This is a genomic window from Nocardia concava NBRC 100430 (assembly GCF_000308815.1).
GTDB classification, from domain to species: domain Bacteria; phylum Actinomycetota; class Actinomycetes; order Mycobacteriales; family Mycobacteriaceae; genus Nocardia; species Nocardia concava.
In genome coordinates this window covers 1-57,671 of sequence record NZ_BAFX01000120.1, presented here as the reverse complement: position 1 = coordinate 57,671, position 57,671 = coordinate 1, and the positions used below count along the sequence as shown (strand labels likewise).

Sequence of the window (57,671 nt, the reverse complement as noted above, 5' to 3'; positions counted from 1 at the left end):
GCCTTCGCCATCATCGCCGTCGCCAGTGGGCGGGTGCTGGGCTCGACCCGGTTCACCCGCTTCGACTATTGGCAGGGTCCGGTGGTCTGGCCACTGGTGCACGGCATGCCGAACGGGGATCCACTGCTGGCGGTGCCCGATGCCGCCGAGATCGGCAACACCTGGCTGTCCCGGGAGGCCCGCGGCGCGGGCATCAACCTGGAGTCCAAGCTGCTGTTGCTGCAGCACGCCTTCGAGGTGTGGCGGGTGAAGCGCATCGCCATGCGGGCGGATGTGCGAAACCTGCGCTCCCGCATGGCCATCGAGCGGCTCGGCGCCACCAGTGACGGGGTGCGGCGGGCGCATTCGCGCGGGCTGGACGGCGAGGTGCGCAGCACCGCCTTCTACTCGATCCTCGAGGACGAGTGGCCGACTGTCCGGGCCACCATCGAGGGTCAGCTGGCGGCGCAGCCGGCCCGGCAGAGCAACCGCAGCAGGCTGGTCGGGGCGTAGAATTCCGGGTGTTGCAACGGTCGAGCGTCGAGGAGAGACCTGTCCGAGTCTGGTGACTCGACGCATCGGCACGACTCGGACAACGATGCCCAGCATCTCCTGCTGAGGAGCGGCGCATGCCCGACCCCACGCACACCAAGGTCTGCCTCTGCGACAGCACGTCCGGATCTCCGGTACTCAGTCTCTTCCTCGTCCCCGAACCCCGTGTTCCCGGCGCGAGCGTATTGCACCTCGTCGAGCAGACGTCCCTGTCCGCCAGATCGATTCCGCGCGCGAACCCGCACCTGGTCGACTGGCTGCAGGCGCACGGCTCACCCGCCATCCGCACGCGCTTCCTCGCGTTCGGCGCGGGACGGCACGATCCGCATCGGGTGCACGCGGTGTTGCACGACCACTTCATAGCCGACCCGGGCCCGATCGGACTCGACATGGACGATCCGGACGAGATGACCCGGCTGGCGCTGCTGCCCGAGCACTGGCTCGGCCCGCGCCGCATCGACGACTTCCACGATCACGCCGTGCGCTCCGCCATGCTCGCGGTGTACCGGCATTTCGGCGTGGATCGGCGCATCCCGCTCATGTACCACGGCTATGCCGAACCCGAGGACGGCTGGTTCGAGGTACCCGCTGCGCAAGCCTGAAGGCACCCGCGGCGCAAGCCTGATTCAGTCGAACGGCACTACCGTCAGCAGCCACCACGGCCGCCGCGGTGATTGGAACTCGAACGTCTGCACATACATCCGGCGCTCCTTGCGCGTCTCCGGATCGTTCATCAGCACCGTGCGCTCCCGCGGCTGCAGCGGCGTGACCACGGTGTCCCACAGCCGATCCCAGTCCGGGGAGCGCCGCGCCAGATTGACGATCTCCTCGACCCGCTCCGGATTCAGCTCCGGTGCCGCGGCGCGGAAGGCCGAAACCATCACCTGCGCTTCGGCTTCCCAGTCGCCGAGCCGGTAGCGTGCCATGGGCTCGAGCAGGATGGCGGTCATGAGATTCGCGCCCGGGCCGGTGCCGGGGAAGAGCCGGCGGAAGGCATCGTTCGCGGCGACCACGTCGTAGCCGCCGTCGTGCAGGCAGGCCGGATGCGGAAGGCTGTGCAGCACCGTGAGATCGGCGTCCGGCGGCGGAGTGGAGTCGAACACCCTGGGCAGTGTGCGGGACAACTCTTCACAGCGACTTCGTATCGAGTTAAGCCGGATCACAAGACAGGGCGATCTCGCAGAATTTCTGTCATATTGAGAGCACTCTGTTTGGTTTTATTCGAAGTTGGGTACGGGGGTCGCGCGGCGACATGGCGCTCATACGCATCGGGGTGCTGGGTCCACTGCACATCAGCATCGATGGTTCACGGGTGCCTCCGGGCGCGCCCATGCAGTGCGCGGTGCTGGGACGGCTGGTCGCGGCCGGTGGCCGGGTGGTGCCCACCGAACGGCTCATCGACGATCTCTGGCACGGCGACCCGCCCGCCAAAGCCGTTGCCGCGCTACAGGTCTACATCCACAACCTGCGGCGGGTCTTCGAACCCGACCGGCCGCGGCGCGCGCACTCCCGGGTCATCGTGTCCGAATCCCACGGTTATGCGTTGAATCTCGAGCCGTCCCAAGTGGATTCCTGGCACTTCGAACAGCTGCTGCACGGCCACGAGGCCGCCATGCGCGACCCGGCGGGACGGCCCGACCCGCTCGAACAGGTGCGGGTACTGGACGCCGCGCTGGCCTGCTGGCACGGCGCGGCCTTCGAATCGTTTCCCGGAATGCCCTGGGCGGCACAGGAAACCGCCCGCCTGCTGGCCCTGCGCCTGACCGCGGCCGAACTGCGGGCCCAGGCGGCGCTGGAGCTGAACCGGCCCGCCGAGGTGGTGCTGGCGCTGCGGCCCATTCTCGAGGAGCATCCGGGACGCGAGGAGTGCGCGCGGCTGCTGGCCATCGCGCAGTACCGACTGGGACAGTCACTGGACGCGCTCGCCACCGTGCGCCGCAGCCGCGAATTCCTGACCCTGGAATTCGGCGTGGATCCCGGTCCGGGACTGCGGGATCTGGAAACCGCCATCCTCACGCACTCGGTGGACACCGAGACCGTGACCCCGCCCGCGCCCGTCAAACCCGTCGAGCCGGAACCCCGTCCGGATCCGGAACCGTTGCCGGACACCGGATACGCGCCCCAGCGCGCCGCCGTCCTGGCCGCCGCCGATACCGCCGCGGCCGGGCAGGTCCGGCTGGTGTGGCTCTCCGGTGAGGCCGGCGCCGGGAAGACCACCCTCGCCACCACCGTCACCCAGCACCTGGGCGACCGCGGCTGGACCACCGTCTTCGGCCGCTGCCCCGAGGTCGAATCCGCGCCGCCCGCCTGGGCCTGGGCCGAGGTGCTCACCGGCCTCGACGCCGCCGACCCCGAAACCTTCACCGCCGCCGACGCTTTCACCCTGGCCCGGCGCGTGGTCCGGTCCTGCCGGGAACGCTCGGCCGGCACGCCCATCGCCATCGTGCTCGAGGATGTGCACGGCGCGGACACCGCCACCCTGCAGGTGCTGCGGCAGGTTGTGAACTGGCTGCGCGACCGCCCCATCCTCATCGTCGCCACCCTGCGCGGCACCGAGGCGGGCACCGGCGTCCGCGACACCGCCGCCGCCCTGGCGCTTTTCACCGCCGACCGCATCGACCTCGACGGCCTGGACATGGCCGGCACCCGCCGCGCCGCGGCCGCCGCCGGACTTACCGAGCTCGACGACCGCACCATCGAACTGCTGCGCCGCCGCACCGGCGGCAACCCGCTGTTCGTGCGCGAACTCGCCAAACTCGTTGCCACCCAGGGCACCACCGACGCCCTGCCCAACAGCGTCCGCGACCTGCTCGGCCGCCGCATCGCCCAACTCCCGCCGGATGTGGTGGATCTGCTGCGCCACCTCTCGGTCTGGGGCGAGGACAGCGATATGACCACCCTCGCCGCCTCCGTCGACCGCCCCACCGACACCGTCATCGACCTGATCGCGACGGCCGAATCGGCCCGCCTGCTCCGCACCGACCGCGCCGGCCGCATCATCTTCGACCACGCCCTGGTCCGCGAAACCGTCTACTACGACCTGCCCACCCTGCGGCGCACCCGAATGCACTGGGCCGCCTTCGAATACCTGCGCCGCGACCCCGGCCCGGCGCCCGCCGCGCCGAGCGCCACGGGCGAGCCGACCGCATCGGGCACGACAGGAGCGCACTCCACCCCGGTCACGACCGGAGCGGAGGGCGCGACCGCCCGCGCCGACCGGCGCGGCGCCGACCGTACTCGGGCGGAAGACGCTCCGGGCGCCGGGAATCGGGTACTGGCGGCACTTTGGGGAGCGGACCACCTGGTCGCAGCGCTGCTCGGCGCACCCCGGCAGCGGGCCGCTCGCCGCGACGAACGGGCGCTGTCCGCCCTCCGGGGCGCCGACGAGGTGGTGGCGGCCAGACCCGCTGAAATGGCCACGGACACAGCCGTTTCCGAACCCGCCGCCGTGACCGGCCCCCCGGTGAATTCCGATCCAGGACACGACGACGACGCGGCAGGTGTTCGGCACGCCCCCGCGACTTCCGGGCCCGACCTGAGCGAAAGCGACACGGCGAGCGACTCGGCCCCGGAAGTGCCGGATTCCGCGTCTCCCAGCGGAAGTGTGCGGGCACAGCAAGCCGAAGAGCCCATCGCGAATCCGGACACGGCCGGCGACCCGCCCGCGCGCGAGCCTTCACCCCTCCCGTGGAACCGCGCCCGGGACGAGGTCCGGGTTCCGCGAGGGCGCGATATCGACGCGCTGGCGCATCACGCGGCACTGGGCGCGACCGTCGAAACCGCCACGGTGGCACTGCCTTACGTGCGCGCCGCGGCCCGGCGGTGCGTGGAGCGGCGCATGCGGGCCGATGCGGTGCGGCGCTGGCGATCGGTGCTGGCGTTGCACGATCTGGCCGGGCACGCCGGTCCCGCCGCGTCGTTCGCGGAGCGTCTGGCCGTGCTCGAGGCACGGTGTGAGCTGGTGGTGGCGCTGGCCTACGACGGGCAGCACATCGCGGCGCGGGCGGCCCGTGAACAGGCCCTGGACCTGGCCGAATCCTTGGGCGGGACAGCCGGATTCGGCGGGGATGGCGCTGCGCGCACCGCATCGGCCGGTGGGCGGGCGCTGCTCGCGCACGCCGCGACCTGCTGGCCGACGCCGCTGATCTGGTCCGTGCACGATTGGCATACGCCGGATCCGCGGCTGCGGGAGCCCTTGCGGATCGCGTCGGCCGATCTGGATCTGCCGATGCGAACACGGATCCTGTTGCAGGTCACCGCCGTCTTCGATCGGGCCGTCGAGGATCCGTCGACCGCCCGGATCATGGCCGCGGCCGCGATGGTGATGGCCGAGCGGCTCGGCGACCCGGATCTGGTGTGCACGGTCATCAACGCGCAGGCGTTCGCGGCCTTCGCCGCCGGTGGATTCCTGCGCGCCCACGACCTGAAAAGGCATGCGACGCAACTACTCCGGATCTCGACCGAGGAGCAGCTCACCGAATTCCGGGCGCTCGCGCACTATCTGCTGTTCCGGGCCTGCCTGGCCGACGCCGACCTGACGGCGGCCGCCGACCACGCCCGCAAGGCCAGCGAATACGCCACCGACGGCCAGCTGCGGCACCTGCTCGACGCCATCGCCCCGTTCGGCATGGTGCTGGAGTTGTTGCGCGGCAACACCGATGAGGTGCTGCGCCTGCTCGCCGAGGGCTACGCCGATCTCGACGATCTGGTGGCGCATTCCGGTGAGGGCGCGGCCGAACCGACCCGCGACCCGAACGCGCTGCACATCGGCATCGCGGTCTCCATTGGCTGGCTGCGCAACGACATGTCGGAGTACCTGGAGGAGCTGCGCGAGCGCGCCGCCCTCAAACCCGAACTGTTCATTCACGGTTACGCGCTGGCGCTGGTGCACGCCGGCCGCCCGGAGGAGGCCCGCCGGGTGCTGGCCACCATGCCGGTGCCCGCGCCGCAGTTCTGGTCCACCTTCACCGCGGTCAAGGCGCGCCTGGCTATCGCCTTCGGGGATCCGGAAGCCGCGCTGGCGGTCTACCGGCAACTGCTGCCCTACTCCGGCACCATCTGCGGACTCGAGACCGGCGCCACGGTGTTCGGGCCCATGGACTACATCCTCGCCGAGCTGGCCACCTACCTCGGCGACCACCAGGAGGCGGCCAACCATCACGCCGCCGCGGAGCAGTTGCAGGCCCGATTGCAGTCCGATCTGGTCGAACTCGCGCCCCCGGGTGTGGGTCTCATGCAGGCCAGCCGCCTGGGCCCGATGGGCCGCAGCCGCCTGGTGCGCCGTTCGTGACGAACCCGGTGCGCCGTTCGTGAAGAAATTGTGGAGATCCGCGGCGGCCGGAACTCTCTGATCTCGGGCTGCGTCCTACCTGATAGAGCCGATGGACGGCCGGAACGGGGAGGACGAGCAATGACAGTCGAGCTGGAGCGCAGACCACGCACCCGTCGCCGCTGGCTGGTGGTGAGCACCGTTGCGCTGGTGGTGATTTCGGCGCTGAGCGTCGGGGGAGTGCTCGGCGTGCGGTACTGGCAGCAGCACCGGCACGAGGTGCCCTACGGTCCGCGCGAGATGGACGGCCGTCTGCTGCACGCCTTTCCGGACGTGGACACCACGGGATTGAGCGCTGATCAGGCGAAAGTGGTGGAGATCCTGCGGCAGCAATTCGACGAACAGTCCGGTCGCGACAAATACTCCGAGGGCATTGCCGAACCGTGGTGCGCCGACTTCGTCAGCTGGGTGATGCGCGCGGCCGGACAACCTTTGAGCAATCCGAATTCGGGCACCTGGCGCATTCCTGGCGTCTACACCCTGGAGGAGTACTACCGGGGACAACATCGTTTCGAGCAGGCCAACAACGGATATCAACCGCGGGTCGGTGACGTGGTGATGTACTCGGATTCCAGTGTGTTCACCCAGCACACGAATATTGTTATTGCCGTAGATTCCGATACCATCACCACGGTAGGTGGCAATGAAGCCGGGGAATCCGGTGGTGTGGCCATCCACAAATTCCGCCCATCCGGCACATCGGGGCTGGTCGGATTCGGGCGATTGGGAACACGCTGATTCCACATTCTGGAAACACGCGGGGCGGGGTGTACTCCTGAGCGCACCTTCCGCTTACGATGGGTTTCGGCGGCGCCCGGCAGCGTCGTCGATCGATCCCTGTCCTGCTGCCCCCTCATCGGCAGGACAGGGGTCCCCGCCCGACGAAAGAAGCTGGATGACGTCGTCCGACCAACCCTCCTGGATCGATTACGCCGAATTCGGCGAACGTTTCGTGGCGGCGGCGGTGACGGAATCCCGGATCGAATCCGCGGTCTCCAGTGTGGCCGGGCGGGGGATGACCATCGGCCCCTTCGGAATCGGTCCTGCCGGACTCGCCCGGTTCGTCGCCAAGGGCAGCATCGGCAAACCCACCGTCATCCGGCGCGGGCCGCACGTGCATTTCGACGTCATGCTCCCGGTGAAACTGCGGGTCGACGTCACCCTGGGCGGGCAGCGGCTGCGGCTGGAGGCGGTCGTCGAGATCGACCTCACCATGCACGCCCGCACCGCCGACCCGCTGCTCATCGTCATCGATATTCCCCCGGTCACCGGCCGCGACGTCAGCTTCGTCATGCGCGCCCAAGCCATCGGCACGGCGTGGGAACTGCTGCTCAACCCGATCGCGCAGCTGGTGCAGCGCGAGGTCGCCAACCGCATCAACGGCATTCTGGCCGACCCGGATTCGCAGCGCGGGCGCACCTTCGACGTCGAGGCCATCCTCAACAAGACCAACTCGCCCTATCGCGGGCGGCCCACCCACGACTGGATCGGCTACGACGAGTTCGGCCGCCGCTTCTTCTCCCGCATCGTCACCGTGGAGCGGGTGCAGGAGGTCGTGGAATCCATGGCCGGTAAGCCCATCGAGGTCGGGCCCATGCGCACCGGACCCGGCAACAAGGCCGAGGTCTGGGTGCAGGGCAGCGTGCGGCTGCCCAAGGTGGCCGAGGCCGGGTCGGTCACGACGGCGCCCCCGCCGGAGCCGCGGATCGCCGAATTGCCGAAGGCCGCGGCCGAATCCGCGGAAGCGGCGGCCGGGAACCACGCCCACGATCCCGCCCTGGTGCGTTTCGATCTCACCATTCCGGTGAGCCTGGACATCTCCGTGGACGTGCTGAAGACCAACCGCTACAAGGCCGAGGTGCAGGTGCCGGTGGCGTTGACCGCGCGCGCCGCGGAACCGTTGCTGATCGTCATCGACGCGGTGCCGCCGCGGGCCGGGGACATCGACCTGGACATGACGGCCGAGGGCTGGCGGGCCGCCGCGCTCGGCAAGATCGCGGGCATGCGCAAGCAGATCGCGGCCCAGGTGGCCAATGTGGTGCGCACCGAGGTGGCCGACGTGTCGCGCCGGACCATCGATGTCGGCGCGCGGCTGGACTCCACACGCGTCTGATAGCTGCAGCTTTGCTCTCTCCCGGCTAGCGCCCGGTTTCGCCTGCATGTGACATATGGTGCCGCTGTGCCCGATGAGTCTGGCGATTCCAATGTGAATATGGTGAAATGAGGGCACGTTCAGGGCTCCCGGCGCACGGATGATCTTGTTGTTCATCGGGGAAGGTGCGCCGGGTACGCCGCTTTTTGTTCGACATGTTCGACCAGTGAGTGTGCGCGAAGGAGCCCGAGATGCGTTCTGCCCATGTCAATCGACGGAACTTCCTATCCGGCGCAACGGTTCTCGCCGCCGGGATCACCGCCGGACTGGCCCTCCCGCCCGCTGCCGCCCGGGCGAAGAAGCAGGCGATCGGCACGCTGCTCGATTACGCGGGCGGCGTCCCCTCACCCCAATCCATCAGCGACGACGGCCATATCGGCGTCATCCGCTACGTCTCGGACCGGCGACCCGGTGCGGAATGGATGGCGGGCAAACCCCTGCTCGCCCGCGAGGTCGACGCCCTGCGCGCCGTGGGCCTGTCCGTGGTCTCCTGCTACCAGTTCGGCAAGGGGCCGACCGCGGACTGGCGCGGCGGCTACGAGGCCGGATTGCGGCACGCCGCACGGGGTTTGGTGCTGCACAAGTCCGCGGGCGGGCCCGACGGCGCACCCATCTACGCCTCGATCGACGACAATCCGGACGACGAAGAGTTCGAGAAGATGATCGACCCGTACCTGCGCGGCTGGGAGACGGTCATCGGACGCGAACGTCTAGGCGTCTACGCGAACTCACCGACCATCGACAACATCAGCGACGCGGGCCTGGGTTCGTACTTCTGGCAACACAATTGGGGCACCCCGAAGGGCTACGTCCACCCCGGCGCCCACCTCCACCAGTTCGAGATCGACAAGCGCGAGGTGGGCGGCATCTCCGTGGACGTCAACAATGTGCTGGCCGCGCAATACGGCCAGTGGTGGTAAATCCCCACTCTCGAAGCTCTCGTGCCCCGCTGCTTTCAGCAGCGGGGCACGATGATGAAAAGACAAGGGGTTAGGTCTGGCAGTGGCAGGTCGGGTCGAGAGCCAGATCGGGTTCCTCCGGAACCACGCGCAGCGTGAAGTGACGGTCGGTTTCGTCTTCGTCGCCCCGGCTGAAGCTCTGACGATCTCCTGCCCAGGAGAACAGCGACCAGCGCGACAGGCCCGAGAAGGCTGACCCCAGGCTGCCGAACGAGGCCGAGGAAATGATGGAGCCGAACGAGCCCACCGACCCGATCGACAGCACCGAGCCCACGCTGCCGATCGACAGGATCGAATAGGCCGAGCCGATCGACAGGATCGATCCCTCCGAGCGAATCGAGAGGATCGATCGGCGCGAATGCAGTCCCCGCACAGGGTGAGTCACAGCGGCCATGTCCTTCGGTCTACCACAGGACACCCGAATGACGAAGGACTCCCCGGAATACCGGGGAGTCCTTCGTTTTCGGCTGGTGATCGCTTACGCGACGGTGAAGAAGCCGATGGTCGGCAGGAAGTTGCAGGTGATCGGCTGCGACTCCGGATCGGCCTGGGTGGTCAGCGAACCCGAGACGACGGCGACCACGCGGCCGCCACCGGTGTTGGCGATGGCCGAGAGGGTGGCCGGGCCGTCGGGGTTGATGTGCTGCTCGTTGGTCAGGTTCATGACGCCGCTGGCGCGGGTGTCCAGGTTCAGCCACTGCACCGTCATCGGGGTCGGCTGCACATCGGTGGGCTGCTTGGTGCCCAGCGCGGTGAACACGAAACCGGCCTGGCCCTGCGCGGGTCCGGGCGGGGGCAGCTGCGCCGGGCCGGGGACGGCCAGCGCGGTGCCCACCGAGTCGGCGGAGGAGGAGATGCAGCCCTTGCCGATGGTCGGCCACAGGAACTGGGCGATGACCGGGCCGTCCTTCGGGATGTCCGGGCCGCCACCGCCGCTGCCGTCGAGGAAGGTGATGACCGCGAGCAGGGTGGTCTTCACCTGGGCGGGCAGGTTGCTGCTCTCGAGCAGCTGCTTGGCCTGGGCCAGAATGGCGTTCTTCGGGCCGGCGTCGGCGATATCGGCGGGACCGGTCGCGGCGCCGATGATGGCGGGGACCAGCGACGCCAGCGCGTCGACCGGAACACCTTCGGGGATCATCGGAATGGACGAGACATTCTGTACCGGTGCGGGCTTCGCGTAGGCCGTCGGCACGGCGACGGTGGCGCAGGCCGCCAGGGCCAGCGCGGACATTGCGAACCGCGATCCTCGGGTGCGAAGCACTGGTGTAGCCGTCCTTACCTTCAGGGACCATCTAGCGGCGATGGAGCCATCGCTCCGCGCCACTCTAGGTACCGGGCTGCCAAGTTGTACAGCCACGGCGCGATCTTGGCGAACTAGATCAGCTGACGCTATCGAACGAGCGACCAGAAAGCGTGTTACAGATGGGGTCAGTGATGCAAATGTTACAGCGAGGGGTCCGCGATGGGCGGCATATTCGGCGGTGCGACTAGGCTTGTCGAGGCCGTTGGCCACCTGTGTGACCCGCCGAGCTGAAAGACCGTGCCGTGCAATCGACACGTCCTGAGAATCAGACACAGCCTGTGAATCGACATCGCACTGCCAACAAACACTGGCGTATGGCCGCCGCGGCACTGGGCATTTCGGTGCTGGCGCGTCTGGCGTGGGTTCTATTGCTGCCCAACGGCATGAACTTCGTGGACCTGCACGTCTACGTCGACGGATCGGCGAACTTCGGCAGCGGCCACCTCTACGACTACACCGATTCCAGCAAGACGCCGGACTTCCCGCTGCCCTTCACCTATCCGCCCTTCGCGGCCATGGTCTTCTATCCGCTGCACTTCCTGCCGTTCTCGGTGGTGGCCATCGGCTGGCTGCTGGCCACGGTGGCGGCGCTGTTCGGCGTGGTGTGGCTGGCGTTCGAGATGCTCGTGGGCAAAGAGGCCATGCGCGAACCGAAGTGGCGCACGGCCGCGGTGGCCTGGACCGCGATCGGCATGTGGCTCGAGCCGGTGCGGTCGACCTTCGACTACGGCCAGGTCAATGTCTTCCTCGTACTGCTGGCCATGATCGCGGTGCGCAGCGCCACCTGGTGGATCTCGGGCACGCTGGTCGGCATCGCGGCGGGCATCAAGCTGACCCCCGCTGTCACCGGCCTGTACTTCGCGGCCCGCAAGCGCTGGCTCACCGCGATCTGGTCCGCGGTCGTGTTCTTCGGAACCATCGGCCTGACCTACCTGATCACGCCGGGGGAGACCAACAAGTACTTCCGGGAGCTGCTCGGCGACGCCCACCGCATCGGACCGGTCGGTTCCGCGACCAATCAGTCCCTGCGCGGCGCGCTCAGCCGCCTGGTCGGCCACGATGTGGTGTCCGGCCCGCTGTGGATCGCCGCCGCGCTGGTCACGGCCGTGCTCGCCTTCTTCGCCTGGCGCGCACTGGCTTCCGACGACCGCCTCGGCACCCTGATCATCGTGCAGCTGTTCGGGCTCATGGTCTCGCCGATCTCCTGGTCCCACCACTGGATCTGGCTGCTCCCCGTGATCCTGTGGCTGCTCTACGGTCCACTGCGGCAGGCCGCGGGGGCCCGGGTGATGGCCGGCTTCTGGCTGACGGTGACGCTCATCGGAGTGCCCTGGGTACTGGGCTTCTTCCAGGACTCGATCTGGACCATCTCCCGCCCGGGCATCCTGTCCTGGCTGGGCGCGGTGGACGGGCTCGGCGTGCTGGCGCTGTTCGCCTGGATCATCGTGAGCAAGAACCGTGCGGTCGAGGATGCGAGGGCCGCGGACCGAGCCGGATCGATTCGGCAGCACCCGTAGATTCGGTCCGCCGTTTCCCGCGTGCCCGTCGAGTTCCCGCGTGCCCGTCGAGTCTGTCGCGAGTGTTGCTGGGGCTCAGCGCAATCTGCTACAAATCTCAGCGGGGCGCCGCCATAGCGGTTGTTTGACAAATGCTTTAGAAGGCTGTGGCGGTATCTTTCGTGACTGTTGATCGTGTTGTGGCGGCTACGAGTGCGCCGGTAGAAGGAACAGTTCGCAGTCGGGGTGGCCGTTTCGAGTTTCTCGATGCGCTTCGCGGTCTGGCGGCCTTGGCGGTTGTGATTCAACACTGTTCGGAACGTCTCTTCCCCGCTTATTTCCGCTTCTCGCAAGCCCATTTCGGACTGGGCGAGTTCGGTGTCTTCGTCTTCTTCCTAGTCAGTGGCTACATCATCCCCGCGTCGCTGGAGCGCGGGCGATCGCTGGGCGCGTTCTGGGTGGGCCGGTTTTTCCGGCTGTACCCGTTGTACTGGGCCTGCCTGATCGCGGCGCTGATCCTGCACGCGTTCGGCCAGTTCGGCCTGCGGGCGGAGTTTCTGGCGCACCCCGTGCGCGAGTTCCTGTCGAACCTCACCATGGTGCATTTCTTCATCGGCGGCCCGGACATCCAGATAATCGGCGCTTCCTGGTCGCTGTCCTATGAACTCGCGTTCTACCTATTTCTGTCGCTGCTGCTGATCGCCGGGCTCAACCGGCGGTCCGGGCCCCTGGCGGTCCTTGCGATCAGTTTGATCGTGCCGGGGGCGTTGCTGCCGGCCGCGATGCTCAGCGGCTCCGGGGCGAACGTCGTCACGCGCTCGGCGGTGGTGGTCGTGACGATCCTGATCGCGGTGGTGTTCGCCCGCTTGGCGTCGGACCGGCGCTCGGCCATCGTCGCGATCCTGCTCGCATTCCTCACCGTCCCCCTGGTTCTCAACCAGCCCGGGCCGTCGGCGTTGACCTTCGGCTACTTCGCCACCATGTTCGTCGGCACGGTGCTCTATCGCGTGACGTCCGGCCAGATCGATGCGCGGCGCGGGTGGGCGGTGTTCGCATTCGCGATCTGCGTGATCTTCGGGATCAGTCTGCTCGTACCGTCTTTCCAGGACCCGATCACCGGTGTCTGGGTGACGTGGGTGAAGCAGCCCACCACCATCATCGCCGCCTACCTGTTCTTCGCGGGGGGACTGTGGCTGCGCCGCTTCTCCTTCCCGCGGCCCCTGCTGTTCCTGGGCCGAATCAGCTACTCGCTCTACCTCGTTCACGCCCTGATCCTCGACACTCCCCGCTGGACCTCGCCGGTCCTCGGCATCCCCGCGGCCTGGCTCACGTTGTGCACGTGGGTGATCGGTGCGGTGGCGATCGCGGCGGTGACCTACCGCTTGATCGAGAAGCCGTGCAACGATCTCGGTCATCGCCTGATCGCCAAGATGTAAACGGCGTAGAAACGGCCGTCGAATTGATAGTTTTATATAGTGATGTGCGGCACATTCGAATCCTCATAGCGCAAGCCCCCAATTCCATTGGCTCCGGCTAACAGCCTTCACATCACGGCGCATCCCTGAATGGGTCATCGAATCGGTCATCCAATCCGTCATCGCCGGTCTGCATTTGCGAACTCTGTTGTTAGGCATTACCGTTTCTGAAAACTGCATAACCGAGCAGGACCGCGAGCTCTTGCGCTCATCATGTTCGCTGCCGGGGAGGAATCAGTTCGTCAGCGAACAGATGCGGCGCCACCGCTGTGCGTGGCGCCGAACGCGTCTGTCGGGAAAGTAGCAGGGGCAGTTCATGACAGCGGTCGTTGCGGTTCATGCCGAACCGGACGTCATTCCGGATACCCACCCACCGTTCGCCTTCCGCGGCGTCGCGCTGATGTCGGCGATCTCCTTGATCGTGCTGACGGTGACCGCGGGCCGCTACGACTTCTTCGGCGACGAACTCTATTTCCTTTCCGCCGGACGGCGACTCGACTACACCTACGCGGATCAGGGCGTGATAGTGGCCCTGTTCGCCCACATCGCGGACCTGCTCGCGCCGGGATCGGTGACGGCGGTGCGGTTCCCGGCCGTCGTGATGAGCGTGCTCGCGATCGTGGTGTCGGCGCTGATCGCCTACGAACTCCGGGGCAGCCGCCGGGCGCAGCTGCTCGCCGCGGGCTGCTACGGCACCTCCTACCTGCTGGTGACCCAGTGCGCGCTGAGCACGTTCTCCTTCGACGCCACGCTCACGGCCGTGATCACCTGGTTGTTCATCCGCTGGGTGCGCACCCGCCAGGACCGGCTCATCATCGCGGCGGGACTGGTCGCCGCGCTGGACATGCAGGTGAAGTGGATGATCCCGCTGGTCTGGGCGTGCCTGGGGGCGGGCGTCCTGCTGTGCGGTCCCCGGGACATCTTCCGCCGCCCCGCGCTGTGGGTGGCCTCCGGCATCCTCGCCCTGTCCCTGGTCCCGATTCTGTACTGGCAGTCGCAGCACAACTGGCCGCAGCTGTCCATGGGCCCGATCATCGGCAAGGAGCAGGACGCCACGGGCTACGGTCCGCCCGGATTCTTCCCGCAGTGGCTCGGATTCGCCGGCTTCCTGGGCACGGTGCTGATGGCGATCGCGTTCTGGGCGGTGGTCAGGCAGGAGTCGCTGCGTCCGTATCGCTTCGTCGCGGTCGCGCTGCTGCTGATGACGCTGTTCGTCGTCGTCACGCACGGCCGGCCCTACTATCCGACCGGCTTCTTCCCCGCCATGTTCGCCATCGGGGCCGTCGCCTTCTCGCGGTATCCGCGCAAACGCTGGATGAACCTGGCGATGATTCCGCTGGCCGCACTCACGATGGTGACCTATATCGGCTCGCTCACCGTGCTGCCGCTGCCGCCCAGCTGGCGCACCCCCACGCAGAACGCGATCGACCTCGGTATCCGGTCGGCGTTCTGGGGCACCACCAATTGGGACCGGATGGTCGCGGCCGTCGACGCCGGTTATGAGCGGTTGACGCCCGAGGAGAAGGCGCATTCCGCCATCCTCACCCAGGGGTATTGGCAGGGTGGCGCGGTCGAGGAGTTCGGCGGGAAGTACGACCTGCCCGCCACCTACAGTCCGAGCCGGGGTTTCGGATTCTTCGGTCCGCCACCGGATTCGGTGACGACGGTGATCTTCGTCGGCCTGGATACCGCCGAACCCGATCTGCGATCGCATTTCACCGAGGTGGAACGCGTCGGGACGCTCGACGATCCGATCGGCATCCCCGGCATCGATCGCATGACCGCCGTCTGGAAGTGCAAGGGGCCGAAGCGGCCGTGGTCGATCGAATGGGATTCGATGACCACGCTGTACTTCGATCTCGGGCAATGGCACGACCCGCAGGCGCACACTCGGCCCACGCACTGACCGGGCGGCTCGGCTCTGCGCATGGAGTCTCAGCCCTGTGCGTGGAGTCTCAGCCCTGTGCGTGAAGTCGATCGATCTCGCGTGCGAGCGCCATGTCCAATGCGGTGAGGCCGACCGCCGAGTGCGTCGAGAGCGTGAAAGAGACTCGCCGCCAGCGGATATCGATGTCGGGATGGTGGTCGGCGGCCTCGGCCGCCAGGGCCACCCGGCGCACCAGTTCGATGCCGGCGAGGAACGAGGTGGCCTCGATGGTGCGGGTGATGGAGTCGCCGTCGCGGGTCCACTCGGGCAGTTCGGTGAGGGCCTTGGCGATGTCGTCGTCGGAGAGCAGCGCGGGCTTCATGTCTCCGGTCTACGCCGGTTTCACGCCGCGCGCGCGAGTTTGAGGCACTTCTTGAGTTCCTTGCCGCAGCAGCCCTGGGCCTCGGCCTTTTTCATGCGCATGATGACGACCGGGCACTTCACGCACCGTGTCTTCTTGCGGCAGCACTTCTTCTTCGGCTTGAGGCCGGAGACGTCCTTCGCCTTCACCTTGCCCATGTTGGTTAGCTTAACCTAACCTCAGCCCATTAAACGTGTGATTTCTTCGGCCCCGTAATATGTAGCTCGCCGCATGCCCGGTGGAGTTCGCCATGTCTCTTTGTAGGCAGCCCCACGCATGAGACCCATCCGGGTCGGCATCAGACTTTTCACCAGGAGGAATCAAACGTGTCGTCTGTCGAGTTCCGCAACGTCGCCATCGTGGCGCACGTCGACCACGGCAAGACAACACTGGTCGACGCCATGCTCCGGCAATCCGGTGCGTTCGCCGAACGCGCCGAACTCGTCGACCGAGTGATGGACTCCGGTGACCTCGAGCGCGAGAAGGGCATCACCATTCTCGCCAAGAACACCGCTGTTCACCGGCATAATGCCGACGGATCGGTCACCGTAATCAATGTCATCGACACCCCCGGCCACGCCGACTTCGGTGGTGAGGTCGAGCGCGGTCTGTCCATGGTGGACGGCGTCGTGCTGCTCGTCGACGCGTCCGAGGGTCCGCTGCCGCAGACCCGCTTCGTGCTGCGCAAGGCGCTCGCCGCCTCGCTGCCGGTGATCCTGGTGGTCAACAAGACCGACCGCCCGGACGCCCGCATCGAGGAGGTCGTCGAGGAGTCGCACGACCTGCTGCTGGACCTGGCCTCCGACCTCGACGACGAGGCCTCGGAAGCCGCCGAGCTGGCCCTCGACCTGCCGGTGCTCTACGCCTCCGGCCGCGCGGGCGTCGCGTCCACCAAGCGTCCCGACAACGGCCAGGTGCCCGACGCCGAGAACCTCGACGAGCTGTTCGAGGTCCTCATGAAGTACGTCCCGGCCCCCAAGGGCGACCCGAACGCCACCCTGCAGGCGCACGTCACCAACCTCGACGCGTCCCCGTTCCTGGGTCGTATCGGCCTGGTGCGCATCCACAACGGCACCCTGAAGAAGGGCCAGACCGTCGCGTGGATGAACGGCGACGGCGTCAAGAACGTCCGCATCACCGAGCTGCTCAAGACCGTCGGCGTCGAGCGTCAGCCCGGCGAGGAGGCCGTGGCCGGTGACATCGTCGCCGTCGCGGGCATCCCGGACATCATGATCGGCGACACCCTCGCCGACGTCGACAACCCGGTCGCGCTGCCGCGCATCACCGTCGACGAGCCCGCCATCTCGGTCACCATCGGCACCAACACCTCGCCGCTGGTCGGCCGGGTCTCGGGCCACAAGCTGACCGCCCGCATGGTGAAGTCGCGCCTGGACCAGGAGCTGGTCGGCAACGTGTCGCTGCGCGTGCTCGACATCGGCCGCCCGGACGCCTGGGAGGTGCAGGGCCGTGGTGAGCTGGCGCTGGCCATCCTGGTCGAGCAGATGCGCCGCGAGGGCTTCGAGCTGACCGTCGGCAAGCCGCAGGTGGTCACCAAGATCGTCGACGGCAAGACCCACGAGCCGTTCGAAGAGCTGACCATCGACTGCCCGGACGAGTACCTGGGTGCCGTCACCCAGCTGCTGGCCGCCCGCAAGGGCAAGATGGTCCAGATGAGCAACCACTCCGCCGGGTGGGTGCGCATGGAGTTCATCGTTCCCTCGCGTGGCCTGATCGGTTTCCGCACCGACTTCCTCACCGAGACCCGCGGCACCGGCATCGCCAACGCCGTGTTCGACGGTTACGCGCCGTGGGCCGGCGAGATCCGCGCCCGCCACACCGGTTCGCTGGTCTCCGACCGTGCCGGTTCGGTCACCCCGTTCGCCATGATCCAGCTGGCCGACCGCGGCCAGTTCTTCGTGGAGCCGGGCGCCGACACCTACGAGGGCCACGTGGTCGGCATCAACCCGCGTGCCGAGGACCTCGACATCAACGTCACCCGCGAGAAGAAGCTGACCAATATGCGGTCCGCCACCGGTGACGTGCTCGAGACCCTGGCCAAGCCGCTGCAGCTGGATCTCGAAGGCGCGATGGAGTTCTGCACCGACGACGAGTGCGTCGAGGTGACCCCGGAGATCGTGCGCGTGCGCAAGGTCACCCTGAACGCCAACGACCGCCAGCGCGAGATCTCCCGCCGCAAGGCCCGCGACCGGGCCGCTCAGTAAGGGAGAACCCAACTCTCGGGGACGCTCGGGGGCTTCGCCCCTGAAACCCCAGCCGCCCACCCGGGTCAGCCCGGGTGGGCGGTCCAGTATCTGTCGGCGGTCCCGCATCGACGGGCCTTGCCGAGGCGGCCGTGCGTCGGTGGCCGGGTGGCGTGAAGGGGATCCAGTAGAGTGCCGAACGTGAGAACGGGGGCGCGGAGGCGCGCGTCGTGGCGCGCGGTGCTGGTTTTGGTGGCGGCCCTGCTGGGAGTCGCGACCGGCTGCACCGCGAACCCGCCGCCGCCCATCGAATCCACGGACAGTCCGAAGACGCAGCCCGCCAAGCCCGGGAAGAACTCGGTGGTGGTGGCCGTCGACGACATCGGGATCGGGTTCAATCCGCACCTGCGCTCGCAGCAGTCGCCCGCGACCGCCGCGGTGGCGTCTATGGTGCTGCCGAGCCCGTTCCGGGCGAGCCCGACGCCGGGCGTTCCCGGCGGCACCGATTGGAATCTGGATCCGGCGCTCATGGTGTCGGCGGATGTGACGGCGCAGGAGCCGTTCACCATCACCTACCAGATCAAAAACGAGGCGTCCTGGTCCGATGGTGCGCCCATCGCGGCCGAGGACTTCAAATACCTGTGGCAGCAGATGATCACGCAGCCCGGCGCGGTGGATCCCGCGGGCTACCGGCTCATCTCGGATGTCAGCTCGTCGGCGGGCGGCAAGACCGTCACCGTCACCATGACCGAGCCGTATCCGGCTTGGCGGCAACTGTTCTCGGATCTGCTGCCGCAGCATCTGGTGAAGGACTCCGGTTTCGAGCAGGGGCTCGTCGACACCATCCGGATCTCCGGCGGCCAGTTCCGCATCAAGCAGGCCGATCGCGGCCGCGAGGAGATCCTGCTCGAACGCAATGACCGGTATTGGGGTCAGCCCGCGGTGCCGGATCAGATCCTGTTGCGCCGCGGCGGAACCGCCGCGCAGGTCGCCGAATCGCTGCGCACCGCGGACGCGCAGATGGCGCTGGTGCACGGCGGGGTGGCCTTGCAGGCGCAGCTGGGCGCGATCCCCTCGGTGCGCACGGCCATGATGGCGCAGGCCCGCGAGATGCAGCTGGTGCTCAACGGCCGCAGTGGCGATCTCGCCGATGTGCGGGTGCGCCGCGCGCTGCTGGGGCTGCTGGATCCGGTGCTGCTGGCCACCGTCGGCGCGCAGACGGGCAGCTGGGTGGAGCCGGTGCGGGCGCAGGTGCTCGCGCCGTCGGATCCCGGGTACGCCGTGACCGCGCCGCCGCGGTTGAGCCCGGAGGAGGCGTTCGGGCTGCTGGCCGAGGCCGGATTCGCCCGCGCCGCGGAGACTCCCGCCGCGCAGTCGGCGACTTCGCCCGCGCCGCAACCGCGTCCGCTGGCCAAGAACGGGAAGTCGCTGACCGTGCGCCTGGGGGCGGTGGAGAGCGACACCACCTCGCAGGCGGTGGCGAATACCGCCGCCGACCAATTGCGCAGTGCCGGAATCGATGTGATCGTGCGCAGCGTGTCGGCCTCCACGCTGTACAGCAAGGAGTTGACCGACGGCAGCATCGACGCCGTGGTCGGCTGGGAGCGCACCGGCGGGGATCCGGCGACCGTGCTGGCCTCCCGCTACGGGTGCGCGCCGCTGCCGCTGCCCGGTGACGGCAATGATTCGACCGTGGTGGACGGCGCGAAGAAGTCACCCTCCAATCTGTCCGGAGTCTGCGATCCGACGCTGCAGCCCGCCATCGACACCGCCCTGCGCGGTATCGATGTGGGCAAGGTGATCGCCGAGTCCGAACCCAAACTGTGGGAGCTGTCGACGGTGCTGCCGATCGTGCAGGACACGCAGGTGGCCGCGGCCGGTCCGCGGGTGGACGGGGCCTCGCTGAGCGGCGCCATCCAGACCGGCATCTTCGGTGATGCCGCCAACTGGCGGAGGCTGCCGTGACCGACACGCACGGCCTGCTGCTGGTGCACGCGCATCCCGACGACGAGTCCATCACCACCGGCGGCACCATCGCCCACTACCGCAAGCGCGGCATTCCGGTGACCGTGGTGACCTGCACGCTCGGCGAGGAGGGCGAGGTCATCGGGGACGAGTACGCGCACCTGGTTGCCGGACAGGCCGATCAGCTGGGCGGCTACCGGATCCTCGAATTGACCAGGGCCCTGGCCGCTCTGGACGCGGGCGCACCGCACTTCCTGGGCGGCGCGGGCCGCTGGCGCGACTCCGGCATGGCCGGGACGCCGTCGGCGCGCAATCCCCGCGCCTTCGTCAACTCCGGCACCGCCGCCGTGGACGCGCTGGTGCAGGTGATCCTGGAACTGCGCCCGCGCGTGGTGATCGGCTACGACCCGCGCGGCGGCTACGGACACCCGGATCACATTCGCGCGCACGAGATCACGATGGCCGCCATCGACACCGCCTCCGACTGGGGATGGATCGTCCCCAAGGTCTATTGGACGGTCACCGACGGCGCGGTGCTGGCCATGCACACCGAGGCGCTCAAGCGCCGCACCGTGGATCAGCTGCCGGGTGCGCTGCCGCGCGGCTGGCGGCTGCCGCACGAGGGCGAATTGGCCTGTGTCCCCGCCGAATCCGTGACCACCACACTGGACGTGTCCGATGTGCTGGCCGCCAAGCGGGCCGCGCTGCGGGCGCACGCCACCCAGGTGACGGTGGCCCCGTCGGGCCGGGAATTCTCGCTCTCCAATGACATTGCCCAGCCGGTACTGCCGGAAGAGCACTACATTTTGGTGCGCGGTGAGCGCGGCCCGCTCGGCCCCGACGGCCGTGAACACGATCTCTTCGCCGGGCTGGAATGAGGACTGAGCCATGTACAACTGGGATTTGCAGAATGCGATAGCGGCTTTCGTCGAGAGCCAGCGCCCGTACTTCGAATGGCAGCACGAGCTGTACCTGTCGGTGCTGTACGGGTTCGTGGACATGCAGAGTCACCTGCTGACGCTGCTCGGATTCCCGCCGGTGCCGTGACGGCCGCCGTCGGCGCCCGGACGGGCGATGCCATAGCCGAGAACGAACCGGTGCGCACCGTGCTCAATGCGGTGATCGCCGGGCTGCTGCTGATCGACGCCGTGATCACGCTCGGGCTCGAGGTGCTGTTCCTGCCGCTCTACGCCGGGCAGGCGCATCTGCCGGAGTTGTCGCCGGTGATGGCCGCGCCGCTGGCCTCGACCACCACCGAGGGCGCGATCGCGCTGCCGTTCACGGCGCTGGCGGCCGCGGTGATCAATGTGCTGCTGGTGATGGGCATGGGTGTTGTGACACAGCGGATTCCGATGATGGCGTCGCCGATCCTGGTGTGGACGGTCGGATTCCTGATCTGCGCCGGGTTCAGCCCGAGCGGCTACGCGCTGCTCATGGGCGACTGGCCGACCATGCTGCTGCTCATCTGCGGTCTGCTGCCCTCGGGCATGTACCTGTACTACCGGGCCACCGCCCGGCTGGCCACCACTGGCGCGTGATCGAGCTCACAGGCTAGGCGTTTCTCGGCGGAGTCACACTCCGCCGTTCCCTCTCGTCATCTTCATGAACGCGATAACAGCGAGGACGAGCAAGGGGAAAGACGATGGGATTCGACGAACTGCGCAACACTGTCCGCGGCCGCGTATTGACCGCGGGCGACACCGATTTCGAGCAGGCCGCCCGGCCGTGGAGCATTGCGGTCACGCAGCCCGTGGCGGTGGTGGTCGAGGCCGCCGACGTCGACGATGTGGCGGCCGTGGTGCGGTACGCGCGCGGCGCGGGCATCCCGGTGGTCACCCAGCCGACCGGGCACGGCGCGACCGGCGGGGTGGAGAACGCGATTCTGCTGCGCACCGGTGCGTTGAACCGGATCGAGATCGACCCGGCTGCCCGGGTGGCGCGGGTCGGCGCGGGCGCGCAGTGGGGACGGGTGCAGGCCGCGGCGGCCGAGCACGGGCTCACCGGGCTCGCCGGCAGTAATCCGGTGGTCGGCGTGACCGGGTACACGCTGGGCGGCGGTGCGGGCTGGTTCGGCCGCAAGCACGGCTGGGCCTCGAATGCGGTGCGCGCCTTCGAGATCGTGGATGCCGAGGGTCACCCGGCCCGGGTGACCGCGGACAGCGATCCGGATCTGTTCTGGGCACTGTCCGGTGGTGGCGGCGACTTCGCCGTGGTGACCGGCCTCGAAGTCGAGCTGTTCGATGCGCCCGGCCTGTACGGCGGCCGGATCATGTGGCCCGCCGAGCGCCTGCACGAAGTGTGGGATGCCTTCCGCACCTTGACCTCTCAGGCGCCCGACGAGCTGTCGGTGTGGTTCCAGCGGTTCCAGTTCCCGCAGGCCCCGGAGATGGTGGCCCTGGATGTCGCCTACCTCGGTGACCCGGAAGCGGGCCGGGACCTGGTCTCCGTGCTCGACGGTATCGAAGGCGCGGTCTCCGATACCCGGGCCGCCATGTCGGTGGCCGCACTCGGGACCATCACCTCCGAGCCGACCGACCCCAGCCCGTCCATCGGCCGCACCGAACTGCTGACCGAGCTGACCCCGGAGGCGGAGAAGATCATTCTCGGCGAATCCGTTGCGCCACTGGTCAATATCCAGGTCCGCCACCTCGGCGGCGTCCTGTCCCGGGCCACCGGCGGCGCCCGCGAGGCGATGCCGGAGCAGTACCTGATCTACCTGCTCGGCCTCGGGCTCCCGCAACTGCGCGACGCCGTGAACGCCAAGATCGACGCCCTGGTGGGCCAGTTCGGTGCCCAGATCACCGGCCGGAAGCCCTTCACCTTCCTGGCCCCGGGCGAATCCGCGGCCGCCGCCTTCGACGCCACGACCATCGACCGCCTCCGCGCGATCAAGCGAGACCGCGACCCGCAGAACGTGATTCGCTCCAACTACCCCGTTCTCGGCTGACGCCGTACCGCTATCGGCCGGTGCCGAGCTGTCCCGGAGTGACCGCCTCGATCAAGGCCCACGCCTGATCGAGGGGCAGGTCGATGACGTGGTACCGCTTCTTGCCCGCGGCGGAGGCGGCCACGACCGTGGCCACGCCCGCGCGGCGCTGGAAGAAGCTCTGTCGGACGGTCCAGCCGATGACGCCCGGCGCTTCCAAGCAGTCGCGATCGCGGTCCAGCGACCCGCTGCGAGTGATCAGCCAGGCGGGATTGCCGTTCGCGGCGGGCAGCACGGCGTGGCCGAGACCGCGATAGCGATCCCACGCCAACGCCGCCGCGATCGGCACGGCGATGGCCAGGACTATCCAGAGCCAGAGTGGAATATCCACTCCGGCAAGGGATATCGCGAGCAAGGCGGCCGCGACCACCGCGAGCGGGCCCATGGCGCGGGTATACCGGCGGCGACGGGCTACCGGGCCGTGGGGAACCAGCGCGGCGGTCACGGGCAGCGGGGCAGGGATCTCCTCCGTCATCCCGGCATGCTTTTGGCCGGGATCCACAGCGGTGTGGTGGATTCCGGCCAAAAGCGCGCCGGAATGACGGGGTGGGGTATCGCCGAGGAGGTGGGCCAGGGTCCGATCCACGGCGGCGCGGGGTGCCTGGGGCAGGATCTTCTGGCGGGGGCTGGTGCCGACCATGATGGCTTCGAGTTCGGCGGCACCGGCCAGGCGCAACATGAGCGGCTCGTTGACGGTCGCGCCGCGGAGGCGGGCGAGGTCGAGAGTTGTTTGGCGGGTGGTGAACAGGCCGTGGCGGATGGTCAGGGTTTTGCCGTCGTCGTGGACGTTGAGGCCGAACCAGGTCATCAGGTAGCGGGCGCAGGCGGCGAGGCTGACCACCACCACGAGGATGACGATCAGAAGGGCGATCACGCCCGCGATGACAGTCGCGCCGCGGTGACCGACATCCTGGAGGGTGCCGGACTTCAGGAAGATCTGGGCGAAGCCGTACTGGAAGGCCAGACCCACGACCGGTGCGACAATCGCGAAGCCGGTCAAGGACAGTGGGGCGTAGCGCACCCAATCCGGTTGCCAGTGCGCGATTTCCACGGCGGGATCGGCGGGCGCTGTGTCGACAGCAGTGCCGTCGGTCGTAATCGCCGGGGAGTCAACCGGTTCCGCGGCCGCGCGGGTGTGGGCCAGGAGCGCGAGGCGCAGTTCCGGGACCAGCTTGGCATCCAGCGAATCCAGCTTGAACTGGTCCTTCTTCTCCGCGTCCTGCCCGGTGCCGATGGACAGCACCGCCAGCCCGAGCGCCCGGTGCAGCAGGTCGGCCTGCACGTCCACCGAGCGAACCCGATTGCGCGGCACCGAGAGTCGCTTGCGCTGGATCAGTCCGGTGCGCAGTTCCACGTTCTCGGGGGTGATCCGATAGGTGGTGGTGAACCAGCGGGTGAGCGCGAAACCCACGATGATCGCCACCACGGCCAGCGACCACATGGGGTTGTCGGCGCTGGCCCCCGCGACCAGCGTGGCGATCAGGACCGGGATGTATCGGATGAGCTCGGTGACCGGGTGGACCAGCAGCATGCGCTTGTCGAGCCGCTGCCAGCTGTCGGCGGCGGACCCGATCGGCCCGGGCAGCGGCGCGAGCACTTCCGTCGGGTACGTGTCCGAGAACGCCTCGGGATCGGGATTCGACTGGGTCACGTGGCATCCCCCCGATGCTGCGCGGCGATGGCGGTCAACTGCGCGACGGTGTCGCGGGCGTCGGCCAGCGCCAGCGCGCTGATGTGCACCGCCCCGGCCGAGGAGGCGGTGGTGACGGTGACGGTGGCCAGCCCCAGCAGCCGTTCGAGGGGTCCCCGGTAGGTGTCCACGGTCTGCACCCGGGTGATCGGCGCGACCCGGCTCTCCTGGGTGAACCAGCCGGTGCGGGTGTACACGGCCTCGTCGGTGATCTCCCAGCGGTGCACCGCGTAGCGCCACAGCGGGATCACCGCGACGCTGAATACCGCTGCCAGCAGCACGATTCCGAGCACCAGGCCCTGGATGCCGCGTCGATGCGAGTCGAACAGCGCCCAGATCCCCACCCCCAGCACCGGCACCACCCAGGACAGCGCGGCGCTGAGCGCCCACAGCAGTTTGGCGCGCGGGCTGGGACGCCGCGACGGGTCGGCCAGGATGCCGCCTGCGGCGGGAGGCTGGGACATGCTGCCCATGCTTGCATGAATCCGACCGCCCTTCCCGTCATCCCGGCATGCTTTTGGCCGGGATCCACTACTGCGGGCGGTGGATTCCGGCCAAAAGCGCGCCGGAATGACGAGGCGTTCGCTACTTCGGCGTGATCCGGTACAGCCCGGTCGTGGTGCCCTGGTACTGGATTCGGCCGGGCGCGATGGTGCCCACCATTTCCAGGGTGTCGTTGACCATGGTCGCGCCTATGAACTGCTCGGTATCGAGGTGACCCGTAGCGGCGTCGATGACCGCGAAGCTGTAGTTGTCGGTGATCGCCGCACTCCCGCTGCCGAGGCCACCGCTGCCACTGGCACTACCGCTGCCGAGCAGCGAATGCCGCGTGAAGGTGTAGATCTTGCCGTCCGCCACGGACAGTCGCGGCACCGCCGAGGACGGCACATTGTTCGTCCACACCACCGTGCACCCGGACCCCGTCACATCGATCCGCGTCATGCCGCCCGAGATCGGCGCGCTGGCGGGCTGACTGGGCCCGGCGTTCGGCGGCAGCGCCGGGTACGGGTAGCCGTAGGTGCTGGCCACGAACACGCTGTTGCCCGATCCGATGGGCGAGTTCTCGGTGCCGTCGATGGCGGGCACCGAGCAGATCTGATGTCCGGTGGCCGTGTCGAAGACGAGCAGGTTCTCCTTGGTCGCCGCATTGTCGGTGATGGCGAGGTACTCGGTGCCGTCACTCGGCCCGAAGAAGGTCGGTGTCGCGCCGGTGCCCCAGCTCAATTGGCCGGGCTTGCGGGCCGGTCCGCGATCGTAGGCCTGCCGCCACACGATCCGCGGATTGCCGCTGCCGTCCACGTTCAGCAGATACAGCGCGTGGTCGGTGGCCACCGCCATGCCCTGCGGCGCGGTCGCGATGGAGTTGGCGACGTTCTCGCCGGGCGCGAGCACGATCGAGCGCGCGGTCCCATCGGTGCCCACGAATCCCGCGGCCGCGCCGTCGGTCGCGAACCACACCTGGCCCTGGTAGTCGGGCGACACCGAGCTGACCGCGTCGCAGTCACCGCCGCCGCAGTGCCCGGTGACCGCCTGTGTCACATCGGTTTTCGAGGCGATCGACAGCGACCACGACCCGTCGGAGCCGCGCTGGTGCCCGATGCGCAGCAGATTGCCGGACCCGTCGACGGTGACCATCCGGTCCTGATTGTCGAGGTAGGCATACACCCCGCCGAGCAGGCTGCCCTTGGTGAGATCGAGCCGGGCGAGGGTGTTGCCGTTGTTCGGATCCAGCAGCAACACTTCCGGCGCGCGGTCGGTGACCTTGGTGCACAGCGCCTGCGGGAGTCCGTCCGCGCCCTGCAGGATGGTCGGGCAGGCCGCCGCCTGTTCGTGGAAGTCGGCGTGCACGCCGCCGGTGCCGACGCCGGGCAGCGGCGTGGTGTCGGAGGCCTCGGCGTCGCCGTGCATGGTCGCGGTGCCGGTCGGGCCCAGATACGGGTTGGCCGGCGGCACCGGCCCGAAGGCGTGGGCGGTGCTGGTGGCGACGGTCAGCAGGGCGGCGGCGCCCAGCCCGGCGACAACGGTGGCGCGGCGGATTTTCGCGAGCACGAAGGTCACTTCCTCTTCTCCGGCGAAGCGGTCGAACCGGCAGGCTATTTCACCGCCACTGAAATCTGAACAGTTGATCTCAGTGAGTACGAATACTCGTATCACCGGCCCGGAATAACGGCCGGGGGACACGGGTTTGCCCGTTCCATGGCACCCGAGTCGGATAAGTCGGATGGATGGCGCATGATCGATGGCGTGACGGATCTTGCGAACCCGAGCCTGCCGCCGAACCCCCCGAGCGACTCGGCCATGCGCCGGGCGCTGCGCCGGGCCCGGGACGGCGCGACGCTCAACCTCGACGAAGCCGTGGTGCTGCTGCACGCGCGCGGCGCGAATCTCGAGGATCTGACCGCCTCGGCGGCACGGGTGCGCGACGCGGGTCTGCGCGAGACCGGGTACGCGGGGGAGACCCTCCCGATCACCTACTCGCGCAAGGTGTTCATCCCCATCACCCACCTGTGTCGCGACAAGTGCCACTACTGCACCTTCGTCACCGTGCCCGGCAAGCTGCGCGCCCAGGGCAAGGGCATGTACATGGAGCCCGACGAGATTCTCGAGGTCGCCCGCCAGGGCGCCGAACTGGGCTGCAAGGAAGCGCTTTTCACCCTCGGCGACCGCCCGGAGGAGCGCTGGCCCGAGGCCCGGCAGTGGCTCGACGAGCGCGGCTACGACTCCACCCTGGATTACGTGCGCGCCATGGCGATTCGCGTGCTGGAGGAGACGGGCCTGCTGCCGCACCTGAATCCGGGCGTGATGACCTGGGAGGAGCTCTCCCGACTCAAGCCGGTGGCCCCGTCCATGGGCATGATGCTGGAGACCACCTCCACCCGGCTGTTCACCGAACCCGGTCAGGCGCACTACGGTTCGCCGGACAAGGATCCGGCCGTGCGGCTGCGCGCGCTCACCGACGCCGGTCGCCTCTCGGTGCCGTTCACCACCGGCATCCTGGTGGGCATCGGCGAGAACCTCACCGAGCGCGCCGAGTCCATCCTGGCGATCCGCAAGGCGCACAAGGCGTTCGGGCACGTGCAGGAAGTCATCGTGCAGAACTTCCTGGCCAAGCAGAACACCGCCATGCGCGACACCCCGGACGCCGATCTGGAGGAATTCCGGGCCACCATCGCGGTGGCCCGACTGCTGCTGGGGCCGAAGATGCGCATCCAGGCCCCGCCGAATCTGGTGTCGCTGGACGAATGCCGGGCGCTCATCGCGGCGGGCATCGACGACTGGGGCGGGGTGTCCCCGCTGACCCCCGACCACGTGAATCCGGAACGGCCGTGGCCGAATCTGGAGACCCTCGCGCAGGTCACGGCGGACGCCGGTTACGTGCTCACCGAGCGCATCACCGCGCACCCGAAGTACGTGCTGGCCGGGCATCCGTGGATCGATCCGCGCGTCTCCAAACACGTTGCCGCGCTGTCGGATCCGAAGACCGGCCTGGCCGCCGACGTGAAGCCTTCCGGCCTGCCCTGGCAGGAGCCGGACCACGACTGGGAATCGGTCGGCCGCATCGATCTCAACACCGCCATCGACAGCGAGGGCCGCCTCACCGAATCCCGCAGCGACTCCGGCATTGCCGATGATTCGCTGGGTGCCTTCGGTGACTGGGAGTCCATTCGCGAGCAGGTGCACGAACTGGCCGCCGCCGCGCCCGAGCGCTTCGACGCCGACGTGATGGCCGCCCTGCGCGCCGCCGAGAAGGACCCGGCCGGACTGTCCGACGATCAGTACCTGGCCCTGGCCACCGCCGACGGCCCGGCACTGGAGGCCGTCACCGCGCTGGCCGACCAGCTGCGCCGCGACGCCGTGGGCGATGACGTCACCTACATCGTCAACCGGAACATCAACTTCACCAATATCTGCTACACCGGCTGCCGCTTCTGCGCGTTCGCGCAGCGCAAGGGCGATGCCGACGCCTTCAGCCTGAGCCCGTCCGAGGTCGCCGACCGCGCCTGGGAGGCATGGGTCGAGGGCGCGACCGAGATCTGCATGCAGGGCGGCATCGATCCGGAACTGCCGGTCACCGGGTACGCGGATCTGGTGCGCGCCATCAAGGCCCGCATCCCCGAGATGCACGTGCACGCGTTCAGCCCCATGGAGATCGTGAACGGCGCCTCGCGCGGCGGCCAGTCCGTGCACGACTGGCTCTCGGCGCTGAAAGAGGCCGGGCTGGACTCGATTCCGGGCACCGCCGCGGAGATCCTCGACGACGAGGTGCGCTGGGTGCTGACCAAGGGCAAGCTGCCCGCCTCGGCCTGGGTGGATGTCATCACCACCGCGCACAAGGTGGGCATCCGCTCCAGCTCGACCATGATGTACGGGCACGTGGACAACCCGAAGCACTGGGTCGGCCACCTCCGGGTGCTGCGCGGAATCCAGGACGAGACGGGCGGTTTCACCGAATTCGTGCTGCTCCCGTTCGTGCACCAGAGCGCCCCGCTCTACCTGGCCGGCGCCTCCCGCCCCGGCCCGACCGTGCGCGACAACCGCGCCGCGCACGCCCTCGCGCGCATCATGTTGCACGGCCGTATCGAGAATATTCAGACCAGCTGGGTGAAACTTGGTATCAAGGGAACCCAGTTGATGCTCAATGGTGGAGCCAACGACCTCGGTGGCACGCTCATGGAGGAGACCATTTCCCGCATGGCCGGTTCCGAGCACGGATCCGCCAAGACGGTCGAGGAACTGACGGAGATCGCGTCGGGCATCGGCCGCCCGGTCAGGCAGCGCACCACCACCTATGGTGTGCCGCCGCACCGCTCGCCCGTCGCCTCACTACTGGGGTAAGTGGGTCGGATCGAGGCTATGGCTCGATCGACCTCGGGGTCGGCCGCAGCGTGGCGGCTCGAAGTTAGGGCAGGCTTGGCAAGAGTAATGTTGGCTGGCCGGGATAGGGTTTTCGCCGGGCGGAGTTCATCCCGCATGTGAGGACAGACTAGGAGAGCGGCAGTGCCGTACATCATCGCTGAACCGTGCGTTGACGTGAAGGACAAGGCGTGCATCGAAGAATGCCCCGTGGACTGCATCTACGAGGGCGGCCGCATGCTGTACATCCAACCGGACGAGTGCGTGGACTGTGGTGCGTGTGAACCGGTCTGCCCGGTGGAAGCCATCTTCTACGAAGACGACACCCCGGATCAGTGGGCCGGTTACGTGAACGCGAACGTCGACTTCTTCGACGACCTGGGCTCCCCGGGCGGCGCCACCAAGGTGGGCAAGGTCGACTACGACCCGCCATTCATCGCCGCGCTACCGCCGATGGCCAGCGAGTAGGACGAGATTTGACCGCGCGTGGCCGGGTCAGCGCTCTGCTACCCGATTTCCCCTGGGACACCATCGCTTCCGTGAAGGCGAAGGCCGCTTCGCATCCGGACGGCATCGTCGACCTCTCGGTCGGGACACCGGTCGATCCGGTGGATCCGCTGATCCGCGAGGCACTCTCGTCGGTGGCGGAGGTGCCCGGGTACCCGACCACGCACGGCACGCCCGAATTGCGCGAGGCCGTGGTGTCGGCGCTGAAGCGGCGATTCGGGATCACCGGGATCGACCCGGCCGCGGTGCTGCCCGCCATCGGCACCAAGGAGCTGATCGCGGGACTGCCGCGGCTGCTCGGCCTGGGCGCCGAGGATCTGGTGGTCATCCCGGAGGTGGCGTACCCGACCTACGAAGTGGGCGCGCTGCTCTCGGGCTCGCGCTACGTGCGCGCCGACGGGACGGCACAGCTCGGGCCGGAGCAGCCCGCGCTGATCTTCCTCAACTCGCCGTCCAACCCGACCGGCAAGGTGCTCGGCGTCGACCACCTGCGCAAGGTGGTGCAGTTCGCCCGCGAGCGCGGTGCGATCCTCGCCTCCGACGAGTGCTACCTGGGCCTGGCCTGGGAGGGCCGCGCGGTCTCCATCCTCGATCCCGAGGTGTGCGACGGCGACCACACCGGCCTGCTGGCCATCCACTCGCTGTCCAAGACCTCGAATCTGGCGAGCTACCGGGCCGGTTTCGTGACCGGTGACCCGGCGCTGATCGCCGAACTGCTCGAGGTCCGCAAGCACTCCGGCATGATGCTGCCGTACCCGATCCAGGCGGCCATGACCGCGGCCCTCGGTGATGACGCGCACGAGGTCCAGCAAAAGGACCGCTACCGGGCGCGACGCGCGGTGCTGCGAGATGCGTTGCAGCGCGCCGGATTCCGGATCGATCATTCCGAGGCCGGTCTGTACCTGTGGTCGACGCGCGGCGAGCCGTGCCGCACCACCCTGGATTGGCTGGCCGAGCGCGGCATCCTGGCGGCGCCGGGCGAGTTCTACGGGCCGCAGGGGAATCAGCATGTGCGCATTGCCCTTACCGCCTCCGACGAGCGCATCGCGGCGGCCGCGGATCGTCTGACCAGCTGATTTCCCGTTACCGCGGGGCGCGTGATACCGTCTACGACGTTGCAAGGCCCAGTGGCTGAGCAGTTGCAAGGCCCTGTGGCGCAGTTGGTTAGCGCGCCGCCCTGTCACGGCGGAGGTCGCGGGTTCGAGTCCCGTCAGGGTCGCCTCCTAAGTCTGAAGCCCTCATTCGAGGGCTTTTTTCTTTTTCCGGGGTCTTCCGGTGGTCCTCCGATCTCGATCTTTCCCGAAACTGACCCGTAGGTTCTTCACACCGCCTATAACAGGTTCTCATCGCAACTCGATGAGGAGTCTTTCAGTGCGTGGTCTGTCTTACGAAACCCCCGGTAAGAGTGTCTTCGGCAGCAATGTCAGCCGACGCGGGTTCCTAGCTGCAACAGGTGTCATTTTGGGGGCGGCAGCACTACTACCGAAGATGCCCTCGGCGCGGGCATTACCCACCGGATCGATCAACGACGGCGACAAGATGCCCGTGCTGGTGATCGGCACCGGCTACGGCGGCGCGGTCGCGGCGCTGCGGCTGGCCCAGGCTGGGCAGAGCGTGGTCATGGTCGAGAAGGGCATGTCCTGGACCCAGCCGGGCTCGGACGGCAAGGTCTTCTGCAACATGCTCAACCCGGACGGCCGCTCCTTCTGGCTGCGGACCGAAACCGTCCAGCCCATCAACCATTTCATGGGCGCGCCCTACGACAAGTCGATCCCGAGCTACACCGGCGTGCTGGATGCCGAGCAGTTCAGCGGGATTCGGATTTACCAGGGCCGCGGCGTCGGCGGTGGCTCGCTCGTCAACGGCGGCATGGCGGTGACGCCCAAGCAGGAGTACTTCGCCAGCATCCTTCCCTCGGTGGACGCGGCCTCGATGTACAGCACCTACTACCCGCGGGCCAATGCCGGGCTGAAGGTGAACAACGTCGACCAGACCTGGTGGCAATCCGCCGACTGCTACCAGTTCGCGCGGGTCGGGAAGAAGACGGCCGAGGCATCCGGATTCAAGACGACCTTCGTGCCGAACGTCTACGACTTCAACTACATGAAGCAGGAGCAGGCCGGCACCGCCACCAAGTCGGCGCTCAACGCCGAGGTCATCTACGGCAACAACGCCGGCAAGAACTCCCTGGACAAGACGTATCTGGCGGACGCGTCGGCCACCGGCAAGGTGACCATCGTGCCGCAGCACGATGTCACCACCGTGTCGCCCGCCAACGGCGGCGGGTTCACCGTCGTCATGAACCAGATCGACACCAGCGGCAATACCGTGAAGACGAAAACCGTTACGGCGCAGAAGGTGTTCTTCGCGGCGGGCAGCGTGGGTACCAGCAAACTGCTGGTCACCCAGAAGGCCACCGGCAAACTGCCCAACCTGCCCGACTCGGTCGGCAGCGGCTGGGGCAACAACGGCAACGTGATGGTGGCCCGGCAGAACCAGGCGTGGGACGCCACCGGCAGCCTGCAGTCATGCATTCCGACCCTCGGAATCGACAACTGGGCCGACAGCGGCGGCCCGGCCTTCGCGGAGATCTCGCCCTTCCCGGCGGGCATCGAGACCTTCGCCAGCCTGTACCTGGCCATCACCAAGAACCCCAACCGCGGCAAGTTCACCTACAACTCGGGTTCCGGTGGCGTGGACCTGAACTGGCAGACCGCCTGGAACCAGCCCAGCATCGATGCCGCCAAGCGGATCTTCGATCCGATCAACAAGAAGCAGGTCACCATCTACCGGACCGACCTGTTCGGCGAATACAAGACCTGGGGTGACGATTTCGCGTACCACCCGCTGGGCGGCTGCGTGATCAACGTGTCCACCGACAACTACGGGCGGCTCACGTCGTACCCGGGTCTCTACGTTATCGACGGGTCGCTGATTCCCGGTCTGACCACGGTGAATCCGTTCGTCACGATTACAGCGTTGGCGGAACGGAACATCGAGAAGATCATCGCGGAGGACTTCCACTAGGAGTAAGGGGGTATGGGGGCCTAGCCCCCATACCCCACCCCGGCGCGGTGTGTTCGTCGCGGCCCGGCAGGGGCTATCGCGATAGCCTGGGTTATGGACGCTGTCACGGTTGTCCCTGCTCCAGCCAACGAACCGGTGCACTCCTACGCTCCGGGCAGTCGCGAACGCGAACTGCTGACCGGGAAGCTCGCCGAACTCTCCGCCGAATCCACGGATGTGCCGCTCGTCATCGGCGGCAAGCATCAGCCCGGCGGCGGGGAGCGGCTGAATATCACGATGCCGCACCGGCACCGGCATGTTCTGGGGACCTACACCAATACCACTCACGACGAGGCGCGCGCGGCCGTAGCCGCTGCCACTGCCGCCGCACCCGGTTGGCGGGCCATGCCGTTCGAGGAACGGGCCGCGGTCCTGCTGCGCGCCGCCGACCTGCTGGCCGGGCCGTGGCGGGAGACCATTGCCGCCGCCACCATGCTCGGGCAGTCGAAGACGGTGCAGCAGGCCGAGATCGACGCACCGTGCGAGCTGGTGGACTTCTGGCGGTTCAATGTCGCCTTCGCGCGGCAGATTCTGCAGGAGCAGCCGGAATCGAGTGCGGGCGTGTGGAATCGGATGGACTACCGGCCCCTGGAGGGGTTCGTCTACGCCATCACGCCGTTCAACTTCACGGCCATCGCCGGGAACCTGCCCACCGCACCCGCGCTCATGGGCAATACCGTCGTCTGGAAACCCTCACCGACACAGACGCTTTCGGCGTACTACACCATGAAGCTGCTGGAAGAGGCCGGGATTCCGCCCGGGGTCATCAATATGGTGACCGGTGACGGCGCGAAGCTGTCCGAGGTGGCGCTGGCCGATCCCCGGCTGGCGGGCATCCACTTCACCGGCTCGACCCGCACCTTCCAGTACCTGTGGCAGACGGTCGGCTCGAATATCGACCGCTACCACGGATATCCGCGCCTGGTGGGGGAGACCGGCGGCAAGGACTTCATTCTCGCTCATCCCTCCGCCGACCCGGATGCGCTGCGCGTGGCCATGATTCGCGGCGCCTACGAATACCAGGGGCAGAAGTGCTCGGCCGCGTCGCGCGCCTACATTCCCAAGTCGGTGTGGAAGCGGATGGGCAAGGACTTCCTGTCCGAGGTGGAGTCGGTGACCTACGGCGACGTCGCCGACCTGTCGAATTTCGGTGGGGCCGTGATCGACTCCCGTGCCTACACCAAGTGCGCCGCCGCCATCGACCGGGCCAAGGGCACCGGGATCGATATCGCGGCGGGCGGTGGCTGCGACGACAGCGAGGGCTGGTTCATCCGCCCGACCGTGCTGCTCGGCGACGATCCCGGCGACGAATCCTTCGACACCGAGTACTTCGGCCCGATCCTGTCGATCTACGTCTACGACGACAGCGCCCCCGACGCCTTCGCCGAGATCCTCGAGGTCGTGGACGCCACCTCGCCCTACGCCCTCACCGGCGCGGTCTTCGCCCGCGACCGCAAGGCTGTGGAAACCGCCTCGACCGCATTGCGATTCGCGGCCGGCAACTTCTACATCAATGACAAACCCACCGGCGCGGTCGTCGGCCAGCAGCCCTTCGGCGGCGCCCGCGCCTCCGGCACCGACGACAAGGCGGGCTCCTATCTCAACCTGCTCCGCTGGGTCGCCCCGCGCACGCTGAAGGAAACCTTCGTTCCCCCAACCGATTACCGCTACCCCCACATGGAGGTGCGATGAACCCGCTACGCCCGGCCATTCTGGCGGCGGCCGGATCGGCCACGATGAAGAACGCCATCACCAAGGTCCCCGTCACCGCCGCCGTGGTCCGGCGCTTCGTGGCCGGTGAGACCCGCGCCGACCTGGACCCGGTGACGCGGGCGCTGCTGGCGAGCGGCCGTTCGGTCAGCGTCGACTTCCTCGGCGAGTACACCACCGACCGGACCCAGGCCAATGCTGCTGTGACGGAATACCTTTCGCTCATCGACGACCTTGCCGAGGCCGCTCACGCGGTGCCCGGCGCACACTCCGAGATCCCCCGGGTGGAGGTCTCGCTCAAACTGTCCGCGCTGGGGCAGTCCCTCGGAGCGGACGGTCCGGCCATCGCCGCCGAGAACCTGCACAAACTGTGCGCCAAGGCCGTCGAGCGCCATGTCTGGGTGACCGTCGACGCCGAGGATCACACCACCACCGCCGACACGCTGGCGGCGGTCCGGCTGGCACGCGCCGAATTCCCCTGGCTGGCCGTCGCTTTGCAGACTTACCTACGGGACGCCGAGGATAATGCCCGCGACCTGGCCACCGACGGCACCCGAATCCGCCTGTGCAAGGGCGCGTATCAGGAGCCCGCGGCGGTCGCCTATCAGCGCCGTGCCGAGGTCGACGCCTCCTACTTGCGCTGCCTGAACGTCCTCATGCGCGACGCCTGGTACCCCATGATCGCCACCCACGATCCGGCCATGATCGACGTCGCCCTCACCCTGGCGGGCGAAAACAACCACAGCCCGGGCGATTACGAGTTCCAGATGCTCTACGGCATCCGCGACGCCGAACAGCGACGCCTGGTCGCAGACGGTCACGCCCTGCGCGTCTACGTCCCCTACGGCACCCAGTGGTACGGCTATCTCATGCGTCGACTCGCCGAGCGTCCCGCCAACCTGGGCTTCTTCCTTCGTGCCCTGGCCGATCGCGGCTGACGGGGCGTCATTCGGCGGGGACAAGGCGGCGCATCGCCAGGTCCCAGAGCCGGTCGCCGAGCAGGCGGCGGGCGATCGGCATGACTCGCGCCTGTGATCCGATCTTGTAGCGGGGCTTCGGGTTTCGAGCGAGCGCGGCGCGGGTGACGACCCTGGCCACCGTCTCGGGTGTGAGGATGCCGCGTGCGCCGTCGCGGTGAGTCCGCTCGATGAGGGCGCCGAGGCTGGATCGCAGGTGGTCGTAGGTGTGGTCGGAGTTGGACGGGGGCAGGCTCCGCTGCCCGGTCTCGATGAATTGTGTTCGCACAGCGCCCGGTTCGATGAGGACGGCACGCACCCCGAAGTGGTGCACCTCCAGCCGCAGGCTGTCGCAGAGCGCCTCGAGCGCGTACTTCGTCATGCTGTAGGCGGCCGAGGCCGGTGGCGCGACCAGCCCGGCGGCGGATCCGAGGGTGATGATCCGGCCGCCGCCGTTGGCGCGCATGGCGGGCAGGACGAGCCGGGTCAGGCGGACGACTCCGAAGACATTGGTGTCGAATTGGCGATACAGCTCATCCATCGGCACCTCCTCGACCGGCCCGACCTGTGAGTAACCCGCATTGTTGACCAGCACCCCGACCGAGCCGTGCGCCTGCTCCACCGAACGCACCGCCCGCGCACAGGAATCCGGATCGGTGACATCGAGTTGCAGGATGTGGCAGCCGGATTCGGCGAGATCGGCAATGGATTCCGGGTGGCGGGCCGTGGCGTAGGTGGGTATTCCGGCGGCCACCAGGGCGAGGGCGGTGGCCCGGCCGATGCCGGAGGAACAGCCGGTGATGAGGGCGGAATTCGGCAGCATGACAGCTCCTGGATACTTCTTCATCCCGTTATGAGACATTGATGTCTCATAACGAGAGTACGCCGTTCCAGCCCCCTTGTCCCTTCGTACGATGTGACCCATGAGCCGCACGCCCGCGCTGCGCGACCACATCGCGACGCTGATCCTCGACAAGGCGACGGCCCTGTTCGCCACCCACGGCGAGTCCGTGAGCATGGCCGATATCGCGGCCGCCGCCGATATCGGCCGCGCGACCCTCTATCGCTACTTCGCCAGCCGCGACGCGCTGCTCGAGGCCATGGCCACCGCCGCGCTCACCGAATTGCGGCAACGCCTCACCGAAGCCCGCCTGGAAACCGTCCCCGCCCCCGAGGCGTTGGCCCGCCTCACCCGCATCTTCCTCGCCGTCGGCGGCAAGTACGTGGTCCTCACCCGCACCGGCGCCAAACCCGCCGATCGGGCCGAAATCGCCGCCACCGTAACCGAACCCGTTCAGGCCGTGATCACCCGCGGCATCGACGCCGGTGACCTGCGCGCCGACCTCCCCGCCGACGCGCTGCTACTGCTCTACGGCAGCCTGATCGAAACCGGCATCCCCATGGCGGCCGGACCCGGTGGCGGGGTCGAGCACGCGGCCGCCCTCATCGTGGACATGTTCCTCCACGGCGCGGGCGGCCACTGAAAACGGCTACACCAGCGGGCGGCCGAAGCGGCGGCGGATGCGCATGTCCGCGAGGTAGAAGTTGAAGGGGAACAAGCGAATCAGCTCGGGCATGCGGGTCCAGACCGCGGAGATGAGGCCCAGGAATCCCGCGAAGATGCGCTCGTCGCGGGCGGTCCAGGACATGTGCATTTCCGCGCGCAGATGCGCCGGGAGCAGCGCGGTCACGATGAAGCGGTGCAGGCCGCCGAGGGTGATCTGCAGCGGCCAGGGGAGCATCTTCAGATCGACGAGGTCGTTGAAGTACGTCCGCGTGCGATCGTCGATGGTCTTGGTCGCCAGGTTGTCTTCCCAGTACTCGTAGAAGGCGTCGCGGGTCGGCGGCCACATCTCCGGTCTCATCTGCAGCGTGGTGCCCAGGCGGGCGCCGTACTGGTAAAAGGCTTCCGCCACTTCGGGATCCATGGGCCCGCGCATGCGGTGGTAGATGTCGTCGAAGCCCCAGAACAGGCAGGCCGCCACCCACAGCTGCAGCTTCGGGTCGAAGGCGTTGTACTTGACCTCCGCGCCCGGCTTGCTGTGAATGCTGCGATGGGAGGTGTTCACCGCCTCGCGGTAATCGCGCCGGTCGTCCTCGGTGCCGAGCAGGGCGACGGCCAGGTAGGTGATCGTGGTGCGCAGTCGCTTGATCGGGTGCAGCGTGACCTTGCCGCTGTCGACATCGCTGTCCATGACGCCGTAGGCCACCGGCTTCAGTGACAGCTGCATGACCACATTGGCCGCGCCGCCGAGGAAGGCACCGATGCCGTCGAGGTGTTCGCGAACGGTCTCCGGGGTCAGCGGTTCGTAGTCGCCGAACGGGTACTGGTCGGCCTTGCGAAGCGGTGCGGTCATCGTTGACTCGGCTCCTCGTCGGTCACTCCTCGCCCATGAGGAGAGTGTGAGAAAGTTCTCGGCTCACCTTCTCATCGCGGCTGGCGAGTGTCAATGTGCGAAGATTAGTGCCTCACTGTTTCACCGCGACCGGAAAGGGCTCGGACCATGGCCAAACTGGCCAAACTGCTGCCGCTCGTCCGCGGATCCGGCCCCGAGGACCGCAATCAGGCCAAGGTCCTCGACGCCGCGCTGCTGGCCTTCCTGGATTTCGGCATCAAACGCACCTCCATGGTGGAGGTCGCCCGGCGCGGCGGACTCTCGCTGGCCACCCTGTACCGGCGCTTCGCCGGCAAGAACGATCTCATCCAGGCGGTCGGGCTGCGGCAGGCCCGCCAGTTCGTCGCCGATGTGGACGCCGCCGTGCAGGGCCCGATCGAGGCCGACGCCAGCGCCGAGGAGCAGATCGTCGCGCTGTTCGTGGCATTCATCGAGGGCCTGCGCGGCAATCAGCTGCTGGACCGGCTGCTCAAGACCGAACCCGAGATCGTGCTGCCCTACCTGACCGTGCAGGGCGCGCCGGTCATCGAACTGGGCCGCGACTACCTGGCCGAGTTCATCGCCCGGCTGCAGGCCGAAGGCAAACTGCCGCAATACGATCCGCTGCCGCTGGCCGAGATGATCGCGCGCGCGGCACTGTCGCTGGCGCTCACCCCGCAGACCGTGATCCCGCTCGACGATCCCGAGGCGCTCAAGCAGTTCGCCCGCGACCACGTCATCCCGGGCTTCCGGATCCTCTGACCGGCAACGGTTTTCACACCAGCTTCAGGCCGAGCCTGCGGCGCATGCGCATATCCGTGAGGTACAGGTTCAGCGGGAAGCTCCGCACCGGCGCGGGCGCCACCGACTCGACCGCGCCGACCGTCCGCAGCATGCGGGCCAGCACCCGGTCCTGACGCGGCGTCCACGTCATGCCCATCTCGTCCCGAAGATGTTGCGGCAGTAGGCCGGTCACGAAGAAGCGGTGCACGCCGCCGAAGGCCAGCTGGAACGGGCGCGGCAGCATCTTCAGGTCGATGAGGTCCTCGAAGTACGCCTTGATCTTGGGATCGATGCGCGTTTTCGCGAGGTTCTCCGCCCAATAGCGGTCGAAGGCAGCGCGATCCGCGGGCCACATGTCGGGGCGCACCTGCAGTGTGGTGCCCATACGCGCCGAGTGCCGGTAAAAGGCCTCGGCGTCGAATTCGTCCATCGGGCCGTGCATGCGCTCGTAGAGGTCGCGCGCACCCCAGTACAGGCAGGCCGCCACCCACAGCTGGAGTTTCGGGTCGAAGGCGTTGTACTTCACCGTGCTTCCAGCGCGCGAGCGGACGTTTTTGTGCACCGAGTCCACCGCCTCGCGATAGGCGGCCTGGTCCTCCTCGTTGCCCAGCAGCGCGACGGCCAGATAGGTGAGGGTGGTGCGCAGCCGCTTGATCGGATGGACCATGACGTTCCCGGATTCGACGGGACTCTCCACCACGCCGTAGCCAACCGGCCGGTTGGAGAGTTGCATGATCACATTCGCCGCCGCGCCGAAGAAGCCGGCCGCGCCGTCGAGGTATTGCCGGACGTCGACCTCCGGTGGGGAGGCTTCGAATTCGAACGGGTCGTGAAGCGGCCTGGTCATCGTTGACCACATCCTCTGGTGAGAAGGTTGTACAGAAACTTTCTTACCCACTCGGGTCGCCTGTCAACCGACTTGGCAAGTTCGCAAGCGATTCGTTGCCCAACTCCGTGCCCGGAGGAAGCCCACTCCGTGCCCGGAGGAAGTAGAGCCCCTCCGGTAGCGTGGCGGCCGTGTCGCCGCTGTTGCTGAGTTCGCTGAATCCGGCCGCCATTGCCGCCGGAGACGATATCCCGAATGCCGTCACCATCGACGGGGAGACGCTGTCGCGCAGCGATCTGCTCGGCGCGGCGACCTCGGTCGCCGAACGCGTCGCCCAGGCACGGCGGGTCGCGGTGCTGGCCGAACCGACCGTCACCACCGTGCTCGGGGTGGTCGGCTGCCTGCTCGCCGGGGTGACCGTGGTGCCGGTGCCGCCGGACTCGGGCAGCGCGGAACTGGCGCACATCCTGAAGGATTCGGGCGCGCAGGCCTGGCTGGGGAAGGCCCCGGAGGGTTCGGAGCTGCCGGTGATTCCGGTGCGCAAGCACGCGCGGTCGTGGCATCGGTATGCCGAACCGGCCGGGAAATCAACAGCTTTCATCCTCTACACCTCCGGCACCACGGGCCTGCCCAAGGGCGTGATGCTCAGTCGCGATGCCATCGCCGCGGGGCTGGACGCGCTCATCGAGGCGTGGCGGTGGACCTACAAAGACGTTCTGGTGCACGGACTTCCGCTGTTCCATGTGCACGGATTGATTCTCGGCATGCTGGGTCCGCTGCGGGTCGGCAGCCCGCTGATCCACACCGGCAAGCCGACCCCGAAGGCGTACGCCGACGCGCACGGCACCATGTATTTCGGGGTGCCAACGGTGTGGTCGCGCATTGTCGAAGAGCCATCGGCGGCAAAGGAATTGGCGAAGGCGCGGATCCTGATCTCCGGCAGCGCGCCGCTGCCCGTCCCGGTCTTCGAGCGGCTGGCCGAACTCACCGGCCACGCTCCGATCGAGCGTTACGGCATGAGCGAAACCATGATCACCCTCTCCACCCGCCCCGACGGCGAACGCCGCCCCGGCTGGGTCGGTACCCCGGTCGCCGGGGTGGAGACCCGGCTGCGCGACGAGGCGGGCGACCCGGTGCCGCACGACGGGGAAAGCGTTGGCGGACTGCAGGTTCGCGGCCCCATGCTGTTCGACGGCTACCTGGGCAAGCCCGAGGTGACCGCCGAGAACTTCACCGCCGACGGCTGGTTCAAGACCGGCGACGTGGCCGTCATCGACGCCGACGGCTTCCACCGCATCGTGGGCCGGGAATCGGTGGACCTCATCAAGTCCGGCGGCTACCGCATCGGCGCGGGCGAGATCGAGACCTCACTGCTCGGGCATCCGGCGGTGGCCGAGACCGCGGTCGTCGGTGTGCCGGACGAGGATCTGGGCCAGCGCATCGTCGCGTACGTCGTCTTGCGGGACGGTGCGGGCGAATCCGTCGCCGAGGCTCTCATCGCCCATGTGGCGGGCGAACTCTCGGTGCACAAGCGCCCGCGCGAGGTGCGCGTGGTCGACTCCCTGCCGCGCAATGCCATGGGCAAGGTCCAGAAGAAGCTGCTCGGCTGAACTTCGCCCCAAACTTGAACTGAAAATCGTTTTCATTATAGTGTGCCTCGACATGAGATGGTTGAGGGCACACCTGCTGGCGGTCGCCGCCGTCGCGCTGCCGCTGGCCGGATGCGGCGCGGAAGATCGTGACGAACGGCCGGGATCGGCTCCGCACGGTCATGTCGAGGGCGCGCAGGAGACCGCGACGGAGCAGCCGCGACTCGTGGTGGCGGACAAGGAAACCGGTGCGGTCCGGGTGATCGATGCCGGGACCGGCCGGGTCACCGAGCTGGACGTGGTCCCGGGCGGCATCGCGCGGACCCTGAGCGACGGCCGATTCGCGTATCTGACCGGGCCGCAGACGACGCGGGTGGTCGACAGCGGCGTGTGGACCGTGGATCACGGCGATCACGGGCACCACTACAGCGCGGATATCCGAGAGATCGGGAACCTCAGGCACGGCGCGGTGAGCGCGGTATCGGGGGATACGGCGGTGACCGCGCTCGGTATCGGTGACCGCACCGTGCTGCTGGACCGGGCCGAGTTGGTCGCGGGCATCCTCGCCGAGCGCCAGGTGATCGATGGTCTCGCCGCGCCGTACGCGGGACAGCTGGTGGTGATGGGTGATTCCCGTGGCTCACCCGTGGTGCGCAGCCGCGACGGACCGGTGATCACCACGCTCCCCGAAACCTGCCCGGCGCCGCGAGGGCACGCGGTCACCCGGCGCGGAGTCGTATTCGGTTGCGCCGATGGAGCTTTGGTCATCGCCTGCGAGGGCGGATCGCTCACCGCCACCCGAATTCCCTTTCCTCATCCGGTCGCCGACTCCGAGCGACCCACCGAATTCTTCTTCCGCCCCGGCGGTTCGACGCTCGTCGCGTCCGCCGGAGAGCACGGCGTGTGGACGCTCGACCTTCGAGCCCGCGCCTGGACGTTCACCGAAACCGGGCCCGTCGCGGCCGCCAATTCCGCCGGTCCGGATGCTCCGCTGCTGGTCCTCGGCCGGGACGGTGTATTGCGCGGCTTCGATCTCGTCACCGGCGCGGAAACTGCGCGGGTTCAACTGTTTTCACAGCCCCTTGCCGAGGGAGCCGCGCCGGTGATCTGGATCGACGCGAATCGCGCGTACATCAACGACCCGGCGGGCAAGGCCGTCCACGAGCTCGACTATCGCGACTCGCTGCGGCGCACGCGGACATTCGAGCTGGACATCACCCCCGATCACCTGGTCGAAACGGGTCGGTGAGAGCTGTGCAATCACGAAAGAGGGAGCAATACATGCGGATTCATGGCCGCGGAGGAATGGCGCTGTGTGGCGCCGGTGCGATCGTCATGGTGCTGAGCGGTTGCGGCAGTGGTGAATCCGGCACGTCGAAGGGCCCCGCCATCGCCGATCCGATCGCCGTCACCTACGACGGCGGGATTCTGCTGCTGGACGGCAACACCCTCGCTCAGGGTGGCGAGGTCAAGCTGGACGGCTTCAACCGGCTGAACCCGGCCGGTGACGATCGGCATGTCATGGTGTCCACCAAGACCGGCTTCCGGGTACTCGACGCCGCGCGCGCCGAATTCACCGATATCGAATTCCCCGCCGTGAAGCCGGGACACGTCGTGCGTCATGCCGGGCGCACCGTGCTCTTCGACGATGGCACCGGCGAGGTGACCGGCTTCGATCCGGCGCGGCTCGATGCCGGAAAACCCGAGACCCGGGTGTACCGGACTCCCGAGCCGCACCACGGGGTAGCCGTCGAGCTGAGCAATGCGAATCTGCTCGTCACGCTCGGCACCGAGGAAAAGCGTTCCGGCATAGCGGTACTGGACAAGGACCGTAAGGAGATCGCCCGCAACGAGAACTGCCCCGGCGTACACGGCGAAAGCATCGCCGCCGACGAGGCCGTCGCATTCGGTTGCGAGGACGGGGTTCTGATCTACCGGGACGGCGTCATCACCAAGGTGCAGAGCCCGACACCCTACGGCCGCATCGGGAATCAAGCCGGATCGGCGCACTCGCCGATCGTGCTCGGCGACTACAAGCAGGATGAGCACGCCGAACTCGAACGCCCGCGCCAGATTTCGCTGATCGACACCCGCACCGGCGGGCTGCGACTGGTCGATCTCCGCGCCAGCTACACCTTCCGGTCCCTCGGCCGGGGTCCGCAGGGGCAGGCGCTGGTGCTGGGCACGGACGGCGGGCTGCGCGTCATCGATCCGGAGGCGGGGACGGTGCTGCGCACCATCGCGGTCACGGGCCGGTGGGAGGAGCCGCTGCAGTGGCAGCGGCCCCGCCCGGCCCTGTTCGTGCGCGGCGGTGACGCGTACGTCTCCGATCCGGCCACCAACCGGCTGCATCGGATCGATCTGGCCGCCGGGACGATCGCCGCCACGGTGACGCTGCCGGGCACACCGAATGAACTCAGTGGTGTTGTAGCGCACTAGATATTGACCTCGAGTGTGCTCGAGGTTCTACGGTCGGACCATGACCGCATCACTGTCGCCCGCGCAGATCGAGTACCTGAACAGTCAGCGATTGGGGCGACTGGCCACCATTCGCCCCGATGGCTCGCCGCAGAACAATCCCGTCGGCTTCCGCTACAACGTGGCCCTGGGCACCATCGACATCGGTGGCCGGGATCTGGGCGCCAGCCAGAAGTTCCGCAATCTCGCCAAGGACGAGCGGGTCGCCTTCGTGGTGGACGACGTGAAATCGGAGCAGCCGTGGGAGGTGCGGTGCCTCGAAATCCGAGGCACCGCACAGGCTTTGCGCGACGTCGAACCGTTCTATCCGGGGCTGTCGCCGGAACTCATCCGGATCACCCCGGAACGGGTCATCGCCTTCGGGATCTAGTCGTTGGCGTGCAGGGCGGCATTCAGTTCGACGCCGGTGCCCTTGCGGGGCCGAACCTCGACCGCGCCGGTCACCGAGTTGCGGATGAACAGCAGGTTCGGCTGCCCCGACAGCTCACCGGCCTTGATGACGGTGCCGTCCGGCCCGGTCACCTTGGTGCCCGCGGTGACGTAGAGGCCCGCCTCGACCACGCAGTCGTCGCCGAGCGAGATGCCCAGGCCCGAGTTCGCGCCCAGCAGGCAGCGCTCGCCCAGCGAGATGACCTGCTTGCCGCCGCCGGACAGGGTGCCCATGATGGACGCGCCGCCGCCGACATCGGAGCCGTCACCGACCACGACACCGGCCGAAATGCGGCCCTCCACCATGGAATTGCCGAGCGTGCCGGCATTGAAGTTCACGAAGCCCTCGTGCATGACCGTGGTGCCCGAGGCCAGGTGCGCGCCCAGGCGCACGCGGTCGGCGTCGGCGATGCGCACACCCGACGGCAGCACGTAGTCGACCATGCGCGGGAACTTGTCCACGCCGTAGACGGTGACCGGGCCGCGGGCGCGCAGCTTCAGGCGGGTCAGCTCGAACTCCTCGAGCGAGCACGGGCCGTAGTTGGTCCAGACGACATTGGCGAGCAGACCGAACTGGCCGTCCAGGTTCGCGCCGTGCGGGCGGATCAGCCGGTGCGAGAGCAGATGCAGGCGCAGATACACGTCGTGCGTGTCGACCGGCGCGGCGGACAGGTCGGCGATGGTGGTGCGGACCACGACCACCTCGACCCGGCGGGCCTCGTCCGGACCGGCGGCGTCGGCGAACTTGGCGTACTCGACGTCGGAGGGGTCCAGCCGCTTGGTGCCGGTATCGCTGAATTCACCGAGTTCCGGGTAGGGATACCAGGTGTCGAGCACCGTCCCGTTCGCGGTGATGGTGGCGAGGCCGACTGCTGAAGCTCCCTGAGTACTCACGGCCCTACACGTTACCGGGCTGTGAATTCGTACCCCACACGGTGCCGATTTGTGCCAACGCAACCACCGAGCGAAGAGCGGAGGATATTCCTCCTTTAGGGTGGATCAAGTGACCACCATCGATCTGAGTGCCGATCCGATATCACTCACCGCCGCGCTCGTGGACATTCCGAGCGTGTCGAAGGACGAGAAGGTCATCGCGGACATCGTCGAGAAGGCGCTGCGTGAGCAGACCACCGGGTTCGAAATTCTGCGGCACGGGAACACCGTGCTGGCGCGCACCCATCGCGGTCTGCCCACCCGGGTGATCCTCGCCGGGCACCTGGATACCGTGCCCATCGCCGACAATGTGCCCAGCCACTTCGAGACCACCGCGGACGGCGAACGGCAGCTGTGGGGTTGCGGCAGCGTCGACATGAAGTCCGGCGACGCGGTCTTCCTGAACCTGGCCGCCACCGTGGCCGACCCGGTCCACGATCTGACGCTCATCTTCTACGACTGCGAGGAGATCGCGGCCGAGTTCAACGGCCTCGGCCGCATCGAACGCGAACTGCCCGAATGGCTCGAGGGCGACCTCGCCATTCTCGGCGAGCCGTCGGGCGGCTGGATCGAGGCGGGCTGCCAGGGCACCCTGCGGGTGCGCCTGACCACCTCCGGCGTGCGCGCGCACACCGCGCGAGCCTGGCTGGGGGACAACGCGATTCACCGGCTGGCCCCGATCCTGGAGCGGCTGGCCGGATACCGGGCCCGCGAGGTCGAGATCGACGGCTGCACCTACCGCGAGGGCCTTTCGGCGGTCCGCGTCGAGGGCGGTGTCGCGGGCAATGTGGTGCCGGATGTGGCCACCGTGGACGTGAACTTCCGCTTCGCCCCCGACCGCACCCTGGACCAGGCCACCGAGCATGTGCGCGAGGTATTCGCCGGTCTGGAACTGGATTTCGAGCGCACCGACGGCGCGCCCGGGGCTCTGCCGGGGCTGTCGAATCCGGCCGCCAAGGACCTCATCGAGATCGTGCACGCGCACGGCAGCGGCGGCGTCCGCGCCAAGTACGGCTGGACCGATGTCTCGCGATTCGCCGCACGCGGCATCCCGGCCGTCAACTTCGGCCCGGGCGACCCCAATCTCGCCCACAAGCGCGACGAGCACCTGCCGGTCGATCAGATCACCCAGGTCACGTCGATGCTGCGCAGTTACCTCACCGGGGCCAAAGACTGATCGGTTGTTCAACACCACGCTGGTCGAGCGACCGACGTGGGTAACCGGCTCCCTGTACGGTTGGCTGCATGTCTGCTGACGCTGATTTCGAGGGTGCGCGTTCGCCGAAGACGCCACGGTTCCGCGGTCCGATCATGCTGCGGCGGGATCGCAAGAAGGGGATAGGGACCACCGACAAGCATCTGCTGGACGAACGCGGCCCCGCCGACTGGGTGCACACCGATCCGTGGCGCGTGCTGCGCATTCAAGCCGAATTCGTCGAGGGCTTCGGCGCTTTGGCGGAGGTGCCGCGCGCGGTCTCGGTCTTCGGTTCGGCCCGCACGCCCGCCGAATCGGCCGAGTACCAGGCCGGGATGGCCATCGGAAGTGCCTTGGCCCGAGCGGGTTTCGCGGTCATCACCGGCGGCGGTCCGGGCGCCATGGAGGCGGCCAACCGGGGCGCCTCGGAGGCGGGCGGCTATTCGATCGGGCTCGGCATCGAGCTGCCGTTCGAGCAGCACCTCAACGAATGGGTCGATCTCGGCATCAACTTCCGGTACTTCTTCGCGCGCAAGACCATGTTCGTGAAGTACTCCCAGGCATTCGTCTGCATGCCGGGTGGTTTCGGCACCCTCGACGAGCTCTTCGAGGCGCTGACCCTGGTGCAGACCCACAAGATCACCCGCTTCCCGATCATCCTGTTCGGCACCAAATACTGGGCGGGACTGGTGGATTGGATCCGCGACTCGCTGCTGGGCTCGGCCAAGATCGCGCCGGGCGATATGGGGCTGCTGCACGTCACCGACAGCGTGGACGAGGTGGTCCGGATCGTCACCGAGGCGGCGCGGGCGCGTCAGGAGCAGGATGACGACGGCGTGGTGGAGGACCAGTGGTGAGCGAACCGTATTCGGTATGCGTGTATTGCTCTGCCTCCGTTGATGATCCGCGGGCACTGGAGCTGGCCGAGCGGGTCGGGGCCGAGATCGGCCGCCGCGGTTGGCAATTGGTGTCCGGCGGCGGCAATGTGTCCATGATGGGCGCGGTCGCGCAGGCGGCGCGGGCGGCCGGGGCGAAGACCACCGGCGTCATCCCCAAGAAGCTGGTGCACCGCGAGGTCGCCGACACCGACGCCGACGAGCTGATCGTCACCGACACCATGCGCGAGCGCAAGCAGATCATGGACGACCGCGCCGACGCCTTCCTCACCCTGCCGGGCGGCATCGGCACCCTCGAGGAGCTCTTCGAGACCTGGACGGGCGCGTACCTGGGCGTGCACGAGAAGCCGGTGGTCATCCTCGATCCGCAGGACCACTACGCGGGCCTGTTCGCTTGGATCGAGGAGCTGGGCCGGCGGGGGTACGCGGGCCGGGAGGCGATCGACAGGGCGGTCGTGACCGCGGACTTCGATACCGCTTTCGCCGCCCTACGGCCGAGTTTCTGAGCGAAACCAGTCGGTTTCACTCGACAATATCGGGCAAATCGGTAAGGGTGGTTGTGAGCGTGAGCACAGCCCGGTGAGGAGCCCGACGAAGTGAATACCGATGCCCGTTCGACGGTGAGTCTGATGGATCTGGCCAGGAGCTTGCCGGGCATGGCGGCGCAGGCCCCGGGCATGCTCCGCAATGCCGTGCACATGCTGGTGAAATCGGGCGACAAGGCCTCCATCGGACTGTTCTTCCAGCGCGGCGCGGCCAAGCACCCGGACCGGCCCTTCCTGCGCTTCGAGGGCCGCGAGTACACCTGGGGCGAGGCCAACGCCGAGGTCAACCGGTACGCCAATGTGCTTGCCGCGCACGGGGTGAAGCGTGGTGACGTGGTCGGCATCCTGATGGCGAACCGGCCCGAGGCGCTGTTCACCGTGCTCGCCACCGTGAAACTCGGTGCGACGGCCGGGCTGCTCAATCACAATCAGCGAGATGTGGTGCTGCAGCACAGTTTCGGGCTGCTGAACTCGGTGCTCGACGTGATCGGCGAGGAATCCGCCGAGGCCCTCGGGACACTCGCCGAACCCCGTCCCGATCTGCTGTGGTCCGAGCAGCTGGCCGCCGAGGCCGCTACCGCGAACTCCGCGAATCCCGCTGTGACCGAACAGATCACGGCCAAGGAGCGCGCCTACCTGATCTTCACCTCGGGCACCACCGGCCTGCCCAAGGCCAGCGTCATGACGCATCTGCGCTGGACCAAGTCCATGGCGGGCATCGGCGGGCTCGGCGTCCGGCTCACCGGCGAGGACACGCTGTACTGCTGTCTGCCGCTGTACCACAACAACGCGCTGACCGTGGCGCTGTCCTCGGTCATCGCCGGCGGCGCGACTTTCGCACTGGGACGCAAGTTCTCGGCCACCCGCTTCTGGGAGGAGGCCATCGCCAACCAGGCCACCGCGTTCATCTACATCGGCGAGCTGTGCCGCTACCTGCTCAACCAGCCGCCCCGGCGCACCGACCAGGCGCACACCGTCCGGCTCTGCGTGGGCAACGGGCTGCGGCCCGAGCTCTGGGACGAGTTCCAGCACCGCTTCGGCATCAAGCGAATCGTCGAATTCTATGGCGCCAGTGAGGGAAACGTCGCCTTCATCAACGCCTTCAGCGTCGACAAGACCGCCGGTTTCACCCCGCTGCCCTTCGCCATCGTGGAATACGACGACGCCACCGGCAAGGCGCTGCGGCACCCGGACGGCCGCCTGCGCCGCGTCGGGAAAGGCGGGGTCGGCCTGCTGCTGGCCAAGGTCACCAAGAGCTCCCCGTTCGACGGCTACACCGACGCCTCCGCCACCGAATCCAAGCTCGTGCGTGACGGTTTCAAGGACGGCGACTGCTGGTTCGACACCGGCGACCTGGTCCGCGACCAGGGCTTCGGCCACATCGCCTTCGTGGACCGCCTCGGCGACACCTTCCGCTGGAAGGGCGAGAACGTGGCCACCACCGAGGTCGAGGGCGCCTTCGACGGCATCGACTTCCTCACGCAGGCGGTCGTTTTCGGCGTCGACATCCCCGGCACGGACGGCAAGGCGGGCATGGCCGCGGTGACCCTGCACGAGGGCGCGGCCTTCGACGGCAAGGTGGCCGCCAAGGCCCTCTACGCCCACCTGCCGACCTACGCCGTCCCGCTGTTCATTCGCGTGGTGCCCGAACTGGAGCAGACCTCCACGTTCAAGAGCCGCAAGGTGGAGCTGCGCAAGGCGGGCTACGACCCGGATGACACGGGCGCCCTCTACGTCCTGGCGGGCCGCGCCGAGGGCTACGTGCCCTTCTACGCCGACTATCCGAGCGAGGTAGCCGCGGGTCGCGCCCCCGTCAACTAGGTCGTCTGCCCAGCTGTGTAGGTCGGCTGCCCAGCAGTCGTGGGACAGGGCTCGGTACAGTCGAGGGCATGTGTGCGCCGTTGCCGACATTGTGCGGAAAGCCGGTGGCGACGGATCGGGCGCTTGTCATGGCGATTGTGAACCGGACGCCGGATTCCTTCTATGACCGGGGCGCGACGTTCACCGACGAAGCCGCCATGAACGCCGTGGACCGGGCCGTGGCCGAGGGCGCGGATCTGGTCGATATCGGCGGGGTGAAGGCCGGGCCGGGCTCGGAGGTGGACGCCGCCGAGGAGGCCCGGCGGGTGGTGCCGTTCGTGGCGGCCATTCGCGAGCGCCACCCGGATCTGCTCATCAGCGTGGACACCTGGCGGGCCGAGGTGGCGCGGGCCGCGGTCGCCGAGGGCGCGGATCTGATCAATGACACCTGGGCCGGAGCGGATCCCGAGCTAGTGAGCGTGGCTGCCGATCTGGGCGTAGGAATCGTGTGCTCGCACACCGGGGGTGCGATTCCGAGGACCCGTCCGCACCGCGTCCGGTACGCCGATGTGGTGGCTCAGGTCACAGACACGGTGGTGGCCGCGGCCGAAAATGCTGCGGCGGCAGGGGTGGCCAAGGACTCGATTTTGATCGACCCGACCCATGATTTCGGCAAAAACACCTATCACGGGCTCGAATTGTTGCGGGCGATAGACGTTCTTGTGAAAACCGGATGGCCCGTCTTGATGGCGCTGAGTAATAAGGATTTCATCGGAGAGACTCTTGGTGTCGAGCTGTCCGAGCGATTGGAGGGCACATTGGCAGCGACTGCTTGGTCGGCCGCCGCGGGTGCTCGCGTCTTCCGAGTGCACGAGGTGGCCCAGACGCGCCGGACGGTGGACATGATCGCCGCCATCCAGGGTCTCCGCCCACCCGCCCGTACCCTGCGAGGTCTCGCATGAAAACAGACTGGGTGAACACCAACACCTTCGATCGCCCGGATTGGACCGTCGAGGAACTGATCGCGGCCAAGGGTGACCGCACGGTTTCCGTGGTGCTTCCGGCCCTCAACGAGGAATCCACCGTCGCCGCGGTGGTGGCCAGCATCCGGCCCCTGCTCGGCACGCTGGTGGACGAACTCGTCGTCCTGGACTCCGGGTCCACCGACGCCACCGCCGCCCGCGCACGGGCCGCGGGAGCCGACGTGGTGACCCGCGAACAGGCCGTCCCCGAACTCGAGCCCGTGCCCGGCAAGGGCGAATGCCTGTGGCGTTCGCTGGCGGTCACCACCGGCGACATCATCGCCTTCGTGGACTCCGACCTCATCGACCCGGACCCGAACTTCGTCCCGAAGCTGCTGGGCCCGCTGCTGACCGTGGACGGCATGCACCTGGTCAAGGCCTACTACCGCCGCCCGCTGCGCACCGGTGAGGCGGTCGAGCACCACGGCGGCGGCCGCGTCACCGAACTGGTGGCCCGCCCGCTGCTGGCCGCGCTGCGGCCCGAACTCTCGAATGTGCTGCAGCCCTTGGGCGGTGAGTACGCGGGCACCCGGGAACTGCTCACCGCGGTGCCGTTCGCGCCGGGCTACGGCGTCGAAATCGGGCTGCTGCTCGACACTTACGACATGCTGGGGCTGTCCAGCATCGGCCAGGTCAACCTCGGCGTCCGCCAGCACCGCAATCGGCCGCTGGCCGACCTCGGCGTGATGAGCCGCCAGATCCTGGGCACCGTCCTGGGCCGCAGCGGAATTCAGGACTCCGGCGCGGCGCTGACCCAATTCCCGCTGGTGGCAGGCGAATTCATCGCGCACGCGACGGAAGTGTCGCTGGCGGATAGGCCACCCATGAACACGCTGCGCCCCGAGGAGGCAGCTGCCTGACGCCTGCGGCGGCATATCCACTTGGAACCCGCGGCGGCACATCCACCTCGTCATTCCGGCGTGCTTTTGGCCGGAATCCACTGCGGAAGTGTGGATCCCGGCCAAAAGCACGCCGGGATGACGGAGTGGGACGCGCCGGGATGACCAGGGGCTAGCGGTCGTGGCGGTAGATCGGGGTCAGCAGATCCGCCTCGATCGGCTCGCCCGTCGACCGGTCGTAGCGCACGCCCACCACCGCCGAGAACGGGTGCGTGCCCGCGCGCTCGTGCAGGGTCGCCAGCCGGGTCGCCAGCAGCCTGATCGCGCCCAGTGAGGCGGGCGGGTGCAGGCCGTCGATGACCAGCACGCTGCCCTTGCCGTCCGGCCGGGGAAGCCGGGCCAGATACGCGATGTCGTAGGGCTCGGTGCCGCCCGGCCGGTAGACGCGGCGGGCGGCCCGGTCCTCGATACCGCGCCGCACCCGGCCCGCGCGCGCCACCGTGCGGCGCAGCCGGGGATCGGCGGCCACCAGATAGCGCAGGCTGGGCGACAATTCGGGCCCGCCGAGCACGATCAGCCCGTCCCGGTCCAGGTCCAGCGGGCGGCCCGGTAGGAACCGCTGCACATTGGCGGTGAAGCCCAGTTCACGCAGCAACTCCACGAGCCGATGGGGCGCCGCGGCGTCCGGCGCGCCCACCAGCGCGATGGCACGCGTCGTGCTGCGCACGTCCGGGGTGAGAATCGTCAGCGGGCCGTGGCCGAAGAACAAGCCCTCCGGCACCGGGCCCTGCGTGCTGACCTGATGGATGCGCGCGCGGGAAAGTCCCGCGGCCGCACCGATTCTCGCGAACGTCCAGCCCTCGGCATGCAGTTCACGGATGACGGCGCGGCGGATGCGGGTCAGCTCATTGATCTGCTGTTGCGCAGCGGCCACGCCTTCGGTGGCGGCTTTCAGGCGTTCGACCTTGTCCTCGATCGCGAATACCCGTGCCACCTCGTCGGCCGACATGTGCGCAGTCTAGATAGCTGGACAGCATCATGCGTCAAGTCCGCTCGACAGAATTGATCTCAGGTGGCGCCTGGATCGCGCTCAGGTGGCGTCAGGATCCACCGGCGGACGCTCGTTGCGCTCCAGCGGTTTCTGTTCCTTGGCCATCGAAATCGGGCCGGAACCGGTAATGCCGGAACCGTTTCCGCTGTTCGGGGCGCTGACCGGCTTGTCGAAATTGGTCAGGTCATTGAAGCTGTTCAGGATCGAATCATCGCCGTCGAGCAGGTGCTTGGTGACCATGGACCGCGGATTCATACTGCGCAGTTCGTTCAACTGCTCCAACGGTTTCCGGATCTCGTCGAATTCCGGACCCAGTTCATTGCGCAATTGCTGAGTCGCGCCGGTGGCGTAATCGCGCGCCTGCTTGAGGGCGTGCGCGGTCCAGCGAACAGCACCGGGCAGTCGCTCCGGGCCGAGAATCACAAGTGCGGCGACGAGGAGAATGAGCATCTCGCCCCAGCCGATATTGCTGAACACGGATCAAGGCTACCTTTGTCCGATTACGGCGTTTTCGCCGCCGCACCTGCGTTCATTCATCGCTACGGCTTCTGATCCGTGCCCAGCGTCACCGGCACGTCCACCTCGCGGCCGTCCCGGATCAGGCGCACGGTGACCGTCTCCCCGATCTCGTGCGACTGCACCGCCACCGTGAGCTCCTCCGGCCCCGACACGTCGCGGTCGCCGACCTTCACGATCACATCGCCCTCGACGATGCCCGCCTGCGCCGCCGGGCCCCCGGCCTGCACATCGGCCACCGCCGCGCCGCTCATCACGTCATTGGCGACGATCTTGGTCTTGGCGCTCACGCCGAGCACGGGGTGATGGACTTCCTTGTCGCGGATCAGCGCCTGCGAGATCCGCTTGACCTGATCCACCGGAATCGCGAAGCCCAGACCCACCGAACCGCCGCTCTCGGACTTGATGGCCGAGTTGATGCCGATCAGCCGGCCCTGCATATCCACCAGCGCGCCACCGGAATTGCCGTGGTTGATGGCGGCGTCGGTCTGCACGGCGTCCAGGGTGGCATCGGTATCGGTGCCCTCACCGCCGACCTTCACCGGCCGGTGCAGCGCCGACACGATGCCGGAGGTGACCGTCTTCTCCAGTCCCAGCGGCGAACCCAGCGCCAGCACGTCGTCGCCGACCTGCACGTCCCCGGAATTGCCGAGCTGGATCACCGACAGGTTCTTCACATCGACCTTGAGCACCGCCAGGTCGGACTTGGTGTCGCGGCCCACGATCCGGGTCGGCACCTTGCTGCCGTCGGAGAACACCACATCCAGCTTGGCCTTGCCCGATTTGTCGTTGGCGGCCAGCGAGATCACGTGATTGTTGGTGACGATGTAGCCCGCCCCGTCGATCACCACGCCCGAACCCGTGGACCCGGTGTCGCCCAGCCAGGCGCGCACGGTGACCACCGCCGGCATGACGGCATTGACCACCTTGGTGATCTGGTTGTGCGATTCGGTGCCCGCGGGCGCGGACTGCAGCGACACCTTGCGGGAGGTCAGCGCGGAGGCCGACGAACCGGTGAACGCCCCGACGAATCCGCCCAGCAGCCCGATCAGCGCGGCGATGATGGCCAGCAGCGTCAGCGCCGTCCACGACACCCGCCCGCCGAAGAGCACCTCCCGCGCCCCCAGCTTGGGGCCGACGGTGAGCGGCTGCGGCCGGGCCTGCGCCACGGCCGGGGTGCCGAGCCGCGCGGCCGAATTCGGATCGCGCCACGGATCGGCGGGCGCGGGCGCGGCGCCGTTCTCGCCGCGCGCGTCCGGATCCCGTTGCAGCAGTTCGGTCGAACCTTGCGGACGGCCGAACGCCTCGGCCAGCACCGCGTCCGGCGGGCGATTCTGAATCTCGGGTTGCCCCTGCGCGGCGGCGGCCGCGGCACTCGCGGTGCGGGCGGCGAAGGAGCCCTGCTGACCATTGGGGCGGCGGAAGGCGTGTGCGGTGTGGTTGTCGACATGCGGTCGCAGGACCGGGCGCGGTCCCAGCACCGGTGCGTCCGACGGCCTCAGGTTCCCCCGATCGGCCGCCGAATCGGATTCCCCTGACAGCGGTGAATTCGCCGCGGGCCCGCCGTCTTCGGCAGGGCCCGTGTTCTTCGATTCGGTGGTCACGCTATGGACTCTACTTGCGCCACCACGACGTCCACCGTCTGCTGTCGAACGAATCCTGGTGGTGGTTGCCGCATTCCTGAATGAGCGAGCGCGGAATCCTGCTCAGGGTGTCGTGCAGGCTCAGGGGCGCGGAGATCTGATCCGAGGACTGCCGCAAGGCGATGCGCGCCTGTTGCTGCGCGTCCACTTCCGCGGCGCATTCGCGACACACGGAAATATGGTGCGCGGCACGCAGATAGGCGTTCATCCGCAATTCGCCGTCCACGTAGGCGGCGATGGCCTCACTGGCCAGATGCTCGGTGGGGGCGAAACGCGGGGGACGACGGTGCGGTCGATCCTCGCCACTCATACGCTGCACACCCTTCCGGACGACTCGAGCTGTTCGGGCGGGACACCTGCCCGTGCTCACCCGACCTTTTCGGTGGCGGCGATACGCCGCTCCACCCCATTATGCTCGAGGTGCTCGCGCAGTGCCTGGCGTCCTCGGTGGATGCGGCTGCGCACGGTGCCCAATTTGACGCCCAGCGTCGCGCCGATCTCCTCGTACGACAGACCCTCGATGTCACAGAGCACGACCGCGGCGCGGAACTCCGGGGCCAGCGAGTCCAGCGCGGACTGCAGATCCGGGTCCAGGTTGGCGGCGTGATAGGCCTGCTCCGGGTCGGGACCCTCGGACGGGACGCGGTCGTAGTCCTCCGGCAGCGCCTCCATGCGGATGCGGTTGCGGCGGCGGACCATGTCCAGGAACAGATTCGTGGTGATGCGGTGCAGCCAGCCCTCGAAGGTGCCGGGCTGATAGTTCTGCAGGGAGCGGAAGACCCGGATGAAGGTTTCCTGGGTCAGATCCTCGGCGTCCTGCGGATCACCGGTGAGGCGGTAGGCCAGGCGATACACGCGATCGGCGTGCTCGCGGACCAGTTCGTCCCAGGTCGGCATGACATTGCGGTCGCCGGTGGCGTCGAAGGCGGCGGTCCCGGTGAGGGTCTCGTCTTCGGCGGGGGACAGGGTGAAGTCACCGTCCAGCGGGGTGCTCTGTGGAGTCACTGTGCTGTCCAGCGGCTTGATCTGCGGGTGCAGAGTGTTGGCGTGTTCACGCGCCGCGTCGACCATGTGGATGGGGTTACCTCCTACTCGGGACCGTGAACGTCGGTATCGGTGACAACCAATCGGTTGATTCGGCTGTTCCCGATCCCTGGCCCGCGGTCGCTGGCCTGGCGTGAGGCTTACTCTTCTAGGTCGTGATGTGGCATCCGTATGTGGACGCTGAGGGACACCTGAGAAAAATCGCCACACCGGCCGGTCACCACCACGCCTTACCGGTGTATCGCCATTAGCCTCTAATTCGTGAGCCAGACCCCCGCGGCACAGAACCTGCAGCGCAACCTCGCCTATGTGGAGGAATCCGTCGCCGAGGACGACATCCTCGTCGGCGCGCGCGAACGCGCCCTCGAACTCGGCGCCGCGCCCGTCGCACCCTCGGTCGGCGCGCTGCTCAGCATGTATGCCCAATTGCTGGGCGCGCGGGCGGTGGTCGAGGTCGGCACCGGGGCCGGGGTGAGCGGGCTGTGGCTGCTGGACGGGATGCGCGAGGACGGCACGCTGACCACCATCGACTCCGAGCCCGAGCATCAGCGGGCGGCGCGGGAGGCGTTCCGGTCGGCCGAGATCGCGCCGGCGCGTACCCGGCTCATCAACGGGCGGGCCCTGGATGTGCTGCCGCGGCTGGCCGATGGGGCCTACGACCTGGTGTTCATCGATGCCGCGCCGCTCGAGCATCCGCAATATGTGGCGCAGGCGGTGCGGCTGCTACGCGAGGGCGGGGCGATTCTGCTGCACAACGCGCTACTCGGGGGCCGGGTCCCCGATCCGGCGCAGCGTGATCCGCAGACCGCCGCGGTGCGGGCGGCGACTCGGGCGATTGCCGAGGATCCGGATCTGACGAGCGTGCTGATCCCGGTGGGCGACGGGCTGCTCTGCGCCTCGCGCGGCTGAAAATCCAACGGCCGGTGGCTGTTTCGATGCCGCATCGGTGTTCCACTCGGCGATAGTCCGCGACGCAACGATTATCCCGAAGGGGCATTCCGCGCGCGGAAAATCCCTAGGGGCGAAGTGCCCGGGTATGGATTTCGTAAATCCCCGCGACGAGAGTCCGGATGCTCTTGCTCTCCGACTGAACACGCGTTTAATCTATTAAACATGCGTTCAACCGATGATCTGACTACCCGGGCGAGGATTCGCGATGCCGCGGTCACCGTGTTCGGGGAACAGGGTTTCGGGGTCGGCGTCCGCGCCATCGCCGCCGCGGCGGGAGTCTCTCCCGGCCTGGTCATCCACCATTTCGGGTCCAAGGACGGGCTGCGGGAGGCGTGCGACGACTGGGTCCGGGAGACGATCCGGGCCGCCAAGATGGAGTACATCGAGAACCCCTCGCCGGGCGGGCTCATGCGGCAGCTGGCCGAGATCGAGGAATTCGCCCCCGGCATGGCCTACCTCATGCGCAGCTTCCAGGCGGGCGGGGAACTGATGAAGACCTTCTTCGAGCACATGGTCGAGGACACCGAGCAGTACCTGCGGGTGGGCATCGAGGCCGGAACCATCAAGCCGCTGCGCGACGTGCGGGCGACCGCGCGCTACGTCGCCACCAACAATGGCGGCGGCATGATGATGTTCCTGCAGCTCTACGCCGCCGAGCAGCCCGGGCCCGTGGACTTCCGCAAGGCACTACGGGCGTACGCGGACGAGATGATGCTGCCCGCGCTGGAGCTCTACACCTACGGCATGCTCACCGATTCCAGTGCGCTGGACGCATTGACCGCCCATACGCCACAGACCGCACATTCACCACAGACCGAGCAATAACCATCAACGTCGTTTTCCTTCAAGGAGATTCGATGACCATTCCCGCCAACCCGGTGATCGAAGTCCGGGATCTGCACAAACACTTCGGGCAGGTGCATGCCCTGGACGGCCTCGACCTCGAGGTCGCCGAGGGGGAGGTGCACGGCTTCCTCGGGCCGAACGGGGCCGGGAAGTCCACCACCATCCGCATCCTGCTGGGCATTCTGTCGCGCACCTCGGGCGAGGCCCGGGTGCTGGGGCGGGATCCGTGGACCGACGCGGTGGCGCTGCACCGCGATATCGCCTATGTCCCAGGCGATGTCACGCTGTGGCCGTCGCTGTCGGGCGGTGAGACCATCGACCTGCTGGCGCGCATGCGCGGCGGCATCGATGAGCAGTGCCGCGCCGAGATGATCCAGCGCTTCGAACTGGATCCGAGCAAGAAGGCGCGCACCTATTCCAAGGGCAACCGGCAGAAAGTCGC

General features: G+C 67.9%; 53 protein-coding genes and 1 tRNA gene (1 of these 54 running past the window's edge). 37 read left to right on the top strand and 17 right to left on the bottom strand.

What is annotated here, in order from left to right; all coding sequences use genetic code 11:
* Together ON43_RS27935 and ON43_RS27930 are read left to right on the top strand one after the other, a co-directional pair.
* Positions 1-492: the 3' portion of a GNAT family N-acetyltransferase gene (locus tag ON43_RS27935; RefSeq protein ID WP_040812215.1), read on the top strand. Its footprint begins 195 nt before the window's first position; the window shows 492 of its 687 coding nt (coding positions 196-687); its start codon lies off the left edge, out of view; it ends in the stop codon at positions 490-492.
* A 116-nt stretch (positions 493-608) separates the two neighbouring features.
* The gene (locus tag ON43_RS27930; protein ID WP_040812212.1) at positions 609-1,133 is read left to right on the top strand and encodes a hypothetical protein; all 525 of its coding nucleotides are present in this window, start codon (positions 609-611) and stop codon (positions 1,131-1,133) included.
* 24 nt (positions 1,134-1,157) lie between these two features.
* Here the strand turns inward: ON43_RS27930 and ON43_RS27925 are convergent, their stop codons facing one another.
* Positions 1,158-1,634, bottom strand: coding sequence for an MmyB family transcriptional regulator (locus tag ON43_RS27925; protein WP_157514217.1), 477 nt, complete (start codon positions 1,632-1,634; stop codon positions 1,158-1,160).
* 149 nt (positions 1,635-1,783) lie between these two features.
* Between ON43_RS27925 and ON43_RS42830 the strand changes: the two genes are divergently transcribed.
* The 4 genes from ON43_RS42830 to ON43_RS27905 all read left to right on the top strand — a co-directional run bounded on the left by ON43_RS42830 (position 1,784) and on the right by ON43_RS27905 (position 8,932).
* Positions 1,784-5,821: an ATP-binding protein gene (locus ON43_RS42830; protein ID WP_051179360.1), complete on the top strand. Its 4,038-nt coding sequence runs from the start codon at positions 1,784-1,786 to the stop codon at positions 5,819-5,821.
* Between the two features lie 120 nt (positions 5,822-5,941).
* Complete coding sequence (locus tag ON43_RS27915; RefSeq protein WP_040812211.1) at positions 5,942-6,598, top strand: CHAP domain-containing protein; 657 nt, start codon at positions 5,942-5,944, stop codon at positions 6,596-6,598.
* A gap of 157 nt (positions 6,599-6,755) precedes the next feature.
* A complete protein-coding gene (locus ON43_RS27910) occupies positions 6,756-7,973 on the top strand; it encodes a hypothetical protein (RefSeq protein WP_040812209.1) in 1,218 nt (405 codons plus the stop codon).
* A 230-nt stretch (positions 7,974-8,203) separates the two neighbouring features.
* Positions 8,204-8,932, top strand: a complete 729-nt coding sequence (locus ON43_RS27905) for a DUF1906 domain-containing protein (RefSeq protein ID WP_040812266.1) — start codon at positions 8,204-8,206, stop codon at positions 8,930-8,932.
* A 70-nt stretch (positions 8,933-9,002) separates the two neighbouring features.
* Here ON43_RS27905 and ON43_RS27900 read toward each other — a convergent pair whose 3' ends face one another.
* Positions 9,003-9,365 (bottom strand): hypothetical protein, encoded by a 363-nt coding sequence (locus ON43_RS27900; RefSeq protein WP_040812208.1) that lies wholly within the window; start codon positions 9,363-9,365, stop codon positions 9,003-9,005.
* Positions 9,366-9,449: 84 nt separating this feature from the next.
* Positions 9,450-10,202, bottom strand: a complete 753-nt coding sequence (locus tag ON43_RS27895) for an Rv1157c family protein (protein WP_245568780.1) — start codon at positions 10,200-10,202, stop codon at positions 9,450-9,452.
* Positions 10,203-10,552: 350 nt separating this feature from the next.
* On the opposite strand from ON43_RS27895, the gene ON43_RS27890 reads away from it, so the two are divergent.
* The 3 genes from ON43_RS27890 to ON43_RS27880 all read left to right on the top strand — a co-directional run bounded on the left by ON43_RS27890 (position 10,553) and on the right by ON43_RS27880 (position 15,151).
* Complete coding sequence (locus ON43_RS27890; RefSeq protein WP_040812204.1) at positions 10,553-11,791, top strand: mannosyltransferase; 1,239 nt, start codon at positions 10,553-10,555, stop codon at positions 11,789-11,791.
* A gap of 161 nt (positions 11,792-11,952) precedes the next feature.
* Positions 11,953-13,206 carry an acyltransferase family protein gene (locus tag ON43_RS27885; RefSeq protein WP_157514216.1) on the top strand — a complete coding sequence of 418 codons (1,254 nt, stop codon included), beginning with the start codon at positions 11,953-11,955 and terminating at the stop codon, positions 13,204-13,206.
* A 355-nt stretch (positions 13,207-13,561) separates the two neighbouring features.
* Positions 13,562-15,151, top strand: coding sequence for an ArnT family glycosyltransferase (locus ON43_RS27880; protein WP_051179358.1), 1,590 nt, complete (start codon positions 13,562-13,564; stop codon positions 15,149-15,151).
* A gap of 49 nt (positions 15,152-15,200) precedes the next feature.
* Here ON43_RS27880 and ON43_RS27875 read toward each other — a convergent pair whose 3' ends face one another.
* Positions 15,201-15,494 carry a 4a-hydroxytetrahydrobiopterin dehydratase gene (locus tag ON43_RS27875; protein WP_040812201.1) on the bottom strand — a complete coding sequence of 98 codons (294 nt, stop codon included), beginning with the start codon at positions 15,492-15,494 and terminating at the stop codon, positions 15,201-15,203.
* 20 nt (positions 15,495-15,514) lie between these two features.
* A complete protein-coding gene (locus tag ON43_RS45630; protein WP_086008037.1) occupies positions 15,515-15,691 on the bottom strand; it encodes a hypothetical protein in 177 nt (58 codons plus the stop codon).
* A gap of 168 nt (positions 15,692-15,859) precedes the next feature.
* On the opposite strand from ON43_RS45630, the gene typA reads away from it, so the two are divergent.
* The 6 genes from typA (at position 15,860) to ON43_RS27850 (ending at position 22,646) form a co-directional block, all read left to right on the top strand.
* Positions 15,860-17,755, top strand: a complete 1,896-nt coding sequence (gene typA / locus ON43_RS27870) for a translational GTPase TypA (protein ID WP_040812199.1) — start codon at positions 15,860-15,862, stop codon at positions 17,753-17,755.
* Positions 17,756-17,935: 180 nt separating this feature from the next.
* Positions 17,936-19,699 carry an ABC transporter family substrate-binding protein gene (locus ON43_RS27865; RefSeq protein ID WP_245568779.1) on the top strand — a complete coding sequence of 588 codons (1,764 nt, stop codon included), beginning with the start codon at positions 17,936-17,938 and terminating at the stop codon, positions 19,697-19,699.
* On the top strand, positions 19,696-20,577 hold the full coding sequence (gene mshB / locus ON43_RS27860; RefSeq protein WP_174416503.1) for an N-acetyl-1-D-myo-inositol-2-amino-2-deoxy-alpha-D-glucopyranoside deacetylase: 882 nt from the start codon (positions 19,696-19,698) through the stop codon (positions 20,575-20,577). The genes ON43_RS27865 and mshB overlap by 4 nt, the downstream gene beginning before the upstream one ends.
* Positions 20,578-20,587: 10 nt before the next feature.
* On the top strand, positions 20,588-20,746 hold the full coding sequence (locus ON43_RS45625; protein ID WP_167333469.1) for a hypothetical protein: 159 nt from the start codon (positions 20,588-20,590) through the stop codon (positions 20,744-20,746).
* On the top strand, positions 20,743-21,237 hold the full coding sequence (locus ON43_RS27855; protein ID WP_051179356.1) for a hypothetical protein: 495 nt from the start codon (positions 20,743-20,745) through the stop codon (positions 21,235-21,237). The genes ON43_RS45625 and ON43_RS27855 overlap by 4 nt, the downstream gene beginning before the upstream one ends.
* Positions 21,238-21,341: 104 nt before the next feature.
* On the top strand, positions 21,342-22,646 hold the full coding sequence (locus ON43_RS27850) for an FAD-binding oxidoreductase (protein ID WP_040812196.1): 1,305 nt from the start codon (positions 21,342-21,344) through the stop codon (positions 22,644-22,646).
* 10 nt (positions 22,647-22,656) lie between these two features.
* Here ON43_RS27850 and ON43_RS27845 read toward each other — a convergent pair whose 3' ends face one another.
* The 3 genes from ON43_RS27845 to ON43_RS27835 form a co-directional block, all read right to left on the bottom strand.
* The gene (locus ON43_RS27845; RefSeq protein WP_083913782.1) at positions 22,657-24,216 is read right to left on the bottom strand and encodes a PH domain-containing protein; all 1,560 of its coding nucleotides are present in this window, start codon (positions 24,214-24,216) and stop codon (positions 22,657-22,659) included.
* 116 nt (positions 24,217-24,332) lie between these two features.
* Positions 24,333-24,839: a PH domain-containing protein gene (locus tag ON43_RS27840; protein ID WP_040812255.1), complete on the bottom strand. Its 507-nt coding sequence runs from the start codon at positions 24,837-24,839 to the stop codon at positions 24,333-24,335.
* 121 nt (positions 24,840-24,960) lie between these two features.
* The gene (locus tag ON43_RS27835) at positions 24,961-26,433 is read right to left on the bottom strand and encodes a hypothetical protein (protein ID WP_245568778.1); all 1,473 of its coding nucleotides are present in this window, start codon (positions 26,431-26,433) and stop codon (positions 24,961-24,963) included.
* 174 nt (positions 26,434-26,607) lie between these two features.
* On the opposite strand from ON43_RS27835, the gene ON43_RS27830 reads away from it, so the two are divergent.
* From ON43_RS27830 to ON43_RS27800, 7 genes are all read left to right on the top strand, one after another.
* Positions 26,608-29,211 (top strand): bifunctional FO biosynthesis protein CofGH, encoded by a 2,604-nt coding sequence (locus tag ON43_RS27830; protein WP_040812195.1) that lies wholly within the window; start codon positions 26,608-26,610, stop codon positions 29,209-29,211.
* Positions 29,212-29,373: 162 nt separating this feature from the next.
* A complete protein-coding gene (gene fdxA / locus ON43_RS27825; RefSeq protein WP_040812194.1) occupies positions 29,374-29,697 on the top strand; it encodes a ferredoxin in 324 nt (107 codons plus the stop codon).
* Positions 29,698-29,705: 8 nt separating this feature from the next.
* On the top strand, positions 29,706-30,812 hold the full coding sequence (dapC, locus tag ON43_RS27820) for a succinyldiaminopimelate transaminase (RefSeq protein WP_040812193.1): 1,107 nt from the start codon (positions 29,706-29,708) through the stop codon (positions 30,810-30,812).
* 69 nt (positions 30,813-30,881) lie between these two features.
* A tRNA-Asp gene (locus tag ON43_RS27815) sits at positions 30,882-30,955 on the top strand.
* 269 nt (positions 30,956-31,224) lie between these two features.
* Positions 31,225-32,763, top strand: a complete 1,539-nt coding sequence (locus ON43_RS27810; RefSeq protein ID WP_245568777.1) for a GMC oxidoreductase — start codon at positions 31,225-31,227, stop codon at positions 32,761-32,763.
* A gap of 93 nt (positions 32,764-32,856) precedes the next feature.
* Complete coding sequence (pruA, locus tag ON43_RS27805; RefSeq protein ID WP_040812191.1) at positions 32,857-34,494, top strand: L-glutamate gamma-semialdehyde dehydrogenase; 1,638 nt, start codon at positions 32,857-32,859, stop codon at positions 34,492-34,494.
* Positions 34,491-35,450, top strand: coding sequence for a proline dehydrogenase family protein (locus tag ON43_RS27800; RefSeq protein ID WP_040812190.1), 960 nt, complete (start codon positions 34,491-34,493; stop codon positions 35,448-35,450). Before pruA ends, ON43_RS27800 begins: the two co-directional genes overlap by 4 nt.
* 7 nt (positions 35,451-35,457) lie before the next feature.
* Here ON43_RS27800 and ON43_RS27795 read toward each other — a convergent pair whose 3' ends face one another.
* Complete coding sequence (locus ON43_RS27795; RefSeq protein ID WP_040812189.1) at positions 35,458-36,291, bottom strand: SDR family oxidoreductase; 834 nt, start codon at positions 36,289-36,291, stop codon at positions 35,458-35,460.
* 100 nt (positions 36,292-36,391) lie between these two features.
* On the opposite strand from ON43_RS27795, the gene ON43_RS27790 reads away from it, so the two are divergent.
* A complete protein-coding gene (locus ON43_RS27790; protein ID WP_051179354.1) occupies positions 36,392-36,952 on the top strand; it encodes a TetR/AcrR family transcriptional regulator in 561 nt (186 codons plus the stop codon).
* Between the two features lie 6 nt (positions 36,953-36,958).
* On the opposite strand, the gene ON43_RS27785 is transcribed toward ON43_RS27790, so the two are convergent.
* The gene (locus ON43_RS27785; RefSeq protein WP_040812188.1) at positions 36,959-37,825 is read right to left on the bottom strand and encodes an oxygenase MpaB family protein; all 867 of its coding nucleotides are present in this window, start codon (positions 37,823-37,825) and stop codon (positions 36,959-36,961) included.
* 147 nt (positions 37,826-37,972) lie between these two features.
* Here ON43_RS27785 and ON43_RS27780 point away from each other — a divergent pair, with 147 nt between their 5' ends.
* The gene (locus ON43_RS27780) at positions 37,973-38,605 is read left to right on the top strand and encodes a TetR/AcrR family transcriptional regulator (protein ID WP_051179353.1); all 633 of its coding nucleotides are present in this window, start codon (positions 37,973-37,975) and stop codon (positions 38,603-38,605) included.
* A gap of 13 nt (positions 38,606-38,618) precedes the next feature.
* Here ON43_RS27780 and ON43_RS27775 read toward each other — a convergent pair whose 3' ends face one another.
* A complete protein-coding gene (locus ON43_RS27775; RefSeq protein ID WP_040812187.1) occupies positions 38,619-39,473 on the bottom strand; it encodes an oxygenase MpaB family protein in 855 nt (284 codons plus the stop codon).
* 179 nt (positions 39,474-39,652) lie between these two features.
* On the opposite strand from ON43_RS27775, the gene ON43_RS27770 reads away from it, so the two are divergent.
* From ON43_RS27770 to ON43_RS27755, 4 genes are read left to right on the top strand one after another with little or no spacing between them, the layout of a single operon-like run.
* Entirely contained in the window at positions 39,653-41,062 is a 1,410-nt protein-coding gene (locus ON43_RS27770) for an acyl-CoA synthetase (protein WP_040812248.1), read from the top strand.
* A gap of 52 nt (positions 41,063-41,114) precedes the next feature.
* Positions 41,115-42,290 (top strand): hypothetical protein, encoded by a 1,176-nt coding sequence (locus tag ON43_RS27765; protein ID WP_063712640.1) that lies wholly within the window; start codon positions 41,115-41,117, stop codon positions 42,288-42,290.
* Positions 42,291-42,322: 32 nt separating this feature from the next.
* Entirely contained in the window at positions 42,323-43,480 is a 1,158-nt protein-coding gene (gene aztD, locus ON43_RS27760) for a zinc metallochaperone AztD (RefSeq protein ID WP_051179352.1), read from the top strand.
* A gap of 40 nt (positions 43,481-43,520) precedes the next feature.
* Entirely contained in the window at positions 43,521-43,889 is a 369-nt protein-coding gene (locus ON43_RS27755; RefSeq protein WP_040812183.1) for a PPOX class F420-dependent oxidoreductase, read from the top strand.
* Here ON43_RS27755 and dapD read toward each other — a convergent pair.
* Positions 43,886-44,842 (bottom strand): 2,3,4,5-tetrahydropyridine-2,6-dicarboxylate N-succinyltransferase, encoded by a 957-nt coding sequence (gene dapD / locus ON43_RS27750; protein ID WP_040812181.1) that lies wholly within the window; start codon positions 44,840-44,842, stop codon positions 43,886-43,888. The genes ON43_RS27755 and dapD overlap by 4 nt on opposite strands.
* Positions 44,843-44,951: 109 nt before the next feature.
* On the opposite strand from dapD, the gene dapE reads away from it, so the two are divergent.
* The 6 genes from dapE (at position 44,952) to ON43_RS27720 (ending at position 51,199) form a co-directional block, all read left to right on the top strand.
* Positions 44,952-46,058 (top strand): succinyl-diaminopimelate desuccinylase, encoded by a 1,107-nt coding sequence (gene dapE / locus ON43_RS27745; RefSeq protein WP_040812246.1) that lies wholly within the window; start codon positions 44,952-44,954, stop codon positions 46,056-46,058.
* A 68-nt stretch (positions 46,059-46,126) separates the two neighbouring features.
* Positions 46,127-46,933, top strand: coding sequence for an LOG family protein (locus ON43_RS27740; RefSeq protein WP_040812179.1), 807 nt, complete (start codon positions 46,127-46,129; stop codon positions 46,931-46,933).
* Positions 46,927-47,478 (top strand): LOG family protein, encoded by a 552-nt coding sequence (locus ON43_RS27735; RefSeq protein ID WP_040812178.1) that lies wholly within the window; start codon positions 46,927-46,929, stop codon positions 47,476-47,478. The genes ON43_RS27740 and ON43_RS27735 overlap by 7 nt, the downstream gene beginning before the upstream one ends.
* Positions 47,479-47,568: 90 nt before the next feature.
* Complete coding sequence (locus ON43_RS27730) at positions 47,569-49,338, top strand: long-chain-acyl-CoA synthetase (protein ID WP_083913776.1); 1,770 nt, start codon at positions 47,569-47,571, stop codon at positions 49,336-49,338.
* 68 nt (positions 49,339-49,406) lie between these two features.
* Positions 49,407-50,279 (top strand): dihydropteroate synthase, encoded by an 873-nt coding sequence (gene folP, locus ON43_RS27725; RefSeq protein ID WP_040812174.1) that lies wholly within the window; start codon positions 49,407-49,409, stop codon positions 50,277-50,279.
* The gene (locus ON43_RS27720) at positions 50,276-51,199 is read left to right on the top strand and encodes a glucosyl-3-phosphoglycerate synthase (protein ID WP_040812172.1); all 924 of its coding nucleotides are present in this window, start codon (positions 50,276-50,278) and stop codon (positions 51,197-51,199) included. Before folP ends, ON43_RS27720 begins: the two co-directional genes overlap by 4 nt.
* Positions 51,200-51,350: 151 nt before the next feature.
* On the opposite strand, the gene ON43_RS27715 is transcribed toward ON43_RS27720, so the two are convergent.
* The 5 genes from ON43_RS27715 to sigE form a co-directional block, all read right to left on the bottom strand.
* The gene (locus tag ON43_RS27715; RefSeq protein ID WP_033088195.1) at positions 51,351-52,187 is read right to left on the bottom strand and encodes a hypothetical protein; all 837 of its coding nucleotides are present in this window, start codon (positions 52,185-52,187) and stop codon (positions 51,351-51,353) included.
* A gap of 81 nt (positions 52,188-52,268) precedes the next feature.
* Positions 52,269-52,706: a Sec-independent protein translocase protein TatB gene (gene tatB, locus ON43_RS27710; protein ID WP_040812167.1), complete on the bottom strand. Its 438-nt coding sequence runs from the start codon at positions 52,704-52,706 to the stop codon at positions 52,269-52,271.
* Between the two features lie 62 nt (positions 52,707-52,768).
* Positions 52,769-54,349 (bottom strand): S1C family serine protease, encoded by a 1,581-nt coding sequence (locus ON43_RS27705; protein ID WP_040812165.1) that lies wholly within the window; start codon positions 54,347-54,349, stop codon positions 52,769-52,771.
* Between the two features lie 10 nt (positions 54,350-54,359).
* Entirely contained in the window at positions 54,360-54,698 is a 339-nt protein-coding gene (locus ON43_RS27700) for a hypothetical protein (protein ID WP_040812163.1), read from the bottom strand.
* Positions 54,699-54,754: 56 nt separating this feature from the next.
* Positions 54,755-55,459 (bottom strand): RNA polymerase sigma factor SigE, encoded by a 705-nt coding sequence (gene sigE / locus ON43_RS27695; protein WP_083913775.1) that lies wholly within the window; start codon positions 55,457-55,459, stop codon positions 54,755-54,757.
* 234 nt (positions 55,460-55,693) lie between these two features.
* On the opposite strand from sigE, the gene ON43_RS27690 reads away from it, so the two are divergent.
* From ON43_RS27690 to ON43_RS27680, 3 genes are all read left to right on the top strand, one after another.
* Positions 55,694-56,341 (top strand): O-methyltransferase, encoded by a 648-nt coding sequence (locus tag ON43_RS27690; RefSeq protein ID WP_051179351.1) that lies wholly within the window; start codon positions 55,694-55,696, stop codon positions 56,339-56,341.
* 204 nt (positions 56,342-56,545) lie between these two features.
* Positions 56,546-57,208 (top strand): TetR/AcrR family transcriptional regulator, encoded by a 663-nt coding sequence (locus tag ON43_RS27685; RefSeq protein WP_040812161.1) that lies wholly within the window; start codon positions 56,546-56,548, stop codon positions 57,206-57,208.
* Positions 57,209-57,240: 32 nt separating this feature from the next.
* Positions 57,241-57,671 (top strand): ABC transporter ATP-binding protein (locus ON43_RS27680; RefSeq protein WP_040812159.1); only part of this gene is annotated, 431 nt, incomplete at its 3' end.

Bases quoted from the DNA above. Each gene is read 5' to 3' on its own strand.
- ON43_RS27930 (WP_040812212.1), top strand. From the start codon at position 609: ATGCCCGACCCCACGCACACCAAGGTCTGCCTCTGCGACAGCACGTCC.
- ON43_RS42830 (WP_051179360.1), top strand. From the start codon at position 1,784: ATGGCGCTCATACGCATCGGGGTGCTGGGTCCACTGCACATCAGCATC.
- ON43_RS27915 (WP_040812211.1), top strand. From the start codon at position 5,942: ATGACAGTCGAGCTGGAGCGCAGACCACGCACCCGTCGCCGCTGGCTG.
- ON43_RS27910 (WP_040812209.1), top strand. From the start codon at position 6,756: ATGACGTCGTCCGACCAACCCTCCTGGATCGATTACGCCGAATTCGGC.
- ON43_RS27905 (WP_040812266.1), top strand. From the start codon at position 8,204: ATGCGTTCTGCCCATGTCAATCGACGGAACTTCCTATCCGGCGCAACG.
- ON43_RS27900 (WP_040812208.1), bottom strand. From the start codon at position 9,365: ATGGCCGCTGTGACTCACCCTGTGCGGGGACTGCATTCGCGCCGATCG.
- ON43_RS27895 (WP_245568780.1), bottom strand. From the start codon at position 10,202: ATGTCCGCGCTGGCCCTGGCGGCCTGCGCCACCGTCGCCGTGCCGACG.
- ON43_RS27880 (WP_051179358.1), top strand. From the start codon at position 13,562: ATGACAGCGGTCGTTGCGGTTCATGCCGAACCGGACGTCATTCCGGAT.
- ON43_RS27875 (WP_040812201.1), bottom strand. From the start codon at position 15,494: ATGAAGCCCGCGCTGCTCTCCGACGACGACATCGCCAAGGCCCTCACC.
- ON43_RS45630 (WP_086008037.1), bottom strand. From the start codon at position 15,691: ATGGGCAAGGTGAAGGCGAAGGACGTCTCCGGCCTCAAGCCGAAGAAG.
- ON43_RS45625 (WP_167333469.1), top strand. From the start codon at position 20,588: ATGTACAACTGGGATTTGCAGAATGCGATAGCGGCTTTCGTCGAGAGC.
- ON43_RS27850 (WP_040812196.1), top strand. From the start codon at position 21,342: ATGGGATTCGACGAACTGCGCAACACTGTCCGCGGCCGCGTATTGACC.
- ON43_RS27845 (WP_083913782.1), bottom strand. From the start codon at position 24,216: ATGCTGCTGGTCCACCCGGTCACCGAGCTCATCCGATACATCCCGGTC.
- ON43_RS27840 (WP_040812255.1), bottom strand. From the start codon at position 24,839: ATGTCCCAGCCTCCCGCCGCAGGCGGCATCCTGGCCGACCCGTCGCGG.
- ON43_RS27830 (WP_040812195.1), top strand. From the start codon at position 26,608: ATGATCGATGGCGTGACGGATCTTGCGAACCCGAGCCTGCCGCCGAAC.
- ON43_RS27810 (WP_245568777.1), top strand. From the start codon at position 31,225: ATGCCCTCGGCGCGGGCATTACCCACCGGATCGATCAACGACGGCGAC.
- pruA (WP_040812191.1), top strand. From the start codon at position 32,857: ATGGACGCTGTCACGGTTGTCCCTGCTCCAGCCAACGAACCGGTGCAC.
- ON43_RS27800 (WP_040812190.1), top strand. From the start codon at position 34,491: ATGAACCCGCTACGCCCGGCCATTCTGGCGGCGGCCGGATCGGCCACG.
- ON43_RS27795 (WP_040812189.1), bottom strand. From the start codon at position 36,291: ATGCTGCCGAATTCCGCCCTCATCACCGGCTGTTCCTCCGGCATCGGC.
- ON43_RS27790 (WP_051179354.1), top strand. From the start codon at position 36,392: ATGAGCCGCACGCCCGCGCTGCGCGACCACATCGCGACGCTGATCCTC.
- ON43_RS27785 (WP_040812188.1), bottom strand. From the start codon at position 37,825: ATGACCGCACCGCTTCGCAAGGCCGACCAGTACCCGTTCGGCGACTAC.
- ON43_RS27780 (WP_051179353.1), top strand. From the start codon at position 37,973: ATGGCCAAACTGGCCAAACTGCTGCCGCTCGTCCGCGGATCCGGCCCC.
- ON43_RS27775 (WP_040812187.1), bottom strand. From the start codon at position 39,473: ATGACCAGGCCGCTTCACGACCCGTTCGAATTCGAAGCCTCCCCACCG.
- ON43_RS27765 (WP_063712640.1), top strand. From the start codon at position 41,115: ATGAGATGGTTGAGGGCACACCTGCTGGCGGTCGCCGCCGTCGCGCTG.
- aztD (WP_051179352.1), top strand. From the start codon at position 42,323: ATGCGGATTCATGGCCGCGGAGGAATGGCGCTGTGTGGCGCCGGTGCG.
- ON43_RS27755 (WP_040812183.1), top strand. From the start codon at position 43,521: ATGACCGCATCACTGTCGCCCGCGCAGATCGAGTACCTGAACAGTCAG.
- ON43_RS27740 (WP_040812179.1), top strand. From the start codon at position 46,127: ATGTCTGCTGACGCTGATTTCGAGGGTGCGCGTTCGCCGAAGACGCCA.
- folP (WP_040812174.1), top strand. From the start codon at position 49,407: ATGTGTGCGCCGTTGCCGACATTGTGCGGAAAGCCGGTGGCGACGGAT.
- ON43_RS27720 (WP_040812172.1), top strand. From the start codon at position 50,276: ATGAAAACAGACTGGGTGAACACCAACACCTTCGATCGCCCGGATTGG.
- ON43_RS27715 (WP_033088195.1), bottom strand. From the start codon at position 52,187: ATGTCGGCCGACGAGGTGGCACGGGTATTCGCGATCGAGGACAAGGTC.
- ON43_RS27700 (WP_040812163.1), bottom strand. From the start codon at position 54,698: ATGAGTGGCGAGGATCGACCGCACCGTCGTCCCCCGCGTTTCGCCCCC.
- sigE (WP_083913775.1), bottom strand. From the start codon at position 55,459: ATGGTCGACGCGGCGCGTGAACACGCCAACACTCTGCACCCGCAGATC.
- ON43_RS27685 (WP_040812161.1), top strand. From the start codon at position 56,546: ATGCGTTCAACCGATGATCTGACTACCCGGGCGAGGATTCGCGATGCC.